The organism is Roseovarius sp. YIN77, from assembly GCF_057219155.1.
On sequence record NZ_JBXVVI010000008.1, the window covers coordinates 1 to 55,771 of the forward strand.

Consider the following 55,771-nt stretch of genomic DNA (forward strand, 5'->3'; position numbering starts at 1 on the left):
TGGTACAACCCCTCTCGCCGACACTCGGCATTGGGGTATAAGTCACCCATCAACTACGAAAGGACCGCCGCTGAAGGGCTGGAATCTCTAAGCCCATAACCGTCCTTCAAACCGGGGGGACTCCATATCAGGGCAGAAAGAATCAACGGACGAATAGCATCGCGTCTTATCCGTATCAGTTGGAACCCCCACAATAAGCTGAAACTCAATGCCAATCCAAAGGCAATAGTGCTTCGTGAATGCAGAGCGATTACAACGCAAACTGCAAAGCCAATAAGATGTTTTATGACCGGGTCTTGGAAAACTATCAAACGTGCGAAGATATATCCTGCTATGGAAACAGCAAGTAGAGCCGATGCAAAGGTTTCATTGTAAATTGCAGAGTTGGACGCAACGATCGGACCCGCAGAGGCGGTCCAGCACATCACGCCTGTCAATGCGATCCAGCGCCGTCTTTCCATTGCGGGCACATCAACGCGCCTTAGGCATAGAAATATCGTGTAGTGAAACATTGTAGATGCCGATGCGGTCAACCCAAATATGACCCATCTGTTGCTGTTGATGGTTTCAAGATCGACAAAGAGCGCCATAACTGCTCTTGGTAGAATTGGAAACAAGCCGTGATAGACAAAAGCTTTCCCTGAAGGGTTATAGTGCCCTTCGTAAGAAACTATACGGATCGGGACGTCAAACCTCCCGTCAAGCAGTGACAATAAGTAGTAATCATATACTTTGTGCCCCAAAAAACGGGCCTCTATAGCAATGCAGAGCGGGTCAGAAAGAAAAAAGTAAAACAGCACACCCAAAAAAGCGATCACAAGAGATAGGCGAATTTCACTTTTGCAACACCGAACGACCATTGATGCGCTGTGGTCAATCAATACTTATACTTTCTTTAAAGGGGAAACTTAGAGTATCACACTAAAACTGATATTGGCTTGAGGTGGGGCGTTTCCTAGGAAATCTAATAAATCATCTATAAGTAGATTCAATTAGTTGTTTGATTTTTACTAGGCAAGAACAAGTTCGTATTATCTGTGCATTTATTGCAACCCTGAAGTAGGGATGTGTTCAGAGAGCAGAGAGAAAAGTTAATAATAATCATACAAATAAAAGAAGTTGAGGCATCTGTGCTTAGAGGAAGTAGCTCGAATATTAAATTCTCACAATGTATTAATACCTCCAAAGGCCATAACCTGGGGGTGAGACAGTGCAGATCCATGCCGGTGCCTAGATCGCGACACACTTGTTAAACTTCTACCCAGATCCGAGGCCTTTGCATTGGATGAAAAACTTTAGTGAACCCGCCGTTTTCGTCGGGCTGGATGGGTCATTTTCGGCCCTTTTGCCACATTCTTAAGTAAAACTATAAACTCTTTAGCGGCGGCGGAACTTGCGGAGGGTTGATTGGGTTTGCTTAGAAATACTTCGGCCGCATCGCGGGCTTGGATAGGATCAGGAAGCCCCAGAATCCATATCATCATCGCTGTCCGCGCCTGTTTTTGGGCTTCGTCTGTTTTGGATTCATGCAGGCCTTGCATGATTTGAGAAAGTGTCATCATTGCCTCCGTCCTTGCCGCTTCCCCGCGGCGATTTCATTTGTGGACAGAGGTCAGAAGGGGCCGAGACCGCCGCCTGAACCGCCGCCCGCGGTTGACGTTACCAAGGCTGGTTTCCGGACTTGGAAGGGGCTTTTGGCCGATGCAGGACACCTTCCCAAGCATATGCTCAGTGGTGTTTGTCCTGTCCCATCCTTACCGTTGCGGGGGCAGTGCCGGTCTTTCACCGGCTTCCCAATTCTCCGCCAGATTGGCGGCACCTTGATAAGGACAGGCTAGCGGAAGATCGCGAAAGCAAAAGGTTCAAATGCGACAAATCAGGGTGCTGTAACGCGTCGGTATTACGTCGGTATTGCGACGGTGCGAAATCTGATGCTAGCGGATCATTAGAATCGGCACATGGCAGGCGCGGATGGTTTCTGTCGTCGTCGATCCGATAAACAGATTGCGAATCCTCGAATGGCTGAAAGCCCCCATGACCAACAGATCGATCTGTAGATCAGAAACGGTTTGCGCGATTGCGCTATCCGCACGACCGGGGGCGACGCGTGTGGACACCTCAAACCCTGCCTCGGTCAATTGCTGGGCGGCTTCTTTCAGCGCCAGCTGGACGCCGGTCGTGTCATTGCCAACGGTCAATAGGGTGATCCGTTCCGGGGCGACATGCGATGTGTTGGCGATAAAGTCGACGGCGTTGCGCGATGTTTGCCCGCCATCAAACGCGATGAGGGCATGGGAAATCGGATTGAAAACCCGTGGGGCGATCAGCACCGGAACCGTGCTGGACCGGATCACCTGTTCCAGATGAGAGCCTAGCCGCACAGACTCCACATCGGCGGATTCTCCGCGTTTGCCGATGATGACCAGATCGCATCCCTGTTCAGCTTGGGTGACCTCTTCGACCAAAACACCGTGACGCAGGCGCGAAGATATGTTTTGAACGCCTGCCTTGGTCAAACGTTCTTCGGCGTCTTCCAGAATGGCACGACCATGGGCCTTGGCCAGCGTGGCCCGATCTGCATCCAGGCGGGCCAAATCTTCTAACAGCTTACTGCGGGCGCCCAGCCCGATATTGCCTGACAGGTCGCTTTCTGCAGTTTGCTCTCTTTGCAGAATATGCAGAAGGTCGACTTCTGCCTGATCCTGCGCGGCAACCAGCGCCGTGTAATCACAGACGCTGGGTGCGTAATGAGAGCCGTCAAGAAGCACTAGAATACGAGGCATTGATCAGGTTCCGAAATGGTTACGGTTATTCAGGCAGGGCCGCGGTGACGATGACCTCGACCTTTAGAATTTCACGGGCCAGTTTGGCCTCGCCACAGGCGCGGGCAGGGGCGTGACCGGTGGGCACCCAAGCATTCCAAATCTCGTTGAACTCGGCAAAATAGGACATGTCCGACAGCCAGACGATGGCCTGCAGCATATGTTCGCGATCTGTGCCGGCCTCCTTCAAGGCTGTATCCACGCGGCCCAGACAATCATGGGCCTGCTCTGACAGGCTTTCGCCGCTACCGACCTGGCCGCTAAGATAAACCACACCGTTATGTTTGACGATTTTGCTGCTGCGTTCGCCTGTGTGCATGCGTTCAATCATTTTCATTCTCCTTAATGTCCCAAAATGCGTTCCAGCGCGCCGGGTGTGTCACGTTCGGACAATCGACCCATCAGGGTTTCGCTGGCCACGTTCATGCCGATGATATCAACCTCTGCCCCTTCGCGGCGGAATTTTAGCACCACTACATCCAAGGCGGACACGCCCGAGATATCCCAGATATGGGCGCGGCTGACATCGATGGTAACGCGTTCCAATACCTCGTTGAAATCAAACGCATCAGCAAGGTCGGGGGCGGTGGCAAAGAAAAGCTGCCCTTCGACCACATAGCTGCGGTGATTGTGGTCATCAGACAGGGTGGATTGCACCCGGAAGACAGCGGCGATTTTCCAGGCAAAGAAGATACCAGAGAGCAACACGCCGACAATCACACCATAGGCCAGGTTGTGGGTGTAAACCGTTGTCAGAACGGTACCGATCATCACCACTGATGACGACGTTGGGTGCTGACGGATTGCCGTCAACGAGGACCAACTGAACGTGCCGATGGATACCATGATCATGATGGCGACCAGTGCGGGCATCGGGATCTGTTTGACCCAATCGCCCAGCACCACAATCAGGAACAACAAAAAGACACCAGCAGCAAAGCATGACAGGCGTCTGCGGCCACCGGATTTCACGTTGATCATCGACTGACCAATCATCGCGCAACCGGCCATGCCACCGATGAAACCGGTGGCGGTGTTGGCCAGGCCCTGGCCAATACATTCGCGATTCTTGTCGGATTTGGTATCGGTCAGGTCATCGACTAGCCTGGCGGTCATCAGGCTTTCCAACAGGCCCACCACCGCAATGGCCGCAGACACCGGCAAAATGATCATCAGGGTTTCAAAGGTCAGCGGAATATCCGGGATCAGGAAAATCGGAAGTGTATCTGGCAATTCGCCCATATCGCCCACGGTGCGCACATCCAGCCCCAGGGCAATGGCCAATGTGGTCAGCACAACGATTGTCACAAGCGGGGACGGGATCGAACGTGTGATCAGCGGAAACAGATAGATAATCGCCAAGCCACCTGCCACCATCAGATAGGTCAGGATGCCGACACCTTCGTGTCGCCAGTCCAGCTCTGGCAATTGCGCCAGAAAGATCAGAATCGCCAGGGCGTTTACAAACCCGGTCATCACTGATTTCGAGACAAAGCGCATCAGGCTGCCCAGGTGCAGAAATCCACACAGGACTTGCAACAAACCTGCCAAAACCGTTGCCGCCAGCAGATATTGCAGCCCGTGGTCACGCACCAGCGTGACCATCAGCACGGCCGTCGCCGCGGTGGCGGCTGAAATCATGCCAGGCCGTCCGCCCGCGATGGCGGTGATCACGGCAATGGAAAACGAAGCATAGAGGCCGATTTTTGGATCGACGCCTGCGATAATCGAAAAGGCGATCGCCTCTGGGATCAGGGCCAGCGCCACGACCAGACCCGCCAAAAGGTCTGCACGAATATTTCCGAACCAGTCCTGTTTCAGGCTGGCGATGGTATCGGTCTGCAAGGGTATGCTCCGGTTCAATATGTTCGCGTGTTGCGCCCAAATAACGGTGGGGGCGTCAAATGACCAGAGCAGATTGCCGCGCGTGCGAAATCTGGAGTTGTCAGCGTGGATGATCCGGGCGATGGTCCGGGCATGACACATCTACTTTCATTCGGACATGGATATTCGGCCCGGGCTTTGACGTTGCTCCTGCTCTCAGAGGGGTGGCAGGTCACCGGGACCACGCGATCTGCCGATAAGGCCGCGCAGTTGGAACAACAGGGCGTGCAGTCAAGGATTTGGCCCGGTGACGATCTGCGTGATGTGATTGCACAGGCGACGCATATTCTGATCTCTGCCGCGCCTGGGACAGATGGTGATCCCGTGCTGGCTGAATGGCGCAACGCGTTGGCGGCGCGGGCGCCTGATCTGCAATGGGTGGGGTATCTGTCGACGACCGGGGTCTATGGCGATCATCAGGGTGGATGGGTGGATGAAAACTCTGCCCTGACGCCATCCACACGGCGAGGGAAAATGCGGGTCGAGGCTGAGGCGGCCTGGCGGGCACTGGCTGATGATTGCGGCTTGCCCCTGCATATCTTTCGACTGGCCGGGATTTATGGGCCGGGTCGGGGGCCGTTTGCCAAAGTGCGCAACGGCACGGCCCGGCGGATCATCAAGCAAAATCAAGTGTTTTCGCGCACCCATGTGGATGACATCGCGCGGGTTTTGCATGCCTCGATCCACCAGCCCAATCCGGGCGCGATTTACAATGTCTGCGATGACGACCCCGCCCCGCCGCAGGACGTGATTGCCTGTGCGGCGGAACTTCTGGGCCTGCCTTTGCCGCCTGAGGAGCCGTTTGAGACAGCAGAGATGTCACCTATGGCGCGGAGCTTTTATGCGGATTCCAAGCGGGTGCGAAATGACAGGATCAAACGAGAGTTGGGGGTCGTATTGAAGTACCCAACTTACAAAGAATGTCTGGCGGCGATGTTGGCAGAGGAAGAAAACAGTTAGCCAAAGTCAGGGGCGCTGCCCCCCTTGGCCCTTGGCCAATTCACCCCGAGGTATTTGGGGCGAAAGGAAGGCCAAATCCATGTGATCAGACAGTGTGCTAGGGGATCGGCACCATGAGCGCGCGGGTTTGGGTGCAATCGCGAGTGGTATCGTCCCCACAGCGACGCGGCTTTAGATCTGGGGTCAGGCAGATGCGGACCTCTTGGATCTGGTCGGCCTTACATGTCACCGTCAGCATATCAGGGTGCAAGTCTGGGTTTGTGGCTAAAAACGCCTCTTCCACCACATGCGCGGGCAGGCGGATGTTGTTGGTCAGCTTGCGAAACGCTGCTGGGCGATTGACGGCCTGATACGCCTGTCGCGACAGGGCGTAATAGTCATCAGAACTTAGCCCGGAACAACGGCCATGTTTGTTCCATTGATGCCAGGCCAACCCGGCGGACCCCATGATATCCGCCATGTCAGCGGTTTGCCTGCGGGTCGGCGGCTGGTGATGCGTGGGACAATAGCTTGGCCAGCCGTCCTCATATTGCGGCCACAGGCCATGGAGCGACCAGCCAAAACCCTTGCCTGGATCACATTGTTGGGCATTTCGGTCATAGCCGTCCCGAAGGCACCAGTTGGGTGACCAGCTGAGTGACAGGACATAATAGTCGAAGTCCCCTGCACGTTCGCCATCCGCTTTGGCGATGCCTGCGAACATTACCAGCAATAAAATCAGCCTGTGCATTTGCTCTTCACTCTTTCTTGCTTGGGCACTATATAGGCTTCAAGTTCCCCGACAACGGAAACCCGTTCTGGCCCCGCCAGGACCGCCCCAGCCGGGGTGCGGGGAAGGTTTATGCGAAGGAGATCACCATGGCCAAACCGATCATGGCAAAAGCAACCGCCGTCTGGCTGGTGGACAATACAACGATCAGTTTCAAGCAGATCGCCGATTTCGTCGGCATGCACGAGCTGGAAATTCAGGGCATTGCTGATGGCGATGTGGCTGTGGGCGTCAAAGGGTTTGATCCGATTGCCAACAATCAGCTGACCCAGGACGAGATTGACACCGCCCAGTCCAACCCGATGCACAAGTTGAAACTGAAGTTCAACGCCGCTGCCGTGGGTGAGGAAAAACGCCGCGGCCCGCGCTATACCCCGCTGTCCAAGCGTCAGGATCGTCCGGCCTCTATCCTATGGCTGGTCAAGTTCCACCCGGAACTGGCGGACAGCCAAATCTCCAAACTGGTGGGCACGACCAAGCCGACCATTCAGGCAATCCGCGAACGCACGCATTGGAACATCCAGAATATCCAACCAATCGATCCGGTTGCGCTGGGCCTGTGCAAGCAATCTGAACTGGACCTTGCGGTGCAGAAAGCCGCCAAGAAACGCGACGCAGAGGGCGTGATGTCTGATGATGAGCGCCGCAAACTGGTCTCGACCGAGCAATCGCTGGGCATGGAAACAGAATCAAACATCCCGTCTGCGATTGAAGGGTTGGAAACCTTTACCCTGTCAGGCAGCAATCAGGATGAAGAGAAAGAAGAAGTTGTTGTTGATGCCGACAGTTTCTTTAACTTGCCCGATAGCGATGAGGATGACGACAGCTGATAAGTGAGGAGATGTGCCATGAAACTTACCCATCTTCAGTCTTCGACAGAGATTATTGAGGTTCGTGGCACCCGCATCCTGACCGATCCGTGGCTTGTTGATGGCGAGTATTACGGCAGCTGGTATCACTATCCCCCGCTGCCGATGCGCCCAGAGGATCTGGACTACGACTACATATACATAAGCCACATCCATCCTGACCACATGAGCCGTAAGACGCTGGAGCGGCTGGATCGGTCGAAGCCGGTGCTGATCCATGCGTTTGAGGAAAAGTTCCTGAAACGCAATATCGAGATGCTGGGCTACCAGGTGATCGAACTGGAACATGGCACACCGTTTGAACTGCCGGGTGGTGGTCAGATGGAAATATATGCAGCCGACAATTGTGACCCAGAGTTATGTGCAAAATTCGTGGGCTGCGCACCGGTAGAGAGCAAGTTCAAGTTTACCCAGATCGATAGCCTGTGTGTGATTTCTGATGGGGATCATGTGATCCTGAATACCAATGATTGCCCCTTTGATCTGGCGCGTACGGTTGTGGATCGGGTTTTGGCCAAACATGGGCAAATTGATCTGCTGCTGGTGGGATATGCCGGGGCCGGGCCGTTTCCGCAATGTTTTACCTTTTCTGACTATGAGGCCAAACGGGCGGCAGCCGATCGCAAGCGCGATCAGTTCATTGGGCAGGCGGTCAAATACATCAGGGCCGTGAACCCACGTGCCTATATGCCCTTTGCCGGGACCTATGTTTTGGGCGGGCGATTGGCGCCGTTGAATGACAGTCGCGGCGTGCCCAGCCTGGCCGATGCGTTGACCCGGATCGAGACGCAACTGCAGGAAAAAGGTCGGGGGTTTCTGCTGAATGCGGGTGTCGAATACGATGTGTCGCGCGGAGAGACCGCGGCTGCCTACGATGAACCATCCGCCGAGGAGCAGGACGCATATCTGGCAGGCACCCTTGCCAACCCTTATGATTTTGATGGCGATGAAAAACCCACTGCCGACGCCCTGATGGTTGCAATGCAGGCGGCTTTCCCGCGGTTTCAGGGCAAAACACGCGACATTGGCTTTACAGCCGATACGCAGATTGTGATCCGGGACGGCGATGAGCTTTGTGCGACTTTCGGGGTTGCGACCGCCCCGGAAGCAATCGCACCCGACACTGTCGAAGACATGGATAACTTTGTCGAGATTACCGTGGATGGTCGTTTGCTTGCCCGCCTGTTGCAGGGTCCGCGCTTTGCCCATTGGAACAATGCTGAAATCGGGTCGCATTTGAAGTACCGCCGCGTACCGGATGTGTTCGAGCGTGGGTTGTACTACTGCCTGTCGGCGTTTCACGCGTAATCAACTGCACGCCATACCGGCATGTGCCGAATGCGCATAAGCCTGCGCCCCATCAAACCCGAGTGTGTAACCGACTAACGGCCATGCGTTTCACTGCGATGTTTGTTGACCAGTTTGCTCACCTCTGAAATCACCTGTTTGAAGTCGATATTGGCCTTTGGGTAGTACCCATCTGCCCAGCCATCCAATCTTGCCCGGTCGTCTTTGGTTAGTGTTTTTGCCGTCAGAACAATAATCGGGATATTTCGCCAGTCATCATTTTGGCGGATCGCCTCTGCAAATTCGAAACCGTCCATTTCAGGCATCATAAGATCAAGAAGCACCACAGATGGGGTAAATGATTCCAGTCGTTCCAGCGCGACACGACCATTTTCAGCACTTTGAACGTTCAGCCCATTTTCCGTCAGCGTGCGGCACAAAAGATCGCGGGTGTCCTGGTCATCTTCGACAACCAAAACACATGGATCCTTTTTTGAATCCACGAGTGATTTGATCGCGCCGATCAGTTTTTCGCGGTCAATGGGCTTGGTCATGTATTCTGATGCGCCCATGGAAAATCCGAGCTGTTTATTTTCGATGATGGTCACCATCACCACAGGAATGTCCTGGGTCTTTGGATCGGATTTCAGCTCTGCCAGAACGGACCAGCCGTCGCTCTTGGGCATCATGACGTCCAGTGTGATGACATCTGGCAGCTGATCCCGGGCCATCTGCAGGCCTACAATGCCGTCGGGGGCCTCAATGGTTCTAAAGCCCTCTGCGCTGAAATTTCGATACAAAAGCTCGCGCACATTCGAATCGTCGTCGATCACCAGAACCACGGGCGCGTCTTCGGCCATGGTGACAACTTTGCGTTCCGCCTCCTTTGGTGCATCCTTGGCCTTTCCTTTTGCCAGGATCGACATGGTGAATTTGGAACCCTTGCCTAGTTCACTTTCGGCCACCAGATCACCGCCCATCATGCGGCAAAACTCTCGGCTGATTGACAGGCCCAAACCGGTTCCGCCAAAGTTACGCGATGTTGATGAATCCGCCTGGGTGAAGGGATCAAAAACTTTCTCGATTTGCTCGGAAGAGAGACCAATGCCCTGATCCTGAACAGAGAATACAACGCTGACGCCATCATCTGCCATTGATGCAGAAAGTTCAATTTTTCCATTTTCGGAAAATTTGGTGGCGTTGGACAGCAGGTTCAACAGGCATTGGCGGGTTTTTGTCAGATCGTTTTCAAAAGTCGAAAGCCCGCTGGTGTCGATGATTTCCAATGTGTTGGAGTTTTTCTCGATCAACGGCATGATTGTGTTGGATATGTCGTTCAGGAGGTCCGGTAGATTGATCTTTTCGACATAAAGTTCGATCTTGCCGACCTCGATCTTGGACAGGTCGAGGATGTCGTTGATCAGCCCCAATAGGTGCTGTCCGGCGTGCTGAATTTTGGACAGATCCGGGATGTAGTCCTCGTTTCCGTCATCGCCAACATCATCAATCAGCAGTTCGGAATAGCCGATAATGGCATTGAGCGGGGTGCGCAGTTCGTGGCTCATATTGGCCAGAAACTGCGATTTGGCGGCATTGGCCTGAACGGCGGAGTCGCGGGCGACGCCCAATTCCTCGACCAGCTCGTCCAGTTCGGCCTCGTGTTGTTTGGCCTCGGTAATATCGGTGAAAACGGAAACTGTGCCGCCTTCTTGTGTTCTGAAACCTTCCGACCTTAACCAAGTTCCGTCTGACATCTGATCTTCGGAACTTCGGACAGCTTGTTCAGCGCGAGATTTCAAGACGCGTTGGACCCATGCCTCGCGTTCTTCTTCGGTGGCAAATTTCCGCGTCGTATTTTTGGTTCTTCGGATGTTATCTTCAAAACTCGTTCCGATTTGGAATTGAAATTCACCGCCGAAGGATGACCGGAACATCTCGACGACACGCTGGTTGCGCAAGACGATACAGTCATCTTTGTCGTACAGGACGAAGCCTTGACCCATGGCTTCGATCGCGTCCGTCAGGCGTGTGTGGGCGACTTCCGCCTCTTTCGCCAATTGTTCGAGTTTTGCTTCGCTTTCCTTGGATCCGGTCACATCGGTGAAGACCGAAACTGTGCCACCATCTGTGGTTCGGAAACCTTCTGAGCGAATCCAACGCCCATCGGGAAACTGATCTGTTGAGGAGCGGAGGTCAGAGGTTCGGCGGTCTTCGAGCACGGCATTCATCCATTTGGCCTGCTCTTTTTTAGTCATTTCCGGATGAACTTTGCTGACGGAGGCTTTCAAAATCTCGCTGAAAGCCATCCCTTCTCTGAATTTCAATCCCCCCGCGAGGCCGCCTGCCACGCTTTGATATTGTTGATTCCACAGAACGAGGTTTTCGTCTTTGTCAAACAACGCAATGGCTTGACCCATGGCCTCTACCGCGTCCATCAGGCGGCTGTGCGACAGTTCAGCCTCAGCCGCCAGTTTTGCCAGCTCTTCCTCGTGACGTTTGGCATCCGTGATATCGGTGAAGACGGAAACAGATCCGCCATCGCTGGTTTCAAACCCATCAGACCGATACCAGCGGCCATTTGGCATATAGTCTGTCGAAGTTCGAATTTTGTTTTCCCGGCGTACCTTCAGAACATTCTGAACCCATTCTTCTTGTTTCTTCGGGCTCAGATCGGCATGCATCTTGCTGGCCGACAGGCGCAGGCCGACTTCGAATTTCTTTCCAACTTCAGGGGGAACGCCAGCGGTGAACACTGTGTAAAGCTCGGCATATTGTTTGTTGAACAGGACAGTTCGATCATCCTTGTCAAACAAGCAAATTGCCTGACCCATGGCTTCGATTGCGTCCATCAGGCGGCCATGCGCTGTTTTTGCCTGTTCCTGGCTTTTTGCAACGTCCTCTTCGGCCTGTTTGCGCTGCGCGACAGACCCCAAGAGTGTGCCGACATTTCCCAGGGTTTTGATGATTTCGACGTCTGATATGCAGGGGTCCTTGGCAAAAAACTCAAGCACACCCACAACCTGATCGTGGAGTAAAATAGGGAAAACCATCGCGGCCTTAAGCCCGGCAGATTCTATGAACTTTGTTCGCCGCAGTCCGGCCTCTTTGGTCAGGTCCTCAATCCAGGCCGCTTGACCGGTTTTGACGACACGGCCGGGAAGCCCCTCATCAGCCCCAAATCGAAGGCTTTCGGTTGCCTCGCGCAGGGCCGAGATATTTTTTGATTCTTCAATATGCCAGATGCCGGAAGGTGCCAGAGTGGGTTCACCATCAATATGTCGGACGACATAGGCATGCCCCACTGACCAACCTGCGAACAGGCACACCTCGTGCAAGGCGGATTGCAAGGCGGCCTCGAAACTTTCGGCAGTGTTGGCATTCAGGACAACGTTTTGCAGCAGTCGGACAGACGCCGTGCGTTGGGCAACGCGTGCTTCCAGACGGTTATTGGCGGCCTCAAGTTCGCGTTTCGCCTTCCGTTCGGCCGTCATTTCACGACCGTAGACATTGATGTATCCCTTGCCGTGAATCAGAGCGAAACTGAAATAAAAGACACGCCCGTCCGGCAGGTCAAAATCGATGCTTTCGTTTGCGCCGCTGCTGGCCACGGCGGCGGCGACTGTTGACAGCTTTGATGTCACCCGTTCTGGCGGGCCGGGATCGACCAGACCCGGCATTTCGCGGGCCGACGGATTGGCAACCAGAACCTCACCATCGGGTGCGATGCGCATAACCGGGTTTGGGTTTTCTTCGGGGAATTTCGCGTAGTCCGCCATCTTTTGATTGTTGGCGCGAATTTTGGTCACGTCGCGGGCGTAGACGTTGACATAGCCTTCTTCTGCGACCGGAATGAAAAAGAGGTTCAGGATTTTGTCGCCAGATTTGAAGTCTCTATGCCTTGATTTATTCTCTTCGAGAACTTTTGCCGAGTATTTGGCAAGGTTGGCAGGGGCCCGCTTGTTATCCTTGGACAAGATGCCGGGGGCCTCTCGGGCGGCGGAATTTGCCTGAATGACATTCCCCGTGTCTGACAGGCGAAAGATGGGGAAAGGGCATTCTTCCAGCAGGCTGTCATTCGCGTTTTCGATCCGGTCGGTTGGGTTTCCCGAATTTTTGGTGCTTTTCGCCATAGGATACAGTCTTTGCCTTTACTGGTCTGACTTGAAACCAATTTCCAGGATTGTGGTGCCACAAGGGGGCATGATGATCGGTCCGCCACATCGACAAATCGCTGCGAGTGTCGCGCGATCACGGCTGTGAATCTTTGGCCCTGCTGTCATGTGATGTCGCCCCCTGATCGAATTTTGCTTCGAAAATGCCATTAATGCAAAGAATTTCGCGAAACAGTCGTTTGGGCGGTCCTGCTACCGCCATAGAAAATGCAGAAAATATTGCGCTTTTTGATCGCATCGACCTATGATCGTTCGGAACGGCCGGGTAAATGAGATTGCGCGGCTATTTGGGGACAAACGCGCATGACACCTTCTTCTGGGGATTTTCAAAACGTATCGGGCATTGCGCCAGAATTCATCATCGGAATCACCGGACATCGCGATATTGCTGGTGCTGATCTGGATGGTGTCCGGTCATCATTGCGGACCACGCTTATGGCTGTGTCAGAGAAGTTTCAGCATGTCCCTGTCCGTATCGCAACCGGCTTGGCAGAAGGGGCTGATACCATTGCGGCAGAGGTCGCCATGGAGCTGGGCATCAGCGTTCTGGCGGTTCTGCCGATGCCGGTTGATAGCTACCGGGAGGATTTTTCCGGTGCGGCATTGGATCGATTTGAAGCCCTGTTGGCAGATGCGCGCGTCAGCGTGACGGAAATTGCATTGGCCTGCAATCGGGCGCCAGAGGATATGGGCAATCCGGACCACCGCGACGAACAGTACCGGTTGTTGGCGGATTACCTGACCCGCAGATCTAATCTGCTTGTGGCCATTTGGGACGGGCGCGATACGGGCCTGGTTGGGGGTACATCTGATGTGGTGATGCGATACCTGTGTGACGGTCGCGATCAGATGCCGTACCGAATATCGCGTGATGACAGCGCCGCCGAAGGATGCGGAAACACGCTGGCATGGATTGGCACCAACAGAGAGAGCCAGCCTGCCGATGACCTGCCAGACGGCCCGTGTTATCTGGTTTCGAATGCAAACTATGATTGTTATTGGCGAAGCCGCGACATTCCAAAACGGATCCTCACACGATGGACCGGGTTCGACAATTTCTATGCCGAAAGGGCGTCATCGCGCGCCGAAGAATTGCCGGGCTATGGGGTAGGGGATGAAAATGACGCCTCCCTTTCGCAGGACCTGAAAGGGCTGGATGTGGAATTTGTGCGGGCCGATCAAATCGCGCGCTATTACCAATCGCAATCCCATTTCATGTTTGCGCTTTTCGCGGTGCTGGCCGCCGGGATGGGTTTGGTATTTCTGATCTATGCCAAACTTTTGGCCGACAAGACCCTGTTGGTTGTCTATATCGGTTTGTTTCTGGCAGGCTTTATGTGTTTCCGGCTGACGCATCGACGCCATGTCCATTCCAAGCATCTGGCCTACCGGGCGCTGGCCGAAACCTTTCGGGTGCAGTTTTTCCTGATTCAATCCGGAGCTGGGGTGGACTACAACCCGAGACGCATGATCGGGATGACATCGGTTGATCAGTTTTTAGGGTTCGAGTGGCTGCAGGAGGCGATCCGGATCGGGGAGCCGTTGGTTTATTTCGGGCATTGCAAGAACGGAAATGCGCTGACGATTGTTCAAGAACGCTGGATCAAGGATCAGCTTGGATATTTTGAGAAGAAGCAACATCATCTGCATCAACAGCACCATCGACTTGAAACCATAAAATTTGCGCTTTTGGTGGGGTCTGTCATTGGGGCGTTGTCCTTGATTTTCTTTAAAAAGGCACTCATTCACCTTGATATGATGGGCTATGACGGCAAGGCATGGCTGGTATTTTTCATGGGGTTGTTGCCGCTATGGGCGGCTGTGTGGGAGCTGTATCAGGGCAAGATGGCGACCCGGGAACTGCTGTGGCAATACGCCAATCAAAGCCGCTATTTCCGCGCTGCAAATGTTGAAATAGAACAAGCACCCAGTCTGGAAGAGGGGCAAAAAATCATCCGGGATCTGGCAGATAAGGCATTGATCGAGATTTACATGTGGAGTGTGCACCGGTTCCACCGCGAACACGAACCACCGGCGGCGGGGTAATGATGGACAAGGACACGCAGCACAATTTTGCGGATCGCCTGTCCGACCTTCGGCATGAGTTGCGCACCCCAATCGGGCACATCATTGGCTATGCCGAACTGATCGAAGAAGACCTGACAGATGGCCAGCGAAAGATCTATGGGCATGATCTGGCGGCGATCATGGGCGCCGGTCAAAAGATGCTTGCCATTATCGACCAGCATCTAAGCGCCCTTAAAAAGTCGTTGGAAGAGGTTGCAGTTGAGGACGCGCAATTTGCGCTTCGCCTGCAGCTTAACCACATTCGTGGTTATGCGGAAATGATGCGCGAGGATGCTGTTGATCGAAACGAGACCGATCTGATCGAAGACCTTGATCGCGTTTCCAAGGCGCAAAAGGTCGTTTTGGGCCAGATTGAAAAAATTGGTCCGTTGTTGATCGGGGATAAACGGCAGGCCTCTACAAATGTCGATACACATAAACACGAACCGGCAGCACACGAGTTGGCTGCCGCAGACATTGCTGGGGTAGGCGGCGAAATTCTGATCGTTGACGATGATCAGATGAACCGCGAACTGCTGTCGCGCAGGCTTGCGCGGGGTGGGTATACATCGAAATCGGTGGAGTCTGGTGAACAAGCCTTGGAAATGATGGGCGAAAAACGGTTCGACCTTGTTCTGCTGGACTATATGATGCCGGGGCTATCTGGCTTGGACACTTTGCAGGCGATCAAGGAAAATCCGCAAATACGCGCGACGCCGGTGATCATGCTGTCGGCGAGCGACGCGACCGATGTCATGGTTCGGTGCATTTTGTCAGGTGCCGAAGATTATGTATCCAAGCCGTTCAACCCGGTATTGCTGATTGCGCGGATAAACGCGGCGCTAGAAAAGATCAGATTGCGCCGAAATGCAGCGCGACAGATCAAGGTGTTTATCTCGTCACCCGGTGATGTCATCCCAGAACGGCAAATTGCCAAAATGGTCCTTGGTCGTCTGAACGACGAACTTTCCGGGCGCGCCCTTCTTGTGCCGATCCTGTGGGAAGAGGAACCCCTGCTTGTTACTGAGACGTTTCAGGCGCAGATACATCCGCCGCATGAAACCGATATTTATCTGGGTATTCTGTGGTCGAGAATTGGGTCGCCCTTGCCCGACTCCATCCGAAGAGAAGATGGCACGCAATATGAATCCGGCACTGCGTTTGAGTTTGAAGATGCGCTTGCCGGGCACATAAAAACGGGGAAGCCCGAAATGTTGCTGTATCTGAAGACGGGTTTTCCTGAAGTTTCGCTTGAGAATAAACCGACAGTTTTGGACCGGCTGGAACAGATTGACCGGCTAAATCAATACCGGGAAAAAATGCTGATGGGCGAGGATGGTACCTTTGCCGCGGCGTTTCACATGTTCGAAACGGTAGAGCAGCTGGAAACCATGCTGGAAATGCACCTTCGAAAATTGGTGCAATCGGTTCTGGCAAAAATCTGAGTTTAAACAGAATGTTTGCCAGCGCGCGTCTGGCACATTAATCTTGTCGCAATAGCGAATGGGGGTGAGCAATGGCCAGGATACTTCTGGTTGAAGATAACGAATTGAACCGAGACATGCTCTCGCGTCGACTCAAGAAACGTGGATATGAAATCGAACTTGCAATTGATGGCCAGCAGGGCATCGACATGGCGGTTTCCGGCAATCCCGGCCTTATCTTGTTGGATATGAGCCTGCCAGTTGTTGATGGTTGGGATGCGGCGCGTGCCCTGAAAGCCGATGACAACACCAAGCACATCCCGATTATTGCGCTGACCGCGCATGCCATGGCAGGCGATAAGGAAAAGGCGCTTGATGCCGGGTGTGATGACTTTGATACCAAACCTGTCGATTTGCCGCGGCTTCTGGAAAAAATTGAACACTGGATAGAGGTCAAAACCACTTAGCTGAGGATGGAGTGAGGGGCGCCGGCCGGGCGATATCGACATCCATCAGGCAACGTAAACTCTTGCGCTTTTGGAGCACTATCTTGGAGCTGGGAGGCCCGTTTACATGCTGCGTTTATGTCAGAGTTGCGGGATGCCGATGTCAGCGAAGGGGCTGACACCCGGGCTCGATGGTGATGGCCGCGAAAGCCGGTATTATTGCCATCTTTGCTATGATCAGGGTGTCTTTCTACAACCGGATATTCGCCGCAAAAGCATGCAGCATCTGGTGATCCATGCGCTGCAACGGGAAGGTTGGCCAAAAGCGGCCGCCTGGCTGGCCACACGACATTTTCCTTTGCTCAGGCGATGGCGAGGGTGAGGCTAAACACACGAAAAATTCATATTGTGCGAATTGACTGCCGAGGAAGGCGACAAATATCAAGAGCGGAAGTTTTTTGACAGCAGATACGCCGATAAGATTAATTGGCATAGGATGTTCCCAAATGATAGGTTGCATGGTGATCGTGAAGCTTTTGGATATTTAATCAGTTGCGGGGTTTTGAGATGAAAACAGAAAATGCGTCCCACAGACCATCAATTTTCCAACTGGTCTTTGGGGGCGGAACCCCCCGCCACGCTGCTGGAACCGCGCTTGTTGTTGGAACTGTTCTTCTGGGTATCAACCACGGTGATAAGCTGTCGATGGGTGAGATACCTCAACTTTACAAAATTTTTCTCACCTATTGCGTCCCCTATCTTGTGACGACTTGGGGGGCGGTGACAGGTAAGCTGTCAGAGTTTCGCGCGGAGTGATTTCGCAAAGACCGTTAATGTTCAGATGAACGAAATTCACGGGGTGATTGCCCGCTGAATTCGGTGAAGCTTCGGGTAAAGGCGCTGCGACTTTGAAAGCCAAGCCTTTCGGCAATGCGTTTGACGGGTTCGTTTCCGTCCCGCAACATCTGGGCAGCGCGCGCCATGCGCAATTCACGCAGGAATGACATCGGGGCAAGACCATAGGCGCGCTTGAATTGCTCGGCAAAGCTTGACCGGCTCATGCTCGATACTTCAGCCAGACTTTCCAAGGAATGTGGCGCACCGGGGTCATCAAGGATGACATGCAATGCCTGCCACAATTGCGGATCAGCCAAGCCGGCCAGCCACATCAGTGCGGGATCTTCGGCTTCCAGACGCTCGCGCAGCATTTCAAAGACACATTGAAGCAGCAAAAGCCGAACCATGGCGCGGCAGCCAGTCCGCGGATCTGATATTTCATGAACGATACCGGCCAGAGCGCGTTCTGCGACTGCGGAGTTTTCGACATCCATGTGCAGTGGAGCGCGCAGAAGATCCACAAGGCCGTTGGTGTGGCGAAGGCTTAATGACACCTCGCCGCACAGCACGGTCAACCTGCTCTGGCCTTCGCCTTTGGCGCAAAACCGTTCCAGTGGTATGTTCGGCGGTATATCGATATTTCTGTCGGTATTCGCAGACCCATCACTGATCAGGTTATGTCGCACCCCTGCGGGGACGAGGATGATTCTGCCAGCACGCAGGCCAACATTTTTCATGGAAGGGATCTTCAATTCTCCCTCGCCTTCCATGACATAATGCCAAACGGCCTCACGCCGTTGTTCGATGGTCAGAATGGTCGTGCCTTCCAATGTACAGATCGCAAAAGGTTCGACCTGAATGTCGAGCTCGCTCAAGATATCTTTATACGCCTGCAACATTATTCATAAATGCCATATTTGGATGATAAAGCACATCACAAAACCGTGAAGAGCATAATTGTGACGTTATTCGGACGAAAAGGCACATTGGCCATGCAACAAATCGGTATCTGATTACTGAACATGAAGGGATAAGGTATGTGTAATCACCATGATCATTCTGACGAAACAAAGGTAACGCGGCGACAGGCCCTGGCCGGGACGGCGGCTGTTGGTGCTGCGACCGCTGTGAGCTTTGCGGGGACCGCTGCGCAGGCGCAGGACGACCCTTATGCTGATCCGGCGCAACCTGTATTGCCCCCCAGTGATATGGTCATCGACAAGTCGCGTGCTGCCTTGGTTGTGACCGATCCACAAAATGACTTCCTCAGCCCGGATGGGGTGACCTGGGGCGTTGTTGGGGCCAGCGTTGAAAGAAACAACACAGTTGCCAATATCGAGAGCCTTTTTAAAGCGGCCAAGGCGGCTGATATCACCGTCGCGGTTTCCCCCCACTATTACTATCCCACCGACAAGGGTTGGAAATTTGAGGGCGCGCTTGAAAAGCTGATGCACAAGATCGGGATGTTTGATCGCAAGGATCCGCTGAGCCTGGAAGGCTTCGAAGGATCAGGCGCCGATTTTCTGGAACAGTACAAGCCCTACATAAATGACGGCAAAACCATCGTTTCCTCCCCGCACAAGCTGTACGGCCCGGAACACAATGACCTTGCCTTGCAACTGCGCAAAAACGGCGTTGATCAAATCATTTTGGCGGGTATGTCGGCGAACCTTTGCACAGAAAGCCATCTGCGTGAGCTGCTTGAACAGGGCTTCGAAGTGGCTGTCGTCCGGGATGGAACGGCGGCGGCAATGCTGCCAGAGGGCGACGGTTATCTCGCTGCGATGACCAACTTCCGCTACATCGCCAACGCGCTTTGGACGACCGAAGAAGTTGTTCAAATGTTGAGCTAAGGCAACTGACTGAAAAACACGAAACAAAACTAGAGGGAAAACCTATCATGAAAATCAGAGAAATTCTTGCTGTGACAGCAGTTGGCCTTGGGTTGGGGCTCTTGCCGACTGTGGCAAGCGCCGCAGGCGGCACCACCATGGTCTTGCAAATGTATGGAGAAGGCGACAGTGCAGGAAACCTGGCAGATGTCGCTGCGCGTGTCGGTGTTGAGCTGACCGATGCAGATGTTGGTATCGCGCTGACAGATTTCGATTGTCATGAGATGGATGTTTTCAATCCGGTGACCAAGGTCAAGTTGGGGCGTGGCATTGATTGTCTGGCAAACATCACGCCGGATGAAAACGGCGGCCTGACTTTGACAGGTGTGTCGGTCTTTATGCTGCCTGGTGGGACGATTATTACCAAAGGCGATACCAGCCTGGCCACGTTCATCGGTGGTTGGGGATCTGGCGAAGGCGCCCGGTCGCATATCACCGGTGGTTTCCCGTCATCGGATAACGTCATCGCAACAACCGGGGATTTCGCCGGGATGGGGGGCAAGGCCCGTCTGTCCGGGATGATCCACGCGGGTGGTGATAAGATGATGTTTGATTGCCTGTTCGTTCTTGATCTAACCGACGCCTAGGAAAGCGCAGATTTGACGTTAGTCATGTTGGTCGCGCGGCAGAGCAATCTGTCGCGCGGCACGACGTTTTATCAATTTATCAATAGCTGGGGTAAAGCTCTCCAGAGTTTTCGCCAAATTCCGTTTATGTGCTAGGCAGAAATGTAAGCAGATGCGGGGTTTTATATGAGCTTGAACATTATCGGTACGGGATTTGGACGCACGGGGACGGATTCAATGCGCAATGCGTTGAACATCCTTGGTGTTGGGCCGACGCATCATATGCTGGAAATTGTCGAAGACGGACCAGAGCGTAAACAATGGTTGGATTTGGTAAAAGGGGCGACGCCGGATTGGGAGGCCCTGTTTCGCGGATACCGGGCCTGTGTGGATTGGCCTTCGGCCTTTTACTGGCGGACGCTGATTGACGTGTATCCAGACGCCAAGGTTCTGCTGACCATGCGATCGGCCGAAAGTTGGTGGACCAGTTTTGAAAAAACCATCCTGAATCTGATCCTGACCGATGACGATACCGAAGGCTTTGCGCATTTGTTGATCGCAGAGCAGGTTTTTGGTGGACGCCCTGATGATCGCGAACATGCGATCAAGATTTACAACCAAAATGTCGAAGAGGTGCTGTCCACGGTGTCGGCGGACAGATTACTGGTGCACAATCTGGGCGATGGTTGGGGGCCGCTTTGCGATTGGTTGGGTCTGGATAGTCCCGATTGCGACTATCCCAGCGGAAATACGTCACGTGATTTTGCGGATCGACTTTTGGCCAAGCCACAAGAAAACTGACATTCAAATCCTGTTGGACCGTTTTCCTGCCACCGGCACGTTATTGCTACGACACCATGTCGGGTGGGTTGAAGACCATTGAATAGCTTTGGCGCAATCTGGCGCTGCGACGACCAAAAATGGAGCTTGGAACCTGATCTCCGGTCAATTCCCAGATCCCGTATTCCGGGCCAAGAAAATAGTCGCATAGTTTCGACATGCCCAGATCCTTGCATATCTGAACGCCACTGCCCGAACATGTAATCGCGCCAATTCCATGCAATGTGATACCCCGCGCTGCGAGATCTTCCAGAAAGCGGATGAAAGACGACAGCAGAAGTAATGCCGCGGCCTCGTGCCCGGGGCTGACGATCAGAACAGGGCAATAGCCGTAATAGGTTCCGGGCAAAATGGGACGATGGATGCGATCAACCGACAATTTGGTTTCAACAAATTTGCCGGATCTGAAAGTTTCCTCATCGTCAGGCTGCAACAACACAAGGGACCATTTGGCGACAAATTGATCATTGAGCATCACGGCGCTCCAATGATTGCGGTAGGTGTCATAGATCGGCAGAAAGACGGCTTCGTTTGCTTCAAGCTGTTCGGGGAGCCGCCCAAGTTCAATTTCTGCCATTTGGATCATCGCCCGGATGGCGTGATGCCACGATCCCGCAAATACATCATCGACAACGCTGTCATCGAGCAATCGGTAAGACCCCTGTGATGGGTCCGGGCAGCGCGTTTCCCATTCTTCGCGACAGGCCAGTACCTTTTCCCGGCTCCAGCCCAACTTTTCCGTCAGCCGATGTTCCAGATCGCCCCGGATGAATGACAATGATCGTTCGTATTTTCCAATGGCATCGACACTAACATCCAAAAGTTCAGCCAGCTGTTCCTGGGTCATGCGCCCGTGCCCACCGCTTTTGGTGCGCCAGGTACGTAGTTTTTGGGCAAATAGCGAAGGGTTAGATGGCATTGGGGCCTCTGCGAAATGACGCGTGTTTTTACAAGACAATAGATCGCGCAGATTGCCAAGGTTGTTACGGGTGACTTACGGGTTCGTCAGGGTTGGCAGATTGTGTCTGTGGTTATGGTGTACGGGCTTTGGCAAGCTTTTGAAAGTTACCCAAGCAGGAGGTTTTCATGACCCGCCGTATTTCACCCTATCCAGGTTCCATTGCGCATATATTTTTCGCCGACTGGGGTGGGCAAAAGCGCTTAAAAAACTGTCAGGTCGGCGATTGCAAACGATGGGAAAACACCATTCCACCAAAGGAGGATTTGTCGATTTCGCGCCGTCGCAGAAGGCAGCCGTGGTTGGTGCGTTCTGACAATTGATCGCAGCCATTGACCGCGGCCAAAATTATGCTTGCAACGAATCACCCCTCACCCTAAATGCCCCCTTAATAGACGCCAACGCACGCGCCTCTGGCCGGTGGGCCTTTAATCCACCCGTGTTTACGTAGCGACGGTAACGTCTCCCTTGGAAGTGAGCGGTCATATATGGCCGGGTCTATTGGAGATGACCATGAACGCATACGTAACCGACATTGTCGGCGGCGCCGCCGTCGATCGTACAGCCAACATCGATGCCTTTATCCGTGCGAACAGCTTTGATCGCCCGACATTGGTGTTGGATACCGATCTGGTCATTGATCAATATCACGCACTGAAAAAGGGCCTGGGCCGTGCCTCGATCCACTATGCGGTCAAAGCCAACCCAGAGCGTGAAGTGATTGAGGCCTTGCTGTCCCAAGGATGTCATTTCGATGCGGCCTCGCGTGGCGAGATTGAGCTGTGCCTGTCGCTGGGTGCGGCACCTGAAAACATCTCTTTCGGCAACACGATCAAACGCGCCTCTGACATCGCGTTTGCCTATAATGCAGGGATCAAGCTTTTCGTCGCGGATGCAGAGGAAGAGCTGGAGAAACTTGCTGAAAACGCCCCGGGTGCAGAGGTTTACATCCGCCTGATCGTCGACAACGAAAACGCCGATTGGGCGCTGACCCGTAAGTTTGGCTGTTCAGAGGATAAGGCGCTGGGCCTGTTGGCGCATGCCCGCGATCTGGGCCTGCGCCCGGTTGGTCTGTCCTTCCACGTTGGATCACAAACCAAACAAGCTGTGCATTGGACGGACACTCTGGATCAGGTGGCCCGCGTCTGGCATCAGGCCCAAGAGGCAGGCTTTGCGCTGGACATGTTGAACATCGGTGGTGGTTTCCCGGCCTTCTACGGCGAGGCGATCCCGCATCCGACCGTTTATGCGGCCAAAGTCATGTCGCTGGTGACTGAGCGTTTTGGTGATGTGCCACGCATAATGGCAGAGCCGGGCCGCGGCATGGTCGCCGAGGCTGGCAAAATCGCAGCAGAGGTTCTGCTGGTGTCGCGCAAATCCGACAACGATCTGCACCGCTGGGTCTATCTGGACATCGGTAAATTCTCTGGCCTGGCTGAAACCATGGATGAGGCAATCCGTTATCAGTTCTCAACCGATCGCGATCATGAAGACAAAGGCGCCTGCATTCTGGCCGGTCCGAGCTGTGACAGTGTTGATGTGCTCTATGAAAAACGCCCGGTGCAGTTGCCGTTGGGCCTGCGCGCCGGCGACCGTGTGGTGATCCGCAATTGCGGGGCCTACACCTCTGCCTATTCCTCCGTCGGGTTCAACGGCTTCCCACCGTTGGACGTGGTTGTGATCTGATCAATTTTACGGCGTCCCCGGCGGGTATAATCGGCCGGGGACTGCGACTTTGCGCCAGTTCTGTGCCTGCTGAACAGGGTACGTCGCCTGAACGTTGGCAACGCCGTGCAATTGGAACCATTTACACAGCATGAAACGCGTATAGACTTGAACAAACCCGCAAATGTTCAGGTCAGTTTATTGAGCCAGCTACGCAAAACGATATACCGAAAACTCGACCCCGATGAAAAATCAGACTGGGTCAGCAAGTATCTGAATTGGTTTTTGATTGCCTTGATTGCAATCAATGTCTTGGCCGTCATTCTGGAAACCGTTGGCAGCATTGAGGCCAGATATCGCGCCGTTTTTTGGGTGATCGAGTTTCTTTCGGTTGCGGTTTTCAGTGTGGAATATGTTTTGCGGGTGTGGACCTGCGTGGATGATCCCCGTTTCAAGGATGAAGCGCACCCGCGGCTAAGCTATATCCTCTCGCCTTTGGCATTGATCGATTTGGTGGCGATCCTGCCATTTTATCTGGGCTTTCTGTTTCAAATTGACCTGCGCTTCCTCAGGGTGTTGCGATTGTTGCGGATCCTCAAGCTCACCCGATATTCTTCGGCCATGTCGATGCTGTTGGATGTGTTCCGCGAAGAGGCAAATTCATTTTTTGCCGGCTTCTTCATTCTTGTCGTGTTGCTGATTTTAGCCTCCAGCGGGGCCTATCTGGCGGAGCATCAGGTTCAGCCGGACAAGTTCGGATCGATCCCCGCCGCCATGTGGTGGGCGATGGCGACCCTGACGACGGTGGGGTATGGCGATGTCACCCCGATCACGCCTGTGGGGCAGGTGTTTGGATCCTTGGTTGCTGTTGTCGGCATTGGCATGGCGGCCTTGCCTGCCGGTATTCTGGCCAGCGGCCTGGCAGATCGGTTGCGCCGGACGCGTGAAGAACTGACGGTGAAGCTGCGAACCGCGCTCGAAGATGGCGTGATTGATGCCGATGAAGAGGAAGATCTGGAAAACCTGCGCCGGGAACTGGGGCTCAGCAAACGTGTGGCGCTAGAGGTGCGGGCAGATGTGCAAAAGCATCATGCCGCAACACCAGGTCAGTTTTGCCAGCATTGCGGGAAATCTTTGCATAAGTCTGACCACAACTGACCACGACAAAAATCCACAATCGATTGCGATAACGTGGCCGATCAGATGTGGCTGGAATCGCTACCGTCTTGGGCCGTTTAAACCGATCTGCGGGCCCGAAGGGCAGCAGAAATGGTGCCGTCATCCAGATAGTCAAGTTCCCCCCCCACTGGCACGCCTTGGGCCAGTGTCGTCACCTGAACTGCGCCGCCCTCTACCTGATCGGCGATATAGTGGGCGGTGGTTTGGCCATCGACGGTGGCGGGCAGTGCCAGAATGATTTCGCTGATGTCTTCGTCCCTGACCCGGTCAAGGAGTTTGGGAATGCGCAGATCTTCGGGACCGATGGCATCTAGCGCTGACAATGTACCGCCCAGTACGTGATAGCGGCCCTTGAACACGTTTGCGCGTTCCATCGCCCACAGGTCGGCGACATCCTCGACCACGCAGATCTCTCCGATCCGGCGTTTTTCTGACGTGCAAATATCGCACAGGTCAGTGGTGCCAATATTGCCGCAATTGACGCATTCACGGGCTGTCACTGCCACGGTGTGCATCGCATCTGCGAGCGGGGTCAGGAGCGCGCCGCGTTTCTTGATCAGATGCAACACCGCACGACGGGCAGAACGGGGGCCAAGCCCGGGTAGCTTGGCCATCATGTCGATGAGGTTCTGAATATCTTGCGAGCCGTCTGACATGGATCAGAAGGGTAACTTCATATCGGCGGGCAGACCCAGTTCCTGGGTCAGTTTCTGCATTTCGGATTGGGTGCGTTCCTGGGCCTTGGCCTGGGCATCTTTGATCGCAGCTAGGATCAGATCTTCGGCCACCTCTTTCTCATCGGGATGAAAGATCGATTTGTCGATATCCAGACCGGTCAATTCGCCTTTGGCAGTAGCTGTTGCACGCACCAGCCCGGCACCGGATTCCCCCACCACAGTGATGGTGTTCAGGCTGTCCTGCATTTCGGAAAACTTGCCCTGCATTTCCTGTGCCTGCTTCATCATTTTGGCCATGTCGCCCATTTGGCCGAGCCCTTTGAACATGCGATGTCTCCATGAATCACGGTTTGGTTGGTCATACGCCGACTGGATGTTGTGAACAAGAGATGTAAAGACTTATTAAATTACTAAGAATATAGTTTACAAAAATAATCAGGATTATAAAACACCATACGCATCACCAAAGATGTGACAGAAAACGGATAAGAAAATGACTGGGAAAACTGGATATGGATCAGCGATTGTATTGGCTGCGTTGATCGTTGCCGGACAGTGTATTGCCTCTGGCGAGATGGCGGCTGACGAGTTGCTGACTGAACTGAAAGACGGTGGGTATGTTATTTACCTACGCCATGCGTCGACCGAAAAAGACTATGCAGATCAATTGACTGCAGATCCTAACAGTTGCGCAACCCAACGGGTGCTGAGCGAAAACGGGTGGCATCAGGCACGATCCATCGGTGTGGGTTTGGCCGGGGCAGAAGTGCCCATCGGCACCGTCACCAGCAGCGAATATTGTCGCGCCTGGCAGACCGCTGATCTGGCTTTTGGCACCTATTCAAAGTCTGGCGCCTTGAATTTTGAAAAGGCCGAAAACTACACGGATGAGCAATTCGCCGCGATGCGGGAACGGGTTGTGCCATTGATTTCTGCCAGTCCCGAGCAGGGAAAAAACAACGTCATTGTCGGGCATGATGACCCGTTTGAAGCCGCGACCGGAATTTATCCGGAACCGCAGGGGGTGGCCTATGTCTTGGCACCCAAAGGCAATGGTGAATTTGAGGTCATCGGGTCAATCCATCCAGATTTCTGGACGGGAAAATAAAATTTAGTGGCGCTGCCAGTTCCGTTATACTGGCAGCGCAAACTGCTGAAACAGTGCACTTTTTTCAATCTTCTTCAAACGGATCCCACTCATCCGGCACCTCTGGCAGGGCTTCTGTTTCTGCCTCTGCGGCGATGGCTTCGGGGGTGACGATGGCGGTGATTTCGGCATCGGGGAATTGGGCGAATGCGGCCTGAACCAGGGGATGGGTGCGGGCTTGCGCCTTGAGCGCCTCGCCCTCGGCATCACGGTCCTCGGCGATGGTGGCGCCACCGCCCTCTGCCACGACAGACACGCCCCAGCGGGTTCCGGTCCAGCCTTGCAGGCGTTGGCCAAGGCGCTGGGCAAGGTCGTTAGGGGCTTGATCTGTAGGCTGAAATTCGATCCGTCCGGGGGAATAGCGCACCAACCTTAGCGTGGTTTCAATCTCGACCAGCAGCTTTCCATCCCGGTTGGACCGGATCAGTTCGACGACATCGTCAAACCGTGCATAGCGGGCCAGCGCGGTTTCTGGCGCGGCGGCCAAGGCTGTCGCCTGACCGTATCCAGCATGGGCCACCGGGGCCGGATTTCGGGGGGCTGTATCGCGACTGCCCTGCGTCGGTATTGCGTCGGTGTGATTTTGGCCGGACTGGCGCGCGCCTCCTCCGCTTCCTCCACTTCCGCCGCCACCGGGGCCAGAGGGGGGAGGGGGCGGTGTGTCCTGTAACTTGCGCAACAGCTGTTCGGGCGGGGGCATGTCGGCGACATGGGTCAGACGGATCACCGCCATTTCAGCGGCCATCATCGCATTGGGGGCTGCGGCGACCTCTTCCAGCGCTTTCAGCAACATCTGCCACATCCGGGTGAGGGTGGAGATTTGCAAGGCACCCGCAAGTGACTGGCCACGGGTACGTTCATCTGGGGAAACGGTTGGGTCCTCTGCCGCATCCGGGGTGATCTTGATCACCGACACCCAATGCGTGAGCTCTGCCAGATCGCGCAGCACCGCCATCGGATCGGCCCCATCGGCATATTGGCCGGACAGTTCGGTCAGCGCGCCTGCGGCGTCGCCTTTCATGATCAGATCAAACAGGTCCATGACCCGACCCCGATCCGCCAGACCCAGCATGGCGCGAACCTGATCGAGCGTGGTTTCACCGGCCCCATGGCTGATCGCCTGATCCAAGAGAGAGACCGCATCGCGCACGGAACCCTCGGCTGCGCGGGTGATCAGGCCCAGCGCATCTGCCGCAATCTCTGCACTCTCCGCCGTGGCGATTTTCGTCAGGTGGTCGATCATCACTTCTGGTTCGATCCGGCGCAGGTCGAACCGTTGGCAGCGCGACAGGACCGTCACCGGAACCTTTCTGATCTCGGTCGTGGCAAAGATGAATTTCACATGGGCGGGGGGCTCTTCGAGCGTCTTCAAGAGCGCGTTGAACGCGCTGGTCGACAACATGTGAACTTCGTCAATGATATAGATTTTATACCGGGCAGAGGCGGCGCGGTAATGCACGCTGTCGATAATTTCGCGGATGTCGCCAACGCCGGTGCGGCTGGCTGCGTCCATTTCCATCACATCGACATGGCGCCCCTCGGCAATGGCGACGCAATGTTCGCATGTCCCGCAAGGATCGGTTGTCGGACCGCCGTTGCCATCGGGGCCGATGCAGTTCATCCCCTTGGAAATGATCCGCGCGGTGGTGGTTTTGCCGGTGCCGCGGATACCGGTCATGACGAAGGCCTGAGCGATCCGATCCGCATCAAAGGCGTTTTTCAAGGTCCGCACCATAGCGTCCTGGCCGATCAGATCGGCAAAGGTTTCGGGGCGATATTTACGGGCCAGAACCTGATAGGCTGGGGCGTCGGACAAAGGGGGTCTCCGATCAGCTGGGAATCTGTTTCGCCCACCCTAGGGGCTGTGTTGATCCGCGTCCAGATCATGTGGGCTTAACGGTTATGTCGGATTGACAAAGAGCATCGTTTGGTGTCAATCAGGCGCGCACCTTGGCTGACCCAACGAGACCGCTACTTCCGATAAGGGGTATGGTAAACTAGCAATCGTTTTTTTCGTGGTCTCAGCACTGCCGCTGTAAAGAGAGTTGAAAAACCAATTGGTGCCATTCCTGAATACAAGAAGCCAACTACATATTACTGGCAATGATGCACCATTGTTAATGAAAATACCTTCTACGGTGTAGGGGATTGCCCCCCATTGCCAATCATTGGCAGTACCAAATATTGCGTGTTCTGGTAATATGTCATGGTTGTGCAACCTTATAGTTGCAGTTGCTGCTTTGTATCCTTGGCGCATGATCCCGGGCAACTCTTCGGCAGTTACCCCGAATTTGCCTGCCGCACGCGCTTGGACGAATGGGTGCAGGTGACTTATACTATAGTCTATGACACGTTGTTCCTCGGCCAAATCACTGAAGATCTGAGCAATTGAGATTATCTCTTCGCCCCAAGGTGGAACAGGGCTGTCACTCGCTTTTGCTCTTTCGAGTATGCAGGTTGTTGAGAGGAGTAAGAAAAGAAAAATGAAATTGATTTTCAAAGTGCTACCCGGCTGAATATTCTACGAGCCTTCCAATGGCTCGGCACCATCGGCGGTCGCAGCATATTTTGGGAGGTCGTCCTTAATTTTCACCCAAGGCAGTTTTTCTGCGTAGTGAAAATGGGCTTTGGGCTCAAATTGGGTAGGATCATCCATCGTCGCTGCATAAAGGTGGGTCTCATCCGGCCATTGGTCGGATTGATAGGTCAACTGTGTACCGCAACGCGGGCAAAATTTGCGCCGGACTTTCCCGCCAGAGCTTTCCATGGTGCTAAGATCGCCCTGCCAGGTGACGCTGTCCCGCGTGACGCCGAAAAAGGAAGTAAACGGGGCGGAGGTTGCCCGCCTGCAACTGCTGCAATGGCAGTGGCCCGCCCACAAGACGGACCCCGGTGTGCGCCAGATGACCGCGCCGCACAGGCATCGCCCGGTCAGGTCAGCGGCCATTTTGTCACCCCCGCAATCCGTTCGCCATCACGCATAACAGTTCGAACATGATCGACACGCCAAGGAAGGCTGTATTGCCTGAGGGATCAAAAGGCGGTGAGACCTCGACCATATCTGCTCCGACGATGTTAAGCCCATCCAGTTCGCGAACAACCTGCAATGCCTCAAACGAATTGGGGCCACCGACCTCTGGTGTGCCGGTGCCCGGCGCAAAGGCGGGATCAACGAAATCGATATCGTAGGAAATATAGGTGGGTCGTGTTCCCACGACCTCCCGCGCTTCGGCCATCACGTCCGGTATGCCGCGGGCAAAGAACTCCTCTATCCGAATAATGCGAATGCCGACGCTTTTGGCAAAATCCAGATCCTCTGTGTCATAGCCGGTGCCGCGAATGCCGATTTGGATCACGCGTTTCGGATCCAAGAGCCCCTCTTCTACCGCCCGGCGGAAGGGGGTGCCATGAGTGAATTTTGTGCCGTTGAAATAGGTGTCAAACAGGTCGGTATGGCTGTCGAAATGGACCATGCCAACCGGTGCATCCTTGGCCACGGCGCGCAGGATCGGGAGCGATGACAGATGATCGCCACCACCGGTTAGGGGGATAATACCTGCGGCGACCAGATTGCCATAGAAGGCGGTGATCCGGTCCATACTATCCTGAATGTCGGTTGGGTTGGGGCCGACATCGCCCATATCGGCACAATTTGCCAATTCAAAAGGGCGTATCCCCGTGGCGCCGTTTTGCGCGCGGATCATCGTTGACAGATCGCGCAGCTGCCGGGGGCCATGACGTGGGCCGGGGCGGTTGGTGGTGCCGCTGTCCCAAGGCACACCGACAAGGCCGATATCCACGTCGCCGTAACGGTCGTGCCCCGGCTGAACATAGGGCAGCCGCATAAAGGTTGGCACGCCAGCAAAACGTGGTAGTTCCATGCCGGAGACGGGGGTGAAAAAAGTGGTCTGGGTCATTGGGGTGTCCCTTTGTTTTTTAGAAAGTGTGAAGGGGAAAATATCAAGTGGCAAGGTAAAACTCTGCGGGATGAGAGAATGTAATGATGCATTGAACTCTGCACCGTTGCCAAGGGGTGTTTGTTTCCTCAATGTGGCGGTGGGGACTGAATTCACCTGGTTAAAATCGAGCCGCTCATGCCAAAGATCATACGTCAAAAAAACTATCAGGCCATGCCGTGGAAAAACGGGTTGGGGACGACACGGGAAATTCACTGCGAACGCTGCGAGGGGCGTGTTGTCTGGCGGTTGAGCCTCGCGCAGGTCAATTCGGACGGGATGTTTTCAAACTTTGCTGGGATGGAGAGAATTCTGACGGTGGTGCAGGGGCAGGGGATGCGACTGGTTGGGGAGGCGCACACCCATGTCGCGCAGCCATTTGTGCCAGTCGCCTTTTCCGGGGATGAGCAGATCACCGGCTATTGCAATAGCCTTCCGATAGAGAATTTCAACCTGATCTATGATCCAGCGGCTGTCGCGGCCATGGTTTCTGTCGTTGAAAATCCTTCAGATGCGCTGACCGGCATCACCGCAGATGCCACGGTGGTAATCCATGTGATTTCTGGCCGGATTAGCATCGATGGCGGCGCGGTGTTAGATGTGGAAGATAGCTGCATCATGTCGGGACATGTTCCGGTCATATCGGTAAGCAAAGAGGCCCGATGCGCCGTTGTTATGCTGACGCATCGGTAGGTTTGGCAGATGAGGCTGTGATGGGTTGGAGGCCCAATGATAGTCGCGAAAGTGTTACCTTTCCCGGCTTCGCTTCTTTTCCCCCATTGCACCTTTGACCATTTTGCCAAAGGATTTTTCGCGGCGTCGGGCCTCCGCAACGGTTTCGCTGTTGCGGGCATCCTCTGAACGGAGCTTTTTCCAACGTTCCAATCGGGTCGGATCAAGGATGCCGTCTGAAATGGCGGCCTGAACGGCGCAACCGGGTTCGGATACATGCGCGCAGTCGCGAAAACGGCAATTGGGGATCAGGTCAACGATATCCTCAAACAGCGCATCGATGCCGTCAGCGGCGTCTTTTAGCGCCAGTTCGCGCATGCCGGGCGTATCAATCAACCAGCCGCCGCGGGGAATGCGGTGCATAGAGCGGGCGGTTGTGGTGTGGCGGCCCTTGGCGTCGGCCTCCCGAATGGCGGCGGTTTCCAGATCCTCGCCGGTCAGGGCGGTGGTGAGGGTGGATTTGCCGACGCCAGATGACCCCAACAACGCCACGGTTTGCCCTGTTCCAATCCACGGGGCCAGAATATCGGCCACGTCGGGGCCTTTGGCGTTGATCAGAATCGCCTCTGCCCGGTGGGAGATTGCGTTGGCCTGATCCAAATACGCATCCGCATCATCGCAAAGATCGGGTTTGGTCAACAGGATCATCGGTAGGGTTTCTGCCTCTAACGCCATCGCGATATAGCGTTCCAGACGGGCCGGGTTGAAATCGGCGTTGCAGGATGTGGTGATGAACAGCGTGTCGACATTGGCAGCAATCAGTTGTCGATCAAGCCCTTCGCCAGCGGCCTTGCGCGCCAAACAGGTCTGCCTGTCCAACCGACGAATGATATGGCTGAGCGTCGCATTGGCCAGCACCCAGTCGCCCACAGCGAAATCGCCGGCATGTTGATCCCCGACAAAGGGCAGGGTGGCAGGACCTGCCTCGCCGACCGCATCGGCGCGATCGCGGTGAATTTGGGTCAGACGCAGGGGAATGGTGTCGTTGATTTCATCCAGTTCCAGCTGGCCATTGAAATGGGCGGACCAGCCGAGATCGGCGCGTGTGTATGTTTGTGATGTCATTTGAAGTGTCCAGAACAGGTGTAACCAATCCCGCCATGGCGCATCAGCGGCCGTTGGCGGTTCGTACGAGAACCGGACGCGACAGGGAAGTTATCCAGGATACTTAGCCCTGCATGGCCCGGAACGGATTGAGGACACTCATAAACAGCTCCGTTCCTGAATTGGGTGAGAGGCTGGACAACGACCCAAGCGGGGCTCGTTACGGCTGCTTCCTTCCGGACCTGACCGGGTTGGCGAGGCGCCTGCCCGCGCCAACCTCTCAGGCGTTTATGTAGGCGCTATGGCATGGATTCGCAAGAATGAAACCATACTCTGTCAATCTTGGCAGGTGATTGTATGCCGGGCCCGAACATGCCACATCTGGGCCGGAACACGGGGGGACAGCGCAGATGCAAAACGCAGAGCAGGTGACGTTTGGGGGCAGCGGGTTCAACCGTGCGGCAGAACTGCGCGGTGACGCAGTGGCGCTGACCCGCATGTGGAACGATCCGGCGGCGCGGGTGATGGTGATTTGGCGCGGCAAGCCGTTGATGCAGGGCGATCCCTTGTCACAGCTCGTCTGGTTGGCGGTGGATCATCCGATTCTTGACCACGCAGTAGAGTCAGCGTTTTTCCTCGGATTGGAAAAGGGCGGCAGCCCGCGTTTTGCCAGCGACGTGTCTGGGTGGGAGCCACAGCACTCTGCCGACACCGTTGGTGATTTCGTCGATCAAAGCGAACAGCATTATCCCGGCCTGCCGGATGATCAGCGATTTGGAGAGGCGCGCATGGTTATGGCCCGACTGAGTGCGCAGGATGCAGAGCTGATCGCTGCGGCCAAGGCCTTGGCCAGCTGGCATGACAGTCACAAATTCTGCGCCCGCTGCGGGACAAAATCAAACGTGGCAGAGGCCGGTTGGCAGCGCCGGTGCCCGGATTGTGGGGGGATGCATTTCCCGCGCACCGATCCGGTGGTCATCATGCTGATCACCAAGGGCAACAATGTTCTGATCGGGCGTAGCCCGCATTGGCCCGAAGGTATGTATTCATTGCTGGCCGGATTTATGGAGCCCGGTGAAACGCTGGAGGCCGCGGTACGGCGCGAAGTGTACGAGGAAACCCGCGTTCGGGTGGGCGCGGTAACCTATTTGGCCAGCCAGCCCTGGCCCTTTCCGACCTCATTGATGATCGGCTGTCTGGGAGAGGCGGTATCAGAGGAAATCGTGATCGATCCCAAAGAGATTGAGGATGCGATTTGGGTCAGTCGTGAAGACATGGCGCAGGCGCATGCCGGGGATCATCCACAGATCAAACCGGCAAGGCGCGGTTCCATCGCCCAGTTCCTGGTTGGAAAATGGCTTGCCGACCGGCTGGATTGACCTCTAAAACCGGGACGCAGAACAGGGCGGGTCATGAAGTTTTCAACACGCGAAGATATCGAAGCACCGATCACACAGGTTTTTTCCGAGATTTCTGATTTTCGGCGGTTCGAGCGGCAGGCCCTTCGCAACGGTGTTCAGATTCAGCGAAATTTCAAACCAGGTCCCCCCGCCCAAGGGCAGGAATGGCAGATCGGTGTGAACTTTCGCGGAACGAAACGTCAGGTCGTTACCCAGCTGGCAGAGTATGAGGCGCCCACGCGGATGCGGTTTTTGTCATCTACCAAAGGGTTGAGAAGCGAGGGAGAGGTTGAGCTTCTGGCCCTGTCGGCCAACCGCACGCGCCTGTTCGTGTCGCTGGAATTGCGCCCGGAAACCGTGGCCGGTCGGGTGCTGATCCAGTCGTTGAAACTGGCTAAAACGCGCCTGACCCGGAAATTCAAGCGGCGCGTTTCTGGTTTTGCCCAGCGAATCGAATCGGCTGTCACTGCGCCTTGATCATCAGCGGCGTTGCGGATCAGCGGGATAGACACCCAACAAAGTGACGTTTGACGTGAAATAATCCAGCTCTTCCATGGCCAGACGCACATTGCGGTCATCGGGGTGGCCCTCAATATCCGCATAGAACTGCGTGGCGGAAAAGGACCCGTCGACCATGTAGCTTTCAAGCTTGGTCATGTTGACGCCATTGGTGGCAAAGCCGCCCATTGCCTTGAAGAGTGCGGCCGGGATGTTGCGCACCCGAAAGACGAAGCTGGTGATCATGCCGTGGCTGCCCCGGCGCGACAGGTCATTTTCGCGCGACATCAGAAGGAATCGCGTGGTGTTGTGGTCGTGGTCCTCGATATGGCGGGCCAGAATGTTCAAGCCGTAAGTTTCGGCCGCCAAGTCGGATGCCAGCGCCCCGACGCTGCGATCGCCCTCTGCAGCAAGCTCTGCAGCTGCCCCGGCGCTGTCGGCTGCGGCCTCGCCCGCGATGCCGTTTGCAAAAAGAAAATCACGGCACTGTGGCAGAAGAACCGGATGGGCGCGCACCTTGGTCAGATCCTGAATTGTCGCCCCAGGCAGGGCCATCAGGCTGATATGCACACGCACAAAAGCCTCATCCACGATATGCAGGCCAGAGGCGGGCAACAGGCGATGAATGTCGGCCACCCGGCCATAGGTGGTGTTTTCAACCGGCAGCATGGCCAGTTCCGCATCACCGCGACGAACCGCTTCGATTGTTTCATCAAAGCTGGCGCAGGGCAGGGGGTCATAGTCTGGTCGGGCCGTAAGACAGGCCTCATGCGAGTAGGCGCCGAGCTCTCCCTGGAATGCAATCTTGCCGGTCATGAGGCATATTCTCCGATTTTTTCCCAAAAAGGGCGTTTCGTCGCGGTAACTATATCTTGCACTGCGGCGTGGGAAGCGGATAGATAGCCCGGACATTCGAACAATATGGAACGAGACATGTTCGACACAATGACCTTTACAAAGATTCTGGGCGGCTTCTGCGGCGCCTTTCTGGCCTATCTGCTGATCTCATGGGGTGCTGAGTCGCTCTATCACACCGGTGGCGCGGCCCATGGTGGTGATCACGGCGAAAGCCACGATGCCTATCCGATTGAAGTTGCCAGTGGCGATGACCATGGCGCGGCCGACGAAGGCCCGAGTTTTGCCGAATTGCTGGCCGCGGCTGATGTGGGCAAAGGTGAGCGCGTTTTCAAGAAATGCACCGCCTGTCACAAAGTTGATGGAAACAACGGAACCGGGCCGTTCCTGAACGGCGTTGTGGACCGCGATATCGCGTCGGTTGCCGGGTTTGGCTATTCCGGGACGTTGCAGGGGCTGGAAGGCAACTGGACGCCAGATGCGATCAACGCCTTTGTCGAAAATCCCAAAGGGTACGCACCGGGCACATCCATGAGCTTTAACGGTTTGAAAAAGGTCGAAGATCGCGCCAATCTGGTTGCCTATCTGCAATCGTTTGCGAACTGATCCAAAGCCCGCCATATGGCGGGCTTTCTTTTTTGAAGAGCTATCAGGGGCGCTGCCCCTCGCGGGCCGGTGGCCCGCTCACCCCGAGGTATTTGGGGCGAAAGGAAGGGCGGGATTTGAATTATACCGCCTGATCGCGCGTGTTCACGGATAATCAACTTGAATGTTTGGGTAGGCGATTTAGGCTGCGCCTGACCTATATAAGTTCGTATTAAGTAGACCGGAGGACCGAATGCCCCACAGATGTTCCGCTAAGGCGATTTCCGTGAAGGACAATGTGAGGCGGGCCTTTGCCGTTTCGAGTTTCGTCTTTCTGATTGCGATTGTGGTGGGGTTCGCAGCACGGGCGGAAGAGAACCTGATCCGCAGCCATGGATACAATTTTTTTGGGGAGCTCAGCTATCCCGAAGAATTTCCGCACTACAGTTACGTCAATCCGGATGCCCCCAAAGGGGGCGAAATTTCGATCTGGGCCTCTGGCACGTTTGATTCGATGAATCCCTATTCGCTGAAGGGGCGGTCCGGTCGGTTGTCTTCTGTCATGTACGAAAGCCTGTTAGGCAATGGTCCTGCGGATACGGTAGGTGAATATTACGGCCTTCTGGCCGAAAGTCTGGAATACCCGGAATCGAAAGACTGGGTTATATTTCACATGCGGCCAGAAGCGCGGTTTTCTGATGGCACACCAGTGACGGCACATGATGTGGTGTTCAGTTTCAATTTGTTGCTGGAACAGGGCTTGCCGTCGTATGCTCAGGCCGTCAGTCGACGAGTGCCGAGCTTTGAAGTGCTGGATGACCTGACGGTTAAGTTTACTTTTGCCCAAGATTTGGAATCCAAACGTAGCCTGATTGATCAGGTCGGTGCAGTGCCGGTGTGGTCGAAAAAATGGTATGAGGAAACCGGTGCACGGCTGGATGAAAGCCGACTGGAGACCAGCCCCGGATCGGGGCCTTACGTTTTCGACAGTTATGATATCAATCGGCAGATTATCTATCGGCGAAACCCGGATTATTGGGGCAAGGATTTGCCGATCAATCAGGGACGGCACAATTTCGATACGATCCGGGTGGAATATTTCGCCGATGATGCGGCGGCCTTTGAGGCATTCAAGGCCGGGGCCTATACGTTTCGGATCGAAGGCACGTCAAAAAAATGGGCCACAGGATATGAATTTCCCGCGCTTGAAGCGGGGCATGTGGTTCAGGAAGTGATTGAGAACGGCAGCCCACCGTCGCCCAACGGAATCGTTTTCAACCTGCAACGCCCGCAGTTTCACGACGCACGGGTGAGAGAGGCCTTTGCGCTGGCCTATAATTTCGAGTGGACGAATGAAACTTTGCAATTTGGGTTATTCCGGCATCAAAGTTCGTTCGTGCAGGACACACAGTTACAGGCCGTAGGTGTGCCCGACGGGGACGAATTGGCACTTTTTCAATCCTTGGGGGATTTGGTGCCAGAAGAGGTTTTGACCTCGGAGCCTGTGAGCGCGCATCAATCCAAACCGCGCCGATCGTTGGACCGGGGCAATCTGCGCAAAGCGTTGGCATTGTTTGAGGCCGCAGGTTGGATCATTGGTAATGATGGGATGTTGCGCAATGGAGATGGGCAGACGCTGAAGGCTGAGTTTATTCAGGCATCAAATACATCAGACACGATGGATGCCTTTGTTGAGGCCTATGTACAGAACCTGCAGAAAATGGGCGTGGATGCCAGTGTGAACAAGGTTGATGCGTCGCAGTTCACTTTGCGTCGTCGCGAGAAAGATTACGATTTGATCTTCAGCGGATATGGCACATTTCAGGAGGCCGGGACCGGACTGATGCAGCAATACGGATCGCGTGAAGCGGAGTTCAGTGTCTTTAACCCGGCGAGTCTGGCGAGCCCGCTAGTGGATGAAATTATCGGACACGCGTTGGCGACGACGACCCGCAATGATCAGAATGTTGCCCTGATGGCCTTGGACCGCGTGCTGCGCCACGAACGATTTATCATTCCGACCTGGTATAAGGCTGAACATTGGGTGGCTTATTTCGATATGTATGAACATCCCGAAGAATTTCCGCCTTATGACTTGGGACTTTTGGATTTCTGGTGGTACAACGCAGAAAAAGGTGAGGCGCTGCGCGCGGCGGGTGCTTTGCAATAACGAAAGAGCAGGTTTATGGGCGCCTATATCCTTCGGCGATTGTTGCTGATCGTTCCGACGCTGATCGGGATCATGGTGATCAATTTCGCCCTGATCCAGTTTGTGCCGGGTGGACCGATTGAACAGGTTTTGGCCAATATCGAGGGTCAGGGCGACGCATTTGGGAATTTCGCCGGTGGCGATGACGGGGCAGAGGCGCTGGGCGATGAGGCCTATATTGGTGCCCGCGGTCTGCCGCCGGAATTTATTGAGCAGCTGGAACGCGAGTTCGGCTTTGACAAACCGCCGTTGGAACGGTTTTTCAATATGATGTGGAACTATCTGCGTTTTGATTTCGGCGAGAGCTATTTCCGGTCCATCAGTGTTGTCGAACTGGTCAAAGAAAAGATGCCGGTGTCGATCACGCTGGGCCTGTGGTCGACCTTGATCGCCTATCTGGTGTCGATCCCCTTGGGCATTCGCAAGGCCGTGCGCGATGGCAGCCGGTTTGACACCTGGACATCAGGCACAATCATTGTGGCCTATGCGATCCCTGGGTTTTTGTTCGCGATCCTCTTGTTGGTTCTGTTTGCCGGGGGGTCCTATTGGCGGATTTTTCCGTTACGCGGGCTGACGTCGGACGGGTGGGAGGATCTGACCCTGATTGGCAAGGTGCTGGATTATTTCTGGCACATCACGTTGCCGGTGCTGGCCGGGACGATTTCGTCCTTTGCGACGTTGACACTTCTGACGAAAAATTCCTTCCTTGATGAGATCAAAAAGCAATATGTGGTGACGGCGCGGGCGAAGGGGCTGTCCGAGTCTCGGGTTCTGTATGGTCACGTGTTCCGCAATGCGATGTTGATTGTGATTGCTGGGTTTCCGTCGTTGTTTGTCGGGGTCTTCTTTGGCGGGTCGTTGATTATTGAAACGCTTTTCTCATTGGATGGTTTGGGGCGACTGGGGTTTGAGGCCGCCGTTCAACGCGACTATCCGGTGATGTTCGGCACGCTTTACGCCTTTGGCCTGTTGGGGCTCTTGGTCAATATCCTGTCGGACATGATGTATGTGTTCATCGACCCGCGGATCGATTTTGACTCGAGGAAAGTCTGATGCGGTTGTCCCCCTTAAACCAACGCCGCTGGCGCAATTTCCGCAATAACGGGCGAGCCTTTTGGTCACTGATCATTTTCAGTGTGCTCTTTGGCATGTCGCTGTTTGCCGAGTTCATCGCCAATGACAAACCGATCCTGGTGAAATATCAGGGCGAATATTACATGCCGATCTTCAATTTCTACGCGGAAACCACCTTTGGCGGTGATCTGCCGGTAGAGGCGGCTTATGCCTATGAGGATGTGCAATGTCTGATCATCACCGGCGGCAATCTGGATTGCTGGGATGATCCCGAGGGTATCACAGAGGATGCGCAGGATGGCGAGGTCGCGGGAGAGGCAATTGATAAGGGGTGGCTTTGGTGGCCGATGATCCCCTATTCCTATGACACGATTGTCGATATCCCGGGTGCGGCGCCGTCAAAACCGGATAGCAAAAATTTATTGGGCACCGACGATACCAAGCGCGACGTACTGGCGCGGGTGATTTACGGTTTCCGGCTGTCGATAATTTATACGCTGATTGTAACCTCTGTTGCCTCTGTGATCGGTATTATTGCCGGGGCTGTGCAAGGGTTTTTTGGTGGCCTGACAGACCTGATATTCCAGCGGTTCCTGGAAATCTGGGGGGCGATTCCATCGATTTACGTGATCATCATCCTTTTTGCCATTCTGGGGCGCGGGTTTTGGATACTGGTGGGGATTACCATCCTCTTTGGTTGGCCTGCGCTGGTGGGTGTGGTGCGCGCTGAATTTCTGCGGGCCCGAAACTTTGAATATGTGCGGGCGGCGCGGGCGTTGGGCGTTAGTAACTGGACAATCATGTTTCGCCACATGCTGCCCAATGCGATGGTGGCGACGGTGACGTTTTTGCCCTTTATCATCACCGGCACGATCGGGATGCTGGCGACGCTGGATTTCCTTGGTTTCGGGCTGCCGTCCTCTTCTCCATCGCTGGGGGAACTGACATTGCAGGCCAAGCAGAACTTGCAGGCGCCTTGGTTGGGCTTCACCGCGTTTTTTGTTTATGCGTTCATGTTGTCATTGCTGGTCTTCATCTTTGAGGGTGTGCGCGATGCCTTTGACCCGAGAAAGACCTTTCAATGAGTGATGTTCTGACGGTCGACAACCTGACGATTGCGTTTCGCCAAGACGGACGGGAAAACGTAGCGGTTAGCGACGTGTCTTTCCGCGTCGGCAAAGGTGAAACCGTGGCAATTGTCGGCGAATCCGGTTCGGGGAAATCGGTATCGGTGCTGTCTGCCGTGGGGCTGTTGCCGGATAGCGCACGGATCAGCGGATCGGCAAAATATCTGGGCGAAGAGCTGATCGGGGCTGACGAGGCGGTGCTGCGCAAGGTGCGTGGCAACGACATCAGCTTCATCTTTCAGGAACCGATGACCAGCCTGAACCCGTTGCATACATTGGAAAAGCAGTTGTCAGAGAGCCTGTTGGTCCATCAGGGGATCAGCGGCGATGCGGCGCGCGAACGGATCATTGCCCTGCTGGAACGTGTGGGCATTCGCGACCCGGAAAGCAGGTTGGGATCATATCCGCATCAGCTGTCGGGCGGGCAGCGGCAACGAGTAATGATCGCCATGGCGCTTGCCAATGGGCCGGAGCTGTTGATTGCGGATGAACCGACCACCGCGCTGGACGTGACCATTCAGGCGCAGATTTTGGAACTGCTGGCCGAACTGAAGCGCGAGGAAGAGCTGAGCCTGTTGTTCATCACCCATGATCTGAGCGTGGTGCGCAAGATCGCGGACCGGGTTTATGTGATGGAAAAGGGTGTTGTGGTGGAACACGGATCGACAATGGAAATCTTTTCCAATCCGCAGCATCGCTATACGCAGGCTCTGTTGGCGGCAGAACCATCGGGCCAACCGGGTCCGGTGCCAGAAGGGGCCGAAGAGGTCGTGCGCACTGATGATCTGCGTATCTGGTTTCCGATCCAACGGGGGCTTTTGCGGCGCACTGTGGGTCATATCAAGGCGGTGAATGCCGCGAGCCTGTCCGTGCGCGCTGGCGAAACGTTGGGTATCGTGGGCGAATCCGGGTCTGGTAAAACAACGCTGGCCCTGGCGATCATGCGGTTGATCCGATCTGACGGGCCGGTGGTGTTTTTCGGCAAGGATATTCAGGGTCTGTCAGGGCGGGACCTGCGTGATCTCAGGCGTGATATGCAGATCGTGTTTCAAGACCCGTTTGGGTCCCTGTCACCGCGGATGTCAGCCATGCAGATCATTGCCGAGGGGTTGGGCGTGCACGGCATTGAGGGTGACAAGGATGCCCGCACCTTGGTTGCCGAGATTATGGTGGAAGTCGGGTTGGACCCGGCCACTATGGATCGCTACCCGCATGAGTTTTCTGGCGGTCAGCGCCAACGGATTGCCATTGCCCGGGCCATGATCCTGCGCCCCAAACTGGTGGTATTGGATGAACCGACCTCTGCCCTGGATATGACCGTGCAGGTGCAGATTGTGGATCTGTTGCGTGATCTGCAAAAGAAATACGGATTGGCCTTTTTGTTCATCAGTCATGACCTGAAAGTGGTGCGCGCGCTGGCGCATAAGGTCGTGGTGATGAAAGAGGGCGATGTGGTCGAGGTCGGGTCCGGAGATCAGATTTTTGACAATCCAAAAACCGACTACACCCGTGCGCTGATGGCAGCGGCCTTTGATCTGACGGTTAAGGCGCAGAGCGCGGTCAGCGACTAAACCCAACCCAAATGCGCAAGAAACGGGCTGCCCCAGGGGTGGCCTATTGGCATGGTGCCTTTGACACACGCGAGACAGTGCCAAAGGAGACCACAATCATGACATTTCGCATTCGGGGGCTGGAACCGGAGCAGTTTGAGCCGCTCTACGGCCTGGCAGAGGAGGATTTGGCCGCACAGGGAGTGATCCGCTACCGTGTCGATGAAACGCCGGGATTTCCGGACCGTGTGAGCATGACGGATTTACAAATCGGTGATGTCGCCCTTTTGTTGAATTACGAACACTTGCCCGTCACTTCGCCCTATCGGTCCCGACATGCGATTTTTGTCAAAGAGGGGGCCACTGTCCCTTACGACGCAACCGATGAGGTGCCAGAGGTCATGTCCAGGCGCATCCTGTCGTTGCGCGCAATCGATGCAAAGGGGCACATCATTGATGCCGGTCTGGCCCAAGGCGCAGAGATCGAAGCGACGATCAGAACATTTCTGGGCAATCCGGCGGTCGATTACATTCACGCGCATTTTGCGCAGCGGGGATGTTTTGCCGGACGGATTGACCAGGCCTGACCCTATACTGCCGAACTGTGCCCGGCCTTGGACAGGTCATAGGCGTCAAAGGCGCGGGCCACCATCCGGGTTAAGGGCCGGGCTGACTCTGGGATGATCAACAGGTCATTGCTGACAAGAAGCAGCCCGTCAAATTGCCGATCTACCTGCGTGAACATCTGGTGTAGGTCGGCAGGGGAGAGGCCGAAATTCGCTGAGATCTCCTGTGCGTCGATCTTGAAATCACACATCAACATCTCGATCATTCGGGCGCGCATCAGATCTTCGCCTGCAAAGGCGTGACCTCGGCTGGTGGCAAACTGGCCGGCCCGGATGCGTTGGGTATAGGCAGAGGTGGCGGGGGCATTCTGGGCATAGCCGCCGGGGAAACGGGAAATTGCAGATGCCCCCAACCCGATCAGGCTGTTCGCCTGATCATCGGTATAACCTTGGAAGTTCCGTTTCAGCTGACCTGTGACGGCAGCACGGGCCAGCCCGTCATCCGGGCGGGCAAAGTGATCGATCCCAATCGCATCATAGCCATCCCAAACAAACAGATCGCGGGCGGTGTTGAACAGTGTCAGGCGCTCTTCGGGTGTGGGCAGTTCATCTGACGGGATCATCTGCTGGCGTTTGGCCATCCACGGCACATGGGCATAGCCATAAAGCGCCACGCGATCGGGTGACAGGGAAAGAAGCTTTTGCACCGAGTCTGCCATGCGGCGGCGATCCTGCCGGGGCAAACCATAAAGGATATCCGCATTCAGGCTGGCCACACCACGATCCCGCAGCATATCAACCGCCTCCTTGGTGATCTCGTAGCTTTGTTCGCGGCCGATGATTTTCTGGATTTCGGTGTCGAAGTCCTGAACGCCGATAGAGGCGCGGTTCAACCCTGCGGCCACCAGCCGATCCAACCGGGCGGCGTCGATCTCATTTGGGTCAATCTCGACTGAGAATTCAGAGTTGGGACCAAGTGGAGCAATTGCATGAATGGCTGCGGCAAGCTCATCCATCATGTCGGGGTGAAGCAACGTGGGCGTGCCACCACCCCAATGCAGGCGCGACAGGCGTGTGCCCTGCGGCAGATGTTCGCCTAGCATGCGAATCTCTGCCAGGAGCGTATCGAGATAGGCCCGAATTGGTGCCATGCTTTGTGTGCCTTGCGTTCGGCAGGCGCAAAACCAGCACAATCTGCGGCAAAAGGGGATGTGGATATAGAGTGAAACCTCTGATCCTTCTGGCAAGACACTGATTTGGCTTAGGAAAAAATTTTCGCCAAGCTGCGCGCTAAATTGCGGAGCGGTCGGGTAGCTGGTATAGCGGGGCACGCGCGCGTCAAAAAGACCGAGGCGAACAAGTTGTGAATGATCAGTCATTCGCCTAGATTGAACAAATAATGCGCGAATGACTTTGACCCAAATCAAGTGAGTATCCACGGTGGCAGCAATTGGCCTGAAAGTGAGTTCTAAAGATTGCGGTGATTGCCCGATCCGGGAGCGTGCGGTCTGCGCGAGATGCGAGCCCGATGAGCTGGATGAGCTGGATAAAATCAAATTTTATCGCAGTTATGAGGCGGGTCAGCCGATTACCTGGGCCGGAGACCACATGGAATTTGTGGCCTCTGTTGTCACTGGGGTGGCCGCGCTCACCCAAGTCATGGAGGATGGGCGCACGCAGATGGTGGGCCTGTTGCTGCCATCCGATTTTGTTGGCCGACCCGGGCGCGCGACGGCCGCCTATAATGTGACTGCGACAACCGATTTGGTTATGTGTTGTTTTCGCAAGGCGCCATTTGAAAAGATGATGCGCACCACGCCGCATGTTGCCGAACGTTTGCTGGAAATGACGCTGGACGAGCTGGACGCCGCGCGGGAATGGATGTTGCTATTGGGGCGGAAAACGGCGCGTGAAAAGATTGCCAGCCTGCTGGCGATTGTGGCCCGGCGTAGCAATACAGCGAATGCGTCCGTCACGACCGGGGCGTTAAGTTTTGAGTTGCCACTGACCCGCGAAGCGATGGCGGATTACCTTGGCCTGACGCTGGAAACCGTCAGCCGCCAAATCTCTGCCCTGCGCAAAGAGGGCATTATTGAGCAGCAAGGAAAGCGCCGCATCAGCGTGCCGGATATGGGCCGACTGATGGAAGAAACCGGTGATGACACAGATGGCGGGTTGCTTGATTAGGATGCGGATCTTTTGCCTGCTTACACTGATGAGTGGGGTGATGGGGTGCATGCATGGGGATGAGACCATCTCTGGCTATGTGAACCGAGATGCGATCTGGCATTTGCAGGAATTGGATGGTGAGGAGTTTACAGCCCAGGCCAGCGTGCAGTTTCCTGAATCCGGGCAAGTTACGGGATCTGGCCCCTGCAACCGTTTTTCCGCGATACAAACCGCGCCTTATCCCTGGATCAGTGTCGAGGCGTTGGCCGCAACAAAACGCGCCTGCCCAGACTTGCAGCAGGAGCAGCAGTTTTTTGAAATGTTGCAATCCATGTCGCTGGCAGAGGTCAGCGGAGATGCCTTGTTGCTGAGCAATGACAATGGTCGCCAGATGCTATTTCGCACGGATCAGCCCTGACGGGTCAGCCGATCAATCAGTCTTTGGCGCGCTGGTGGTAGCGGGGAGTTTCCCAGTGATGTGGCCAGCCAATGGGTCAGGAAATAGCCCGTTGTCGTCAGGCCCTGCGCAATGTCCTCGTCACTGACCGGGCCTTGGCCCAGAAAACACTGCGGCAGTGGCAGCAGCCGATCCACCCAATCCCCTGCACCCTGCCGACTGACAGCGCGCCCTGTGCGGGGGGAGACATACATCAGATCATCGCGGCTGCCAGTGGCGGCACATTTGGTGAGGTCCAGACCGAAACCCAACTCTTCCAGCAGTGCCAGTTCCCATCGCAGATAGGCCAGTGGCCATGCCTCTGTGGCGTTCAGAAGATCCAACAGGGTCACACTGCGTTGATAAAGGGGTGGGTGCGGCTCTCGTTCCGGCAGGGCGAATTTCAGCAATGCGCATATGGCGTTGAGCCCGGCCAGAGTCAGACGATCATTCAGGGCCGATGAGCGGGATCGCAGCGGTTCCACGGTGAAGCTGCCCAGATGATCCTCCAACCGGGCGCGCCATGTGACATCCAGCTGTGCACCGGGTTGCAGGATGGCGGCGTATCGTTTGGAGGCACCCCCACGCACCACACCGGCGTGGCGGCCGTGGTCACGGCTGAACACTTCGATAATCGCAGAGGTTTCGCCGTGGCGTCTGACCGCCAGAACTGCCCCTTCATCACGCCATTCCATGGGGGGATATTAGGCCAACGCCGTGTCGCAGCAAGAGCAATTGCAGACGCTGCGGTTCAGGTTAGCCCCTCTTGATCCAGCAGGTGCCGACCTTCGCGATCCTCAACCTCGATCACCCAGAGATCCGGATCAAAGCTGGCCTGTTTTTTTGTGGCGACGTCAACCTCTGTCTCGGCACCTTCGGCCAGTATCATCCAACGGCGTTCCCCGGTCATCAGATCATAGCTGCGTTGCCACAGACTGGCCTGACCATCGAGCGTGTTCATCTTGATCAGTACGGCACCTGCGGTGTTGTCGCCGCGACGGGTGACAAAGGCCGGGATATCAAAGCGCTGTAGGCGCCGCAGATAAGCGCTGACCCAAAATTCCGCTGTCAGGCGGGCGGTCATGAATTCCCGTCACGAAAATCCAGACCCATTTCCGAATAACGTTCGGATTCTTCCAGCCAGTTCGGGCGGACTTTGACTTGCAGAAACAGGTGCACCTTGCGGCCCAGGAATTCCTGCAATTCCTCGCGCGCGGCCTTGCTGACGGCCTTGGCGGTTTCGCCTTTCTTGCCCAGAATGATGCCTTTGTGCCCATCGCGGGCGACATAGACGATCTGATCGATGCGGGCAGAGCCATCCTGGCGCTCTTCCCAGTGTTCGGTTTCCACCGTCAGTTGGTAAGGCAATTCCTGATGGAGCCGCAGGGTTAGTTTTTCGCGGGTGATTTCGGCGGCGATCATGCGCAGCGGCAGATCGGCAATCTGATCTTCGGGATAGAGCCACGGGCCCGTGGGCAGTTCCGCCCCCAGCCAATCGCGCAGATCCTCGACCCCGTGGCCCTTTTCCGCCGAGATCATAAAGGTTTTTTCAAACGGATAGGCGTCGTTCATTTTCTGCGTCAGGGCCAGCAGATCGTCGGATTTAACCCGGTCGATCTTGTTGATGGCCAGCGCCACACGTTGTTTGGGGGACATCCGGTCGCGAAGAGTGTCCAGAATTGCCTCAACCCCGCGCGTCATGCCTCGATGCGCCTCGATCAACAGCACGACGATGTCCGCGTCGGCAGCACCACCCCAGGCAGCAGCGACCATGGCGCGGTCCAACCGCCGGCGTGGCTGAAACAGCCCCGGCGTGTCGACGAATACAATTTGCGCATCGCCTGCCAAGGCCACACCTCGGATACGAGCGCGTGTGGTTTGCACCTTATGCGTCACGATCGAGACTTTGGCCCCGACCATGCGGTTCAACAAAGTGGATTTCCCGGCATTTGGTTCGCCGATCAAGGCGACAAATCCGGCGCGGGTGTCTGACATGGTTTTATCCTTCAAGCTGCGAAAGCAGCGTTTCAGCGGCCTGTTGTTCGGCCTGGCGTTTTGATCCGGCCTGTGCGCGGGCAGATTGCCCGTCTTCCAACATGGCCTCTATGGTGAATTCTGGTGCGTGATCAGGGCCTTGACGGTTGAACACTGTGTATTTCGGCGGTTGCTGCCCACGGGCCTGCGCCCATTCTTGCAGCGCGGTCTTGGCGTCTCTCGCGTCTGCCTTCACCTGATGAACGCGATTTCCCCACAGGTGCAGGATCATGTCGCGGGCCGCGTTAAACCCTGCGTCCAGATAGACGGCGGCAATGACAGCCTCCATCGCGTCACCCAACAGGGCCTGTTTGCGCCGCCCGCCAGACATCATTTCAGACCGGCCTAGTTTCAGAACCGCGCCCAGATCGACCTCTCGTGCGATTTCGGCGCAGGTTTCCTTGCGCACCAGGGCATTGAATCGTGGAGCAAGTTGGCCTTCGGCTGCGGATTGATCTGCGGCAAATAGCGCCTCTGCCAAGGCCAAACCCAGCACACGGTCGCCCAGAAATTCCAACCGTTGATTGTCCTCCCGGGTGGGGGAGGACATCGACGGATGGGTTAAGGCTGTGATCAGCAGACCGGGATTTGAAAAACGATGCCCGATCCGGTCTGAGAAAGCTTTGAGTTCGGCAGATAGTTTCACTCGATCGCCTTGAAGAATCGGTCTGACCGCCATGTCCAAAAGAAGAACATGGACCGCCCGGCAGAAGAGAAGATAACGCGATCCGCACGGCCGATCAGGTTCTCAAATGGCACAAAGCCAACACCGCGCGGTTGACGCACACGGCTGTCGGTGGAGTTGTCGCGGTTGTCACCCATGAAGAAATAATGCCCCTCTGGCACCGTGTAGATACCAGTGTTGTCAGAGCTTTGTTTTCTGATGTTCAGGACATTGTGGACAACGCCGTTGGGCAGCGTTTCACGCGCACGTTCCTTGATACACTGGTCGCCCTGGCGGTTGAAACATTGCGGAATGGCCTTTTGTGATCCTTGTGGTTGATAGGCTTCCACAAAATCATCAATGGGCTCTTGCGGAACCGGATCGCCGTTCAGAATGATCTGACCGTTTTGGACCTGAATGACATCCCCCGGCAAGCCAATCAGGCGTTTGATATAGTCCTGGCCGTTGGCAGGGTGGCGAAACACGATGACATCGCCTTGTTCGGGTTCAGAGCCCAGAATGCGGCCTGAAATCGGGCACAGACCGAACGGGCAGGAATATTGCGAATAGCCATAGGCCATTTTGTTGACGAACAGGAAATCGCCGATCAACAACGTGTCTTTCATCGACCCGGAAGGAATCCAAAAGGGTTGAAAAAACAGCGTGCGAAACACACCGGCTATGACCAAAGCCCAGACGATTGTTTTGATCGTCTCGACGATGCCTTCGCCCTTTTTTTCGACGGTTTCGTCGCGCATAAAAATACCTTTCACAGACCTGCTTGCGCTACATGCGGTTTGGGGCAGGAGGAGTCAAGTTTCCGGGGGCTTGGGGCGGGCCTCGATCACCACAAAAGCCTGCGCCCAGGGGTGATCATCGGTCAAAGTTACGTGAATGATGGATTCAAAGCCTTCTGGAGTCATTTCGGCAAGCCGTTCGGCGGCCCATCCGGTGACATGCATCACAGGTTGGCCTGTGTGCAGGTTGGTGACGGACATATCACGCCAGCTGATCCCCATGCGCAGGCCGGTGCCGAGCGCTTTGGAACAGGCCTCTTTCGCAGCCCAGCGTTTGGCATATGTGCCGGCAGTATCGGCGCGGGCCTCTGCCTTGCGCTGCTCAATTTCGGTGAAGACACGGTTGCGAAAGCGATCCCCGAACCGATCCAGGGTGCCCTGAATGCGGTCGATATTTGCCAGATCTGTACCGATACCCAAGATCATCTAAAGTTCCAGAACCGCCGTGCCCAGTTTACTGCCGGAGGCAACCAGATCATGAGCTTTGGCAATATCACTCAGGCCCCCGCACGGGATCGCGGCATGTGACAGGAGGTCGGCCATCAGCCATTTGTTCAACTGCGCCTCCCCCTGCCGCCTAACCTCTGGTGACAGCAGGTAGACGATCAGCATCCTTAGGACCGTGTTTTTGAACATGAACGGGTAGAAGTCGAGCGTGGGATGCATGACACCGGCAGAGGCATAGGTGGCGATGGTGCCACCGGGTTTGATCAGGGCCAGCGATGCCGCCTGATTGGCGCCGAAATCGACATCGACAATGCGGTCCACACCGGCGCCGTTTGTCATTCCCAGAACTGTCGGTATTACGTCGGTATCGCGGTAGTTTATCCAGTCTTCGGCGGTGGAATGTTTGGCCTTTTCTTCCGACGATACAGTAGTGATCACCCGTGCCCCGCCCAGCCGCGCCATTTGGCAGGCGTATCGGCCAACCGTTCCGGCACCACCGGTGACCAAGATGGTCTTACCCTCGATCGGGCCATCAGAGAAAAGCGCATACCACGCGGTCATGGCAGGTATGCCCAGACAGGCCCCGTCGACAAAGCTGGTGGTGTGGGGCAGGGGAACGGCCTGATCGGCGGGCAGGGCGATATATTCAGCCGCCGTACCAAAGGCGCGTTTCCACTGACCGTTCCAGATCCAGACGCGCTGGCCCACGCGTTCGGCATCGACGCCTTCGCCTACCGCCTCGATCACACCGGCCCCGTCTGAATGCGGAATGATGCGGGGAAATTCCATCACTGCGCCCGGACGGGCCCCGGCACGCAGTTTCACATCGGACGGGTTGATGCCCGTGGCGTGGATACGCACCAGAACCTCGCCGGGTTTCGGCGTTGGGGTTGGCAGGTCCGCGATGGTCAGGACCTCTGCAGCGGGGCCAAATTTTTCGTAAAAGGCGGCTTTCACAGGGGTCTCCTCATTCCAGTCGGGTTGTCAGGACGCGCAGGCTGGCCGCGCCGAATAATGCAGCAAAGGTCAGTTCGAACCAGCGGCGCATGTGGTGATAGATGCGCACGACGCCGCTTGTTGAAAACAGGAATGCATAACCAACAAAGACAAGGATCGAGCCAGCGAACAGAAGGGCGAACATCTGATATAGCGTGGCGAATGATGCATCCGCAGGCACGGCTATGGCATAGATCGCCCCCCAACCAAGAATCGCCTTGGGATTAGTGAGGTGGATCAGCGCACCTTTTACAAAGATTTTCAGGGCACTACCGGAATGGGCCTTGTGCAAAAGTGATTTATCCGGTGCAAATGCCGAACGTACAGATTTCAGCGCCAAATACATCAGATAGGCCGCGCCCACATAGCGCAAGATGGTAAAGGCCCATGCATTCGTCAACATCAAAGCCCCCATGCCGAGGGCCGCGGCAATGCCCCAAAACGCGCTACCTACCAAAATGCCGATGGCAAAGATCACACCAGCACGTCGACCAGTATTCATGGAGGTTCCGGCAATCGACAATGTTGCCGGACCAGGGGAACCCGCAGCGATTACCCAGGCAAAACAGAGCGCAGCAAGTTCATAGCCGTTCACGCCCGCGCCTCATCCATCAATATCCGCATTTTCTCAATGGCCGGTGTCAGGCCGCGAAAGATTGCCTCGCCGATCAGAAAGTGACCGATGTTGAGCTCCATGACCTCGGGGAAAGCAGCAACAGGTTTGACGGTATCGTAGGTCAGGCCGTGGCCTGCATGCACTTCCAGCCCCAGCGAATGGGCAAAGGTGGACATGTCGCGCAGCGCTTCCAGTTCGCGGTTGGCATCATCGATGCGGCCCTCGGTGAAGGCATCGCAATAGGCACCGGTGTGCAGTTCAATGACCTCTGCCCCGATGCGGTTTGCGGCCTCGATCTGGCGTTTGTCGGCGGCGATGAAAATCGACACGCGGCACCCGACATCACGCAAGGGCGCGATGAAATGGGCCAACTTGTTTTCCTCTCGCGCGACTTCCAGTCCACCCTCGGTGGTTTTTTCCTCGCGCTTTTCTGGCACAATGCAGACGGCATGGGGTTTGTGACGCAGGGCGATTTTCTGCATCTCGTCTGTCGCGGCCATTTCGAAATTCAGCGGGATCGTCAGTGTTTCCATCAACGCGTCGATGTCGTGATCCAAAATGTGGCGGCGATCTTCGCGCAGATGGGCAGTGATCCCATCGGCGCCGGCCTCTTGCGCGATACGGGCGGCGCGCACAGGGTCGGGATATTCGCCGCCGCGCGCGTTGCGTACGGTTGCCACGTGGTCGATATTGACACCAAGCCTGAGCTTGCCGACATAGTTGGTCATTTTCTGTCTCTCCAATGAGTCTTTTGGCAGACCCTAGCTTTGATTATCTGCCTCGTCAGCCTTTTTGGCGGCTTTTTTTGCCTTGAGTTCATCAAGCTTCGCCATCAGGCGGCCACGGCGACGTTTTTTGTACGCGGTGATGACCGGGACCGACACGTAATACATGGCGATCCCACAGATGGTGCCCGGAATAATCCCGCCGATGAGATAGGGTAGAAATACCTCGTGATAAAATACACCCAGGCCTGTCCAATCGGCCACTTCGCTGGTGAACATGGCCCAGAAATTGTCTGTCAGGTTCTGGCCTGCGCCTGCAAATATTTCGCCAAGCGATTCATGTGCGCGGCTGGACCCGCCGGTGCCCAGCAGCAAATGCCCCGTGTTCAGGCTGACAGCGGCGATCACCGGGAAGGTGATGGGATTGCCGAAAAAGGTGGCCAGGAGGGCCGCCAGCATATTGCCGCGGATCAGTTTGGCCAAAAGGACGGCAATGATGAAATGTAAGCCAAATAACGGAGAAAAGCTGACCAGCACCCCGATGAAAATCCCGCGTGCAATACGATGGGGCGGATCGGGCAGGCGATTGAGACGGTGTTTGACATAGCGATAGGCGCGATACCAACCACCACGCGGATAGATAAAGTCCGAGGTGGCCTGTAGTGCTGAACGTTTATCGCGTCTTTTAAATACCACGAGGGTGGCCTTGTCGTTTGCGCCGGGGCGCGGATTAAGGTTTTCGCTCCGGGTCGCGATGACGTTCGATCGCCGCGACATCGCTGTCTGCTTCCAGGGCGTGTAATATGGCGTGCAAATGTTCGGCGTCGCGCAGATCCACATCTACCAGAAGGCGATAGAAATCGGGTTTGCGGTCGGCAAAATGCAGGTCTGAGATATTGGCCTTTTGTTCGCCAATCAATGTGCAAATTCGTCCCAGTACCCCGGCATCGTTGCGGATGGTCAAATTCAGGCTGACGGTGTGAACGGCGGGGTGGCGGCCGCTGTGCCAGTGCAGATCAATCCAGCGGTCGGGCTGATCATCATATTGGGACAGCACCTCGCAATCGATGGCATGCACCAAAACGCCGCGTCCACGATAACTGATCCCGACGATCCGTTCGCCGGGAACCGGTTGGCAGCACTGGGCGCGTTCAAATCCCTGATCCCCGGCCAGACCGACAATGGCGCGGTTGGCTTCGATCTCGTCCCCGCTTTTCGGGGCCAGATCGGGATAGAGCGTTTCGACCACATCGCGGGCCATCATTTCGGCGCTGCCCAAACGGGCCAAAAGTTCATCTGCCGTGGCGATGCCTAATTGCCGGGCCGCTGTTATCAACGCCTTGTCAGAGGCTTTCTTGCCCACATGTTCAAACGAGACACGCGCCAGTTCGCGGCCCAGTTTGATAAAACGTTCACGATCCTCTTCGCGCAGGGATTTGCGGACGGCGGCCTTGGCCTTGCCGGTGGCGACAATATCAAGCCATGTCGCCTGTGGGCGCTGGCCCTGGGCGGTCATGATCTCGATCGATTGGCCGTTTTTCAGGCGGGTCCAAAGGGGCACGCGGATGTGATCAACCTTTGCCCCCACGCAGCTGTCCCCGATGCGGGTGTGGATTGCATAGGCGAAATCCAGCGGTGTTGCCCCGCGCGGCAGCTTGACCACGTCGCCCTTGGGGGTGAAGCAAAAGACCTGGTCGGAGTACATCTCCATCTTGACATGTTCGAGAAACTCGTCGTGATCCTCGGCGGTTTCAAACCGTTCTTTCAGGCCGGTGATCCATTCAGCGGGGTCAACGGCAAACGGGTTTTCGGATTGTATTCCATCACGATAGGACCAGTGTGCGGCAACACCGGATTCTGCGACCTCGTTCATCTGTGCGGTTCTAATCTGAACCTCAACCCGCTTCCCATCGCGTCCTGAAACGGTGGTGTGGATCGAACGATAGCCGTTTGATTTCGGTTGGCTAATGTAATCTTTGAACCGGCCGGGAACCGCGCGCCAGCGTTGATGGATTGCGCCCAGGACGCCGTAACAATCGGCCTCTGACTGGGTGATGACGCGAAAGCCGTAAATGTCTGATAGGCGGGAAAAGCCCTGATCCTTTTCCTGCATTTTGCGCCAAATCGAATAGGGTTTTTTGGCGCGCCCGAAGACTTCGGCAGAGATGTCCGCCTTGGCCAGTTCCTTTTCGATGTCGCTGGTGATTTTCTCGATGACATCGCCGCTTTCTTTCTGCAGCGTGATGAAACGGCGCATGATCGAGGTGCGGGCCTCTGCGTTCAGAACGTTGAAGGCCAGATCCTCCAACTCATCCCGCATCCATTGCATCCCCATGCGCCCGGCCAGCGGCGCAAAGATATCCATGGTTTCGCGGGCCTTTTGGGCCTGCTTTTCCGGGCGCATGGATTTGATCGTGCGCATGTTGTGCAGACGGTCGCCGAGCTTTACCAAAATCACCCGCAAATCACGAGACATCGCCATGAAGAGCTTGCGGAAGTTTTCGGCCTGCTTGGTTTCGGACGACGACAGCTGCAGATTGGTCAATTTAGTCACGCCATCGACCAGTTCAGCGATTTCGCCGCCAAAGCGTTTCTTGATCTCGGTATAGGTGGATTTGGTGTCTTCTATGGTGTCGTGCAAAAGCGCGGTGACGATCGTCGCATCGTCCAGCTTTTGTTCCGTCAGGATGGCAGCGACGGCGATGGGATGACTGAAATAGGGTTCCCCAGAATGACGGAACTGGCCCTCGTGCATTTCCATGCCATAGGCATAGGCGTCACGAATGAGGGTGTCATTGGTTTGGGGATTGTAGTTGCGGACCAGTTGGATCAGGTCATCGACAGAGATCATCCGGTCCGCTTCCTTTGGCGATAGGGCGCCCTTACTGCTGCCCCTGTGCTTCCATCAGGGCGCGCAGCAGTTTTTCGTCGTTCAGGTCGTCTTCTGCCGGTTTGTCGACCTCTGCACCCATCAGAAGGGACATGGAATCCTCTTCGGGTTCGTCCACCTCGATCTGGGTCTGATGGCTTTCGATCATCCGTTCGCGCAGCTCGTCGGCGGTTTGGGTCTCTTCGGCGATTTCGCGCAGGGATACGACAGGGTTCTTGTCGTTGTCACGATCCAGCGTCAGGGCGTCACCGGCAGCAATTTCGCGTGCGCGATGGGCGGCGAGTACGACCAGTTCAAACCGGTTCGGAACCTTGTCAACGCAATCTTCAACGGTAACGCGGGCCATGGATGCTCTCTTTCGTATCTCTGATATCAGAAATCGTGTTTTTAAGCTGATCCAACAGGCTTGACAACCCCGATTCAGTCTTGGTCAGGGGGTGTAAGCGGCACTATTTGCTGCAATTCTGCCGGATCAATGGCGCTGAGCATTTCCTGAACCGTCAGATTGGAAATAGGGTGGCGCCAGTTGGGTGCCAGATCGGCCCAGGGCACCAGAACGAATCCCCTGTCCTGAATGCGCGGATGCGGCAAAATCAGCTGCTGGGGGGCCTGGGATTTTTGCTGTTCCAGCGGCAGGTCGCGCCAGGTTGAATAGGTTTCGATGTCGGGCAGGATTTGATCGTCAAAACTCAGCAGGTCTATATCCAGCGTCCTGGGTCCCCAACGTTGATCGCGCACTCTGGCATGTTTTGCCTCTACCGCATGCAGATGATCCAAAAGCGTGTTGGCATCAAGCGAGCTGTCAAGTTCGACCACCGCATTCACGAAATCCGGGCCCGCGCCAATCGGGAAACAGGGGGTCCGGTAGAATCGGCTGACGGCGCGAATCACAACTTCGTGAACGCCGATATCTCGTATACATGTCTTTAAGCGCAGGCAGAGCAGGTGAATATCATCCGGATCGTTCGCGCCAAGCGCGATAAACGCTTTGGAAATGCGATTATTATAGGTAAAGGGTTGCGACACCACGATTTTTGCCTCAATTTGCAGACGGTTCTGTCATTCCCAGCCTAGCGGTTTTTTTATTGATCTGGCTACCACTCACTCACACCGACGGGACCGCGTATTGAAAGGAATTTAAATGTTTTACAAGGACGAACGGCTTGCGCTGTTCATCGATGGCTCCAATTTGTACGCTGCAGCCAAGGCTCTTGAGTTCGACATCGACTACAAACTGCTGAGACAAGAGTTCATGCGCCGGGGGAAGTTGTTGCGGGCGTTCTATTACACCGCTTTGCTTGAAAATGACGAATATTCCCCGATCCGGCCACTGGTCGACTGGCTGCACTATAACGGGTTCAGCATGGTGACGAAAACGGCCAAGGAATACACGGATTCCATGGGCCGGCGGAAGATCAAGGGCAATATGGATATCGAACTGTGCGTGAATGCCATGGAACTGGCGCCGCATGTCGATCACATCGTGCTTTTTTCGGGCGACGGGGATTTCCGCCCGCTGGTCGAAAGCCTGCAACGGCAGGGTGTTCGGGTCTCTGTGGTGTCCACCATCAAGTCGCAACCGCCAATGATTTCTGATGAATTGCGCCGTCAGGCCGATAACTTTATCGAGCTCAACGACCTGCGCGACGTCATCGGTCGCCCGCCGCGCGAACAGTAAGCCGTTTGGGGCGCGGGGTTACTGCCCCGCATTAGCATTGATCTGGTTATGTTGATTGATGATGCGATCTGGCCACTTGCTTTTGACATAAGCAAGGGTGGCGAGGATTTCGTCGTCGCTGAGGATGTCCTGAAAACCCGGCATATCAGAGACGTAGCCGCCACCGACCAGTTCTGACATTCCGTATTTAGTGACCAAGAAATTTTGTTGGTCGGTGTGGTGCCATGTATGCCCCGTCGCATCATGAGGTGGGGCTTTGGCG

At 55.4% G+C, this 55,771-nt stretch carries 58 protein-coding genes, 1 other RNA gene and 1 riboswitch (1 of these 60 cut by a window edge); of the genes, 26 read left to right on the forward strand and 33 right to left on the reverse strand.

All coding sequences use genetic code 11. The features are described 5' to 3' along the window. Window positions 1-53 precede the first annotated feature (53 nt). The 5 genes from AC2D8P_RS08865 to AC2D8P_RS08885 form a co-directional block, all read right to left on the reverse strand. Entirely contained in the window at window positions 54-881 is an 828-nt protein-coding gene (locus AC2D8P_RS08865; RefSeq protein WP_484702079.1) for a hypothetical protein, read from the reverse strand. 414 nt (window positions 882-1,295) lie between these two features. Then, the gene (locus tag AC2D8P_RS08870; RefSeq protein ID WP_484702081.1) at window positions 1,296-1,562 is read right to left on the reverse strand and encodes a hypothetical protein; all 267 of its coding nucleotides are present in this window, start codon (window positions 1,560-1,562) and stop codon (window positions 1,296-1,298) included. Between the two features lie 87 nt (window positions 1,563-1,649). Then, window positions 1,650-1,838: riboswitch (cobalamin riboswitch) on the reverse strand. A 96-nt stretch (window positions 1,839-1,934) separates the two neighbouring features. Continuing rightward, window positions 1,935-2,783, reverse strand: a complete 849-nt coding sequence (locus AC2D8P_RS08875; RefSeq protein ID WP_484702082.1) for a universal stress protein — start codon at window positions 2,781-2,783, stop codon at window positions 1,935-1,937. A gap of 25 nt (window positions 2,784-2,808) precedes the next feature. Continuing rightward, the gene (locus AC2D8P_RS08880) at window positions 2,809-3,153 is read right to left on the reverse strand and encodes a RidA family protein (RefSeq protein WP_484702083.1); all 345 of its coding nucleotides are present in this window, start codon (window positions 3,151-3,153) and stop codon (window positions 2,809-2,811) included. Window positions 3,154-3,164: 11 nt separating this feature from the next. Beyond that, window positions 3,165-4,652, reverse strand: a complete 1,488-nt coding sequence (locus AC2D8P_RS08885; protein WP_484702250.1) for a SulP family inorganic anion transporter — start codon at window positions 4,650-4,652, stop codon at window positions 3,165-3,167. A 147-nt stretch (window positions 4,653-4,799) separates the two neighbouring features. On the opposite strand from AC2D8P_RS08885, the gene AC2D8P_RS08890 reads away from it, so the two are divergent. After that, window positions 4,800-5,666 carry an SDR family oxidoreductase gene (locus AC2D8P_RS08890; protein WP_484702085.1) on the forward strand — a complete coding sequence of 289 codons (867 nt, stop codon included), beginning with the start codon at window positions 4,800-4,802 and terminating at the stop codon, window positions 5,664-5,666. Window positions 5,667-5,763: 97 nt separating this feature from the next. Here AC2D8P_RS08890 and AC2D8P_RS08895 read toward each other — a convergent pair whose 3' ends face one another. Next, on the reverse strand, window positions 5,764-6,396 hold the full coding sequence (locus tag AC2D8P_RS08895; RefSeq protein ID WP_484702086.1) for a ribonuclease T2 family protein: 633 nt from the start codon (window positions 6,394-6,396) through the stop codon (window positions 5,764-5,766). A gap of 128 nt (window positions 6,397-6,524) precedes the next feature. Here AC2D8P_RS08895 and AC2D8P_RS08900 point away from each other — a divergent pair, with 128 nt between their 5' ends. Further along, a complete protein-coding gene (locus AC2D8P_RS08900) occupies window positions 6,525-7,265 on the forward strand; it encodes a DUF1013 domain-containing protein (RefSeq protein WP_484702087.1) in 741 nt (246 codons plus the stop codon). Between the two features lie 18 nt (window positions 7,266-7,283). After that, entirely contained in the window at window positions 7,284-8,612 is a 1,329-nt protein-coding gene (locus tag AC2D8P_RS08905; RefSeq protein ID WP_484702089.1) for an MBL fold metallo-hydrolase, read from the forward strand. A 74-nt stretch (window positions 8,613-8,686) separates the two neighbouring features. On the opposite strand, the gene AC2D8P_RS08910 is transcribed toward AC2D8P_RS08905, so the two are convergent. Next, entirely contained in the window at window positions 8,687-12,721 is a 4,035-nt protein-coding gene (locus AC2D8P_RS08910) for a PAS-domain containing protein (protein WP_484702090.1), read from the reverse strand. 345 nt (window positions 12,722-13,066) lie between these two features. On the opposite strand from AC2D8P_RS08910, the gene AC2D8P_RS08915 reads away from it, so the two are divergent. From AC2D8P_RS08915 to nrtS, 5 genes are all read left to right on the forward strand, one after another. Beyond that, on the forward strand, window positions 13,067-14,809 hold the full coding sequence (locus AC2D8P_RS08915) for a hypothetical protein (protein WP_484702091.1): 1,743 nt from the start codon (window positions 13,067-13,069) through the stop codon (window positions 14,807-14,809). 2 nt (window positions 14,810-14,811) lie between these two features. Continuing rightward, a complete protein-coding gene (locus AC2D8P_RS08920; protein ID WP_484702093.1) occupies window positions 14,812-16,275 on the forward strand; it encodes a response regulator in 1,464 nt (487 codons plus the stop codon). Window positions 16,276-16,346: 71 nt separating this feature from the next. Beyond that, complete coding sequence (locus AC2D8P_RS08925) at window positions 16,347-16,721, forward strand: response regulator (RefSeq protein ID WP_484702094.1); 375 nt, start codon at window positions 16,347-16,349, stop codon at window positions 16,719-16,721. Between the two features lie 106 nt (window positions 16,722-16,827). Beyond that, on the forward strand, window positions 16,828-17,082 hold the full coding sequence (locus tag AC2D8P_RS08930; RefSeq protein WP_484702095.1) for a zinc ribbon domain-containing protein: 255 nt from the start codon (window positions 16,828-16,830) through the stop codon (window positions 17,080-17,082). Between the two features lie 185 nt (window positions 17,083-17,267). Further along, the gene (gene nrtS / locus AC2D8P_RS08935; RefSeq protein ID WP_484702097.1) at window positions 17,268-17,516 is read left to right on the forward strand and encodes a nitrate/nitrite transporter NrtS; all 249 of its coding nucleotides are present in this window, start codon (window positions 17,268-17,270) and stop codon (window positions 17,514-17,516) included. 14 nt (window positions 17,517-17,530) lie between these two features. Here the strand turns inward: nrtS and AC2D8P_RS08940 are convergent, their stop codons facing one another. After that, a complete protein-coding gene (locus AC2D8P_RS08940) occupies window positions 17,531-18,412 on the reverse strand; it encodes an AraC family transcriptional regulator (RefSeq protein WP_484702099.1) in 882 nt (293 codons plus the stop codon). Window positions 18,413-18,574: 162 nt separating this feature from the next. Here AC2D8P_RS08940 and AC2D8P_RS08945 point away from each other — a divergent pair, with 162 nt between their 5' ends. The 3 genes from AC2D8P_RS08945 to AC2D8P_RS08955 all read left to right on the forward strand — a co-directional run bounded on the left by AC2D8P_RS08945 (window position 18,575) and on the right by AC2D8P_RS08955 (window position 20,796). Further along, window positions 18,575-19,390 carry a cysteine hydrolase family protein gene (locus tag AC2D8P_RS08945; protein WP_484702101.1) on the forward strand — a complete coding sequence of 272 codons (816 nt, stop codon included), beginning with the start codon at window positions 18,575-18,577 and terminating at the stop codon, window positions 19,388-19,390. A gap of 47 nt (window positions 19,391-19,437) precedes the next feature. Beyond that, window positions 19,438-20,016 (forward strand): hypothetical protein, encoded by a 579-nt coding sequence (locus AC2D8P_RS08950; protein WP_484702103.1) that lies wholly within the window; start codon window positions 19,438-19,440, stop codon window positions 20,014-20,016. A gap of 165 nt (window positions 20,017-20,181) precedes the next feature. Continuing rightward, window positions 20,182-20,796 carry a sulfotransferase family protein gene (locus tag AC2D8P_RS08955; protein ID WP_484702105.1) on the forward strand — a complete coding sequence of 205 codons (615 nt, stop codon included), beginning with the start codon at window positions 20,182-20,184 and terminating at the stop codon, window positions 20,794-20,796. Between the two features lie 46 nt (window positions 20,797-20,842). On the opposite strand, the gene AC2D8P_RS08960 is transcribed toward AC2D8P_RS08955, so the two are convergent. After that, window positions 20,843-21,754, reverse strand: a complete 912-nt coding sequence (locus AC2D8P_RS08960) for a helix-turn-helix domain-containing protein (protein WP_484702107.1) — start codon at window positions 21,752-21,754, stop codon at window positions 20,843-20,845. A gap of 552 nt (window positions 21,755-22,306) precedes the next feature. Between AC2D8P_RS08960 and AC2D8P_RS08965 the strand changes: the two genes are divergently transcribed. Beyond that, complete coding sequence (locus AC2D8P_RS08965; RefSeq protein WP_484702108.1) at window positions 22,307-23,479, forward strand: type III PLP-dependent enzyme; 1,173 nt, start codon at window positions 22,307-22,309, stop codon at window positions 23,477-23,479. Between the two features lie 180 nt (window positions 23,480-23,659). Next, window positions 23,660-24,616: an ion transporter gene (locus AC2D8P_RS08970; protein ID WP_484702110.1), complete on the forward strand. Its 957-nt coding sequence runs from the start codon at window positions 23,660-23,662 to the stop codon at window positions 24,614-24,616. A gap of 77 nt (window positions 24,617-24,693) precedes the next feature. Here the strand turns inward: AC2D8P_RS08970 and recR are convergent, their stop codons facing one another. Together recR and AC2D8P_RS08980 are read right to left on the reverse strand one after the other, a co-directional pair. Next, window positions 24,694-25,293 (reverse strand): recombination mediator RecR, encoded by a 600-nt coding sequence (gene recR / locus AC2D8P_RS08975; protein WP_484702111.1) that lies wholly within the window; start codon window positions 25,291-25,293, stop codon window positions 24,694-24,696. 3 nt (window positions 25,294-25,296) lie between these two features. Then, complete coding sequence (locus tag AC2D8P_RS08980; protein ID WP_484702112.1) at window positions 25,297-25,641, reverse strand: YbaB/EbfC family nucleoid-associated protein; 345 nt, start codon at window positions 25,639-25,641, stop codon at window positions 25,297-25,299. 166 nt (window positions 25,642-25,807) lie between these two features. On the opposite strand from AC2D8P_RS08980, the gene AC2D8P_RS08985 reads away from it, so the two are divergent. Beyond that, window positions 25,808-26,422, forward strand: coding sequence for a histidine phosphatase family protein (locus AC2D8P_RS08985; protein WP_484702113.1), 615 nt, complete (start codon window positions 25,808-25,810; stop codon window positions 26,420-26,422). Between the two features lie 64 nt (window positions 26,423-26,486). Here AC2D8P_RS08985 and AC2D8P_RS08990 read toward each other — a convergent pair whose 3' ends face one another. The 4 genes from AC2D8P_RS08990 to speB all read right to left on the reverse strand — a co-directional run bounded on the left by AC2D8P_RS08990 (window position 26,487) and on the right by speB (window position 30,378). Then, the gene (locus tag AC2D8P_RS08990; RefSeq protein ID WP_484702115.1) at window positions 26,487-28,277 is read right to left on the reverse strand and encodes a DNA polymerase III subunit gamma/tau; all 1,791 of its coding nucleotides are present in this window, start codon (window positions 28,275-28,277) and stop codon (window positions 26,487-26,489) included. 117 nt (window positions 28,278-28,394) lie between these two features. Then, window positions 28,395-28,961 (reverse strand): hypothetical protein, encoded by a 567-nt coding sequence (locus AC2D8P_RS08995; protein WP_484702116.1) that lies wholly within the window; start codon window positions 28,959-28,961, stop codon window positions 28,395-28,397. 21 nt (window positions 28,962-28,982) lie between these two features. Then, window positions 28,983-29,408: a GFA family protein gene (locus AC2D8P_RS09000; protein WP_484702117.1), complete on the reverse strand. Its 426-nt coding sequence runs from the start codon at window positions 29,406-29,408 to the stop codon at window positions 28,983-28,985. 4 nt (window positions 29,409-29,412) lie between these two features. Further along, a complete protein-coding gene (gene speB, locus AC2D8P_RS09005) occupies window positions 29,413-30,378 on the reverse strand; it encodes an agmatinase (RefSeq protein ID WP_484702119.1) in 966 nt (321 codons plus the stop codon). A gap of 177 nt (window positions 30,379-30,555) precedes the next feature. On the opposite strand from speB, the gene AC2D8P_RS09010 reads away from it, so the two are divergent. Further along, window positions 30,556-31,110: a HutD/Ves family protein gene (locus tag AC2D8P_RS09010; protein WP_484702120.1), complete on the forward strand. Its 555-nt coding sequence runs from the start codon at window positions 30,556-30,558 to the stop codon at window positions 31,108-31,110. A 54-nt stretch (window positions 31,111-31,164) separates the two neighbouring features. Here AC2D8P_RS09010 and rsgA read toward each other — a convergent pair whose 3' ends face one another. Both rsgA and ffs read right to left on the reverse strand, forming a co-directional pair. After that, window positions 31,165-32,214 (reverse strand): ribosome small subunit-dependent GTPase A, encoded by a 1,050-nt coding sequence (gene rsgA, locus AC2D8P_RS09015; RefSeq protein WP_484702121.1) that lies wholly within the window; start codon window positions 32,212-32,214, stop codon window positions 31,165-31,167. Between the two features lie 164 nt (window positions 32,215-32,378). After that, window positions 32,379-32,475, reverse strand: an RNA gene (gene ffs / locus AC2D8P_RS09020) — signal recognition particle sRNA small type. Window positions 32,476-32,603: 128 nt separating this feature from the next. Between ffs and nudC the strand changes: the two genes are divergently transcribed. Next, window positions 32,604-33,572, forward strand: coding sequence for an NAD(+) diphosphatase (nudC, locus tag AC2D8P_RS09025; protein ID WP_484702122.1), 969 nt, complete (start codon window positions 32,604-32,606; stop codon window positions 33,570-33,572). 33 nt (window positions 33,573-33,605) lie between these two features. After that, window positions 33,606-34,070 (forward strand): SRPBCC family protein, encoded by a 465-nt coding sequence (locus tag AC2D8P_RS09030; RefSeq protein ID WP_484702123.1) that lies wholly within the window; start codon window positions 33,606-33,608, stop codon window positions 34,068-34,070. Between the two features lie 3 nt (window positions 34,071-34,073). Here AC2D8P_RS09030 and AC2D8P_RS09035 read toward each other — a convergent pair whose 3' ends face one another. Next, the gene (locus AC2D8P_RS09035; RefSeq protein WP_484702124.1) at window positions 34,074-34,907 is read right to left on the reverse strand and encodes a prephenate dehydratase; all 834 of its coding nucleotides are present in this window, start codon (window positions 34,905-34,907) and stop codon (window positions 34,074-34,076) included. Between the two features lie 117 nt (window positions 34,908-35,024). Here AC2D8P_RS09035 and AC2D8P_RS09040 point away from each other — a divergent pair, with 117 nt between their 5' ends. The 6 genes from AC2D8P_RS09040 to AC2D8P_RS09065 all read left to right on the forward strand — a co-directional run bounded on the left by AC2D8P_RS09040 (window position 35,025) and on the right by AC2D8P_RS09065 (window position 42,078). Further along, window positions 35,025-35,552 (forward strand): c-type cytochrome, encoded by a 528-nt coding sequence (locus AC2D8P_RS09040; protein ID WP_484702125.1) that lies wholly within the window; start codon window positions 35,025-35,027, stop codon window positions 35,550-35,552. Between the two features lie 232 nt (window positions 35,553-35,784). Beyond that, window positions 35,785-37,701: an extracellular solute-binding protein gene (locus AC2D8P_RS09045; RefSeq protein WP_484702126.1), complete on the forward strand. Its 1,917-nt coding sequence runs from the start codon at window positions 35,785-35,787 to the stop codon at window positions 37,699-37,701. 15 nt (window positions 37,702-37,716) lie between these two features. Beyond that, window positions 37,717-38,793 carry a microcin C ABC transporter permease YejB gene (locus AC2D8P_RS09050; RefSeq protein WP_484702127.1) on the forward strand — a complete coding sequence of 359 codons (1,077 nt, stop codon included), beginning with the start codon at window positions 37,717-37,719 and terminating at the stop codon, window positions 38,791-38,793. Continuing rightward, the gene (locus tag AC2D8P_RS09055; protein ID WP_484702128.1) at window positions 38,793-39,899 is read left to right on the forward strand and encodes an ABC transporter permease; all 1,107 of its coding nucleotides are present in this window, start codon (window positions 38,793-38,795) and stop codon (window positions 39,897-39,899) included. The genes AC2D8P_RS09050 and AC2D8P_RS09055 overlap by 1 nt, the downstream gene beginning before the upstream one ends. Further along, window positions 39,896-41,512 (forward strand): ABC transporter ATP-binding protein, encoded by a 1,617-nt coding sequence (locus AC2D8P_RS09060; RefSeq protein ID WP_484702129.1) that lies wholly within the window; start codon window positions 39,896-39,898, stop codon window positions 41,510-41,512. The genes AC2D8P_RS09055 and AC2D8P_RS09060 overlap by 4 nt, the downstream gene beginning before the upstream one ends. Before the next feature lie 98 nt (window positions 41,513-41,610). Continuing rightward, entirely contained in the window at window positions 41,611-42,078 is a 468-nt protein-coding gene (locus AC2D8P_RS09065; protein ID WP_484702131.1) for a DUF1203 domain-containing protein, read from the forward strand. Window positions 42,079-42,080: 2 nt separating this feature from the next. Here the strand turns inward: AC2D8P_RS09065 and hemN are convergent, their stop codons facing one another. Continuing rightward, window positions 42,081-43,436, reverse strand: coding sequence for an oxygen-independent coproporphyrinogen III oxidase (hemN, locus tag AC2D8P_RS09070; RefSeq protein WP_484702132.1), 1,356 nt, complete (start codon window positions 43,434-43,436; stop codon window positions 42,081-42,083). Between the two features lie 82 nt (window positions 43,437-43,518). Here hemN and fnrL point away from each other — a divergent pair, with 82 nt between their 5' ends. Beyond that, on the forward strand, window positions 43,519-44,244 hold the full coding sequence (gene fnrL, locus AC2D8P_RS09075; RefSeq protein ID WP_484702133.1) for a transcriptional regulator FnrL: 726 nt from the start codon (window positions 43,519-43,521) through the stop codon (window positions 44,242-44,244). A 40-nt stretch (window positions 44,245-44,284) separates the two neighbouring features. After that, window positions 44,285-44,644, forward strand: coding sequence for an META domain-containing protein (locus AC2D8P_RS09080; RefSeq protein WP_484702134.1), 360 nt, complete (start codon window positions 44,285-44,287; stop codon window positions 44,642-44,644). Here AC2D8P_RS09080 and recO read toward each other — a convergent pair. The 13 genes from recO to folK form a co-directional block, all read right to left on the reverse strand. After that, the gene (gene recO, locus AC2D8P_RS09085; protein WP_484702136.1) at window positions 44,635-45,357 is read right to left on the reverse strand and encodes a DNA repair protein RecO; all 723 of its coding nucleotides are present in this window, start codon (window positions 45,355-45,357) and stop codon (window positions 44,635-44,637) included. The two genes, AC2D8P_RS09080 and recO, sit on opposite strands and share 10 nt — an antisense overlap. Before the next feature lie 56 nt (window positions 45,358-45,413). After that, window positions 45,414-45,746, reverse strand: a complete 333-nt coding sequence (locus tag AC2D8P_RS09090; protein WP_484702137.1) for a DUF1491 family protein — start codon at window positions 45,744-45,746, stop codon at window positions 45,414-45,416. Next, the gene (gene era, locus AC2D8P_RS09095) at window positions 45,743-46,657 is read right to left on the reverse strand and encodes a GTPase Era (RefSeq protein ID WP_484702139.1); all 915 of its coding nucleotides are present in this window, start codon (window positions 46,655-46,657) and stop codon (window positions 45,743-45,745) included. Before era ends, AC2D8P_RS09090 begins: the two co-directional genes overlap by 4 nt. A 4-nt stretch (window positions 46,658-46,661) precedes the next feature. Next, entirely contained in the window at window positions 46,662-47,342 is a 681-nt protein-coding gene (gene rnc / locus AC2D8P_RS09100; RefSeq protein ID WP_484702140.1) for a ribonuclease III, read from the reverse strand. After that, window positions 47,339-48,118, reverse strand: a complete 780-nt coding sequence (gene lepB / locus AC2D8P_RS09105; RefSeq protein ID WP_484702142.1) for a signal peptidase I — start codon at window positions 48,116-48,118, stop codon at window positions 47,339-47,341. The genes rnc and lepB overlap by 4 nt, the downstream gene beginning before the upstream one ends. Window positions 48,119-48,172: 54 nt before the next feature. Beyond that, window positions 48,173-48,583, reverse strand: a complete 411-nt coding sequence (acpS, locus tag AC2D8P_RS09110) for a holo-ACP synthase (RefSeq protein ID WP_484702143.1) — start codon at window positions 48,581-48,583, stop codon at window positions 48,173-48,175. Continuing rightward, window positions 48,584-49,561 carry an NADPH:quinone reductase gene (locus AC2D8P_RS09115; protein WP_484702145.1) on the reverse strand — a complete coding sequence of 326 codons (978 nt, stop codon included), beginning with the start codon at window positions 49,559-49,561 and terminating at the stop codon, window positions 48,584-48,586. Window positions 49,562-49,571: 10 nt separating this feature from the next. Further along, a complete protein-coding gene (locus AC2D8P_RS09120; protein WP_484702146.1) occupies window positions 49,572-50,195 on the reverse strand; it encodes a LysE family translocator in 624 nt (207 codons plus the stop codon). Beyond that, on the reverse strand, window positions 50,192-50,944 hold the full coding sequence (locus AC2D8P_RS09125; RefSeq protein WP_484702147.1) for a pyridoxine 5'-phosphate synthase: 753 nt from the start codon (window positions 50,942-50,944) through the stop codon (window positions 50,192-50,194). Before AC2D8P_RS09125 ends, AC2D8P_RS09120 begins: the two co-directional genes overlap by 4 nt. Window positions 50,945-50,977: 33 nt before the next feature. Further along, window positions 50,978-51,718, reverse strand: a complete 741-nt coding sequence (locus AC2D8P_RS09130) for a DUF2062 domain-containing protein (RefSeq protein WP_484702148.1) — start codon at window positions 51,716-51,718, stop codon at window positions 50,978-50,980. Next, a complete protein-coding gene (locus tag AC2D8P_RS09135; RefSeq protein WP_484702150.1) occupies window positions 51,672-53,792 on the reverse strand; it encodes a RelA/SpoT family protein in 2,121 nt (706 codons plus the stop codon). Before AC2D8P_RS09135 ends, AC2D8P_RS09130 begins: the two co-directional genes overlap by 47 nt. 31 nt (window positions 53,793-53,823) lie before the next feature. Beyond that, window positions 53,824-54,177: a DNA-directed RNA polymerase subunit omega gene (gene rpoZ / locus AC2D8P_RS09140; protein ID WP_484702151.1), complete on the reverse strand. Its 354-nt coding sequence runs from the start codon at window positions 54,175-54,177 to the stop codon at window positions 53,824-53,826. A gap of 74 nt (window positions 54,178-54,251) precedes the next feature. After that, window positions 54,252-54,857 (reverse strand): 2-amino-4-hydroxy-6-hydroxymethyldihydropteridine diphosphokinase, encoded by a 606-nt coding sequence (gene folK, locus AC2D8P_RS09145; RefSeq protein ID WP_484702152.1) that lies wholly within the window; start codon window positions 54,855-54,857, stop codon window positions 54,252-54,254. Window positions 54,858-54,972: 115 nt separating this feature from the next. On the opposite strand from folK, the gene AC2D8P_RS09150 reads away from it, so the two are divergent. After that, window positions 54,973-55,509 carry an NYN domain-containing protein gene (locus AC2D8P_RS09150; RefSeq protein ID WP_484702153.1) on the forward strand — a complete coding sequence of 179 codons (537 nt, stop codon included), beginning with the start codon at window positions 54,973-54,975 and terminating at the stop codon, window positions 55,507-55,509. An 18-nt stretch (window positions 55,510-55,527) separates the two neighbouring features. On the opposite strand, the gene AC2D8P_RS09155 is transcribed toward AC2D8P_RS09150, so the two are convergent. Then, on the reverse strand, window positions 55,528-55,771 hold the 3' portion of the coding sequence (locus AC2D8P_RS09155; protein ID WP_484702155.1) for a c-type cytochrome. The gene runs 221 nt beyond the window's last position; 244 of the gene's 465 nt are visible here — the last part of the coding sequence; its start codon lies beyond the right edge, outside the window; it ends in the stop codon at window positions 55,528-55,530.

Coding starts and splice junctions, on each gene's coding strand:
- AC2D8P_RS08945 (WP_484702101.1), top strand. CDS start 18,575: ATGTGTAATCACCATGATCATTCTGACGAAACAAAGGTAACGCGGCGA.
- AC2D8P_RS08875 (WP_484702082.1), bottom strand. CDS start 2,783: ATGCCTCGTATTCTAGTGCTTCTTGACGGCTCTCATTACGCACCCAGC.
- AC2D8P_RS09010 (WP_484702120.1), top strand. CDS start 30,556: ATGCCAAAGATCATACGTCAAAAAAACTATCAGGCCATGCCGTGGAAA.
- AC2D8P_RS09135 (WP_484702150.1), bottom strand. CDS start 53,792: ATGATCTCTGTCGATGACCTGATCCAACTGGTCCGCAACTACAATCCC.
- acpS (WP_484702143.1), bottom strand. CDS start 48,583: ATGATCTTGGGTATCGGTACAGATCTGGCAAATATCGACCGCATTCAG.
- AC2D8P_RS09125 (WP_484702147.1), bottom strand. CDS start 50,944: ATGACCAACTATGTCGGCAAGCTCAGGCTTGGTGTCAATATCGACCAC.
- AC2D8P_RS08910 (WP_484702090.1), bottom strand. CDS start 12,721: ATGGCGAAAAGCACCAAAAATTCGGGAAACCCAACCGACCGGATCGAA.
- AC2D8P_RS08985 (WP_484702113.1), top strand. CDS start 25,808: ATGACTGGGAAAACTGGATATGGATCAGCGATTGTATTGGCTGCGTTG.
- AC2D8P_RS08950 (WP_484702103.1), top strand. CDS start 19,438: ATGAAAATCAGAGAAATTCTTGCTGTGACAGCAGTTGGCCTTGGGTTG.
- AC2D8P_RS09040 (WP_484702125.1), top strand. CDS start 35,025: ATGTTCGACACAATGACCTTTACAAAGATTCTGGGCGGCTTCTGCGGC.
- AC2D8P_RS09130 (WP_484702148.1), bottom strand. CDS start 51,718: ATGTCGCGGCGATCGAACGTCATCGCGACCCGGAGCGAAAACCTTAAT.
- AC2D8P_RS08880 (WP_484702083.1), bottom strand. CDS start 3,153: ATGATTGAACGCATGCACACAGGCGAACGCAGCAGCAAAATCGTCAAA.
- AC2D8P_RS09045 (WP_484702126.1), top strand. CDS start 35,785: ATGCCCCACAGATGTTCCGCTAAGGCGATTTCCGTGAAGGACAATGTG.
- AC2D8P_RS08965 (WP_484702108.1), top strand. CDS start 22,307: ATGAACGCATACGTAACCGACATTGTCGGCGGCGCCGCCGTCGATCGT.
- hemN (WP_484702132.1), bottom strand. CDS start 43,436: ATGACTGATCATTCACAACTTGTTCGCCTCGGTCTTTTTGACGCGCGC.
- AC2D8P_RS08900 (WP_484702087.1), top strand. CDS start 6,525: ATGGCCAAACCGATCATGGCAAAAGCAACCGCCGTCTGGCTGGTGGAC.
- AC2D8P_RS09000 (WP_484702117.1), bottom strand. CDS start 29,408: ATGGCCGCTGACCTGACCGGGCGATGCCTGTGCGGCGCGGTCATCTGG.
- AC2D8P_RS09030 (WP_484702123.1), top strand. CDS start 33,606: ATGAAGTTTTCAACACGCGAAGATATCGAAGCACCGATCACACAGGTT.
- AC2D8P_RS08925 (WP_484702094.1), top strand. CDS start 16,347: ATGGCCAGGATACTTCTGGTTGAAGATAACGAATTGAACCGAGACATG.
- AC2D8P_RS08920 (WP_484702093.1), top strand. CDS start 14,812: ATGGACAAGGACACGCAGCACAATTTTGCGGATCGCCTGTCCGACCTT.
- nudC (WP_484702122.1), top strand. CDS start 32,604: ATGCAAAACGCAGAGCAGGTGACGTTTGGGGGCAGCGGGTTCAACCGT.
- AC2D8P_RS08895 (WP_484702086.1), bottom strand. CDS start 6,396: ATGCACAGGCTGATTTTATTGCTGGTAATGTTCGCAGGCATCGCCAAA.
- AC2D8P_RS08890 (WP_484702085.1), top strand. CDS start 4,800: ATGACACATCTACTTTCATTCGGACATGGATATTCGGCCCGGGCTTTG.
- nrtS (WP_484702097.1), top strand. CDS start 17,268: ATGAAAACAGAAAATGCGTCCCACAGACCATCAATTTTCCAACTGGTC.
- AC2D8P_RS09060 (WP_484702129.1), top strand. CDS start 39,896: ATGAGTGATGTTCTGACGGTCGACAACCTGACGATTGCGTTTCGCCAA.
- AC2D8P_RS09080 (WP_484702134.1), top strand. CDS start 44,285: ATGGGGTGCATGCATGGGGATGAGACCATCTCTGGCTATGTGAACCGA.
- rsgA (WP_484702121.1), bottom strand. CDS start 32,214: ATGACATCACAAACATACACACGCGCCGATCTCGGCTGGTCCGCCCAT.
- AC2D8P_RS09065 (WP_484702131.1), top strand. CDS start 41,611: ATGACATTTCGCATTCGGGGGCTGGAACCGGAGCAGTTTGAGCCGCTC.
- AC2D8P_RS09050 (WP_484702127.1), top strand. CDS start 37,717: ATGGGCGCCTATATCCTTCGGCGATTGTTGCTGATCGTTCCGACGCTG.
- lepB (WP_484702142.1), bottom strand. CDS start 48,118: ATGCGCGACGAAACCGTCGAAAAAAAGGGCGAAGGCATCGTCGAGACG.
- era (WP_484702139.1), bottom strand. CDS start 46,657: ATGTCAGACACCCGCGCCGGATTTGTCGCCTTGATCGGCGAACCAAAT.
- AC2D8P_RS08915 (WP_484702091.1), top strand. CDS start 13,067: ATGACACCTTCTTCTGGGGATTTTCAAAACGTATCGGGCATTGCGCCA.
- AC2D8P_RS09150 (WP_484702153.1), top strand. CDS start 54,973: ATGTTTTACAAGGACGAACGGCTTGCGCTGTTCATCGATGGCTCCAAT.
- AC2D8P_RS09035 (WP_484702124.1), bottom strand. CDS start 34,907: ATGACCGGCAAGATTGCATTCCAGGGAGAGCTCGGCGCCTACTCGCAT.
- AC2D8P_RS08955 (WP_484702105.1), top strand. CDS start 20,182: ATGAGCTTGAACATTATCGGTACGGGATTTGGACGCACGGGGACGGAT.
- rpoZ (WP_484702151.1), bottom strand. CDS start 54,177: ATGGCCCGCGTTACCGTTGAAGATTGCGTTGACAAGGTTCCGAACCGG.
- AC2D8P_RS08960 (WP_484702107.1), bottom strand. CDS start 21,754: ATGCCATCTAACCCTTCGCTATTTGCCCAAAAACTACGTACCTGGCGC.
- speB (WP_484702119.1), bottom strand. CDS start 30,378: ATGACCCAGACCACTTTTTTCACCCCCGTCTCCGGCATGGAACTACCA.
- AC2D8P_RS09090 (WP_484702137.1), bottom strand. CDS start 45,746: ATGACCGCCCGCCTGACAGCGGAATTTTGGGTCAGCGCTTATCTGCGG.
- AC2D8P_RS09055 (WP_484702128.1), top strand. CDS start 38,793: ATGCGGTTGTCCCCCTTAAACCAACGCCGCTGGCGCAATTTCCGCAAT.
- AC2D8P_RS08930 (WP_484702095.1), top strand. CDS start 16,828: ATGCTGCGTTTATGTCAGAGTTGCGGGATGCCGATGTCAGCGAAGGGG.
- AC2D8P_RS08870 (WP_484702081.1), bottom strand. CDS start 1,562: ATGATGACACTTTCTCAAATCATGCAAGGCCTGCATGAATCCAAAACA.
- AC2D8P_RS08905 (WP_484702089.1), top strand. CDS start 7,284: ATGAAACTTACCCATCTTCAGTCTTCGACAGAGATTATTGAGGTTCGT.
- recO (WP_484702136.1), bottom strand. CDS start 45,357: ATGGAATGGCGTGATGAAGGGGCAGTTCTGGCGGTCAGACGCCACGGC.
- recR (WP_484702111.1), bottom strand. CDS start 25,293: ATGTCAGACGGCTCGCAAGATATTCAGAACCTCATCGACATGATGGCC.
- AC2D8P_RS08980 (WP_484702112.1), bottom strand. CDS start 25,641: ATGTTCAAAGGGCTCGGCCAAATGGGCGACATGGCCAAAATGATGAAG.